The sequence below is a fragment of the Persephonella sp. genome (assembly GCF_027023985.1).
GTDB lineage: Bacteria > Aquificota > Aquificia > Aquificales > Hydrogenothermaceae > Persephonella_A.
On the sequence record NZ_JALVTW010000017.1, the window covers coordinates 1 to 57,671 of the forward strand.

Below are 57,671 nucleotides of genomic sequence, written 5' to 3' on the forward strand. Positions count from 1 at the left end.
GAAAAATAGTTGGATACTATTACAAAGAATATAAACTTTTGCTGGAAGTAAATAAAATGGTTTCTAAAAGAAGCGCAGTTGCAGAAAGGAAAATAATATCAGGTATAATCTTTCAGATTTTAGAAAATAAAGATAAATATGCACAGGAAGTAATAAAAAGCAAAAATTTATATAACTTACTCGGGCTAATAAATACTTATCTAAATATTGGTAAAAAACCTGAAGAGATCAGATTACATTTTCTTGCTTACACGTCCGATTTTAAAAATTTATTAAAAAATTATTTTAGGTATAAAGATTCAATAAACCTTAGAGTCAAAGCAGATATAAGGGATGATATCTTAACTATTATTCATAATCACTTCGGACTTATAGAAAATATACATACAAATGTAAAAGGATTTAACTCCTTTGAGAAAAAACTGCTAAAAACACAGCCCGGGAATAATATGACCAAATTATTTACATATTTGGCAGAAAAGAGAGAGCTAAAACCGATTGAATTAAGCGTGTTTATGTTCCTTTATTCTTCAAGAAAAAAGAATGGAGATACTATTTTGCCACAGGCACAAATAGCTAAGAAGTTAAATGTCAGTAGAGTCACTGTTTCCAAGGCATTAAAATCTTTGATAGATAAGGGGTATATATCAGAAGTAGAGAATTATAAATACAGCTATAAAAAGAATTTAGGTAAAATTTACAGAATAAATCTGGAAAAATTGAAATAAATTTTATTTAAATTTTCATTAGTTCTTTGTAACGGTCAATAACAGCTCTGCGGACTTTTTCTGTAAACTCATTATCAAGAGACTGGACAATATCAACATAAGTCCCCTTTGAGCTGACTTTTTTAGGGAATGAAATAAATAAACCGCCGTGCTTTGATTCAATAACTTTTATACCTTTTATTACCAGAACATCATCAATGGTAATATCTGCAACAGCACGAACTCTACCACCTATTCTACTTGTATCAAAAGGATAAATCTTTACGTCGGTTATTTCCATTTCACAGGGTTAATATATTGTTAATTTCAAAATCTTTCAAATCAGGAGCTTTTATTTTACCAAAAGATATCTCCAGAGGTTTAGAAACAATTTCTCCTTTCTCATAAGCTACCATTATATTTTTCTTGCCGTTTAAATATTCCTCAACTGCAAATACACCAAACCTGGAAGCAATATCCCTATCAAATGCTGTAGGACTTCCACCACGCTGGATATGTCCTAATACTGCATATCTAACGCCGCCAAACTCATAAGGCCTGAGTTTTTCTTTAAGGATTCCTGCAATTTCTTTCGCAGAAGCTACACCTTCAGCAACTACTATAATTGAAAATCTTTTCCCCCTTTTTAAAGAATTAATTACAGTATCTACAATTACATGCATTGGGAATGGATACTCGGGAATTAATGTTACATCTGCTCCTGTGGCAATACCTGCAGCAAGGGCTATGAAGCCACTGTTTCTTCCCATAACCTCAACAACAAAAACTCTTTCATGGGACATTGTTGTATCTCTAATTTTGTCTATAGCATCAACAGCATTATTAACAGCTGTATCAAATCCTATTGTATAATCTGTGCCATAAGTATCATTGTCTATTGTTTTGGGAATACCTATCACAGGAATATCAAATTCTTTGACAAGAAGATTTGCTCCCTGAAAGCTACCATTACCTCCTATAACAAAAAGCGCATCTATACCTTCTTCCCTGATATTTTCTGCTGCTACTTTGCGGTATTGATAATCATGAAATCTTTCTTCCCTTGCAGTTAAAAGAATTGTGCCACCTCTGTTGATAATAAGACCAACATCTCTGGGGGATAGCTTTATAAAATCTTTTTCTATAAGACCTTTGAAGCCTCTTCTTACTCCTATAACATCAAATCCGTAATAATGTCCTGCCCGGACAACTGCTCTTATACAGGCATTAAGACCGGGGGCATCGCCCCCGCTGGTTAAAACGGCTATTTTTTTCATTTTTCAGCAGAGTAACAATATTCCTTAGCTTCTGCAAAGGATGGTAAAAGGTCTCCTGTTACTTTATCTACAAATACTGTTCTGATGGTATCAAAGTTTTCATATCCCTTGATATAAAGTTCACCAATATAATATTTTTTTCCTTCACAAACTTTAATCTGGGATACTTCTTTTGTTCCTTTTACGTAGTTCTCAATTTTTTGTTTGGCCTGTTCAAGAGTAATAACAGGTTTTACATATTTTGTTTCAGGATGTGCAAATACTGATTTGCCTGCTGACGTTGCAGAAGAAGTTGCTCCTGCACAACTTGCTAAAATTACCGCACCTGCCACCGCTAAAAATCTTTTCATTTGCTACACCTCCTGTGATTAGTAAATTAATGCTGTCAGGAAATAGTCTAATATTAAAACAACTACAGATGCAACCACAACCGCAGTTGTGGTAGACCTCCCAACTCCTTCAGCTCCCCCCTTTGTAACATACCCAAAATAGCAGGCTATTATTGTTATTGTCATTGCAAAAAATGCTGATTTATAAAGACCTCCAAATATATCTTTAAGCTCAGTTAAATCTTTCATTTTTTCTACAAATAAATAAGGATTTATAGAATAAAGATATGTTCCAACAAAATAACCTCCTATAATACCAGAAGTATAAGACAAGATTGTAAGGGCAGGAACCATTATTACTGCTGCTATAAGTCTGGGAGCAATTAAATATCTGATTGGATTAACTGCCATAACCTGAAGAGCATCTATCTGCTCTGTTATTTTCATTGTTCCTATATTTGCTGCTATCGCTGAACCTGAACGGGCAGTAACCAGGAGAGCAACCAAAACAGGGGCAAGTTCTCTAGCTAAGGATAGGGAAACAAGAGCACCTATAAGAAATTCCGCATTAAATCTGTGAAATGTTGGATATGTTTCTACAACAAGAACACCACCGGTGAAAAAACCTGTTATTGCAATAAGTGGTGCTGCCGTTACGCCAATTTCATCCATATACTTAAGGATATGTTTGATTTTTGGGGGAGACTTAATGATTACAAAAATAGTTTCTAAAAAAAGTATAGTTGCCTCCCCTACGTGCTCTACAAATCTTTTAAATTTTTCCATTTACAGCTCTGCTATATCTTCATCAAGTAAATCTATATTTTCTAAAAGCTCATCTTCTATTTTATCATCAGTTTCCATAGATTGCTTTGTTTCTTCCTCTGAATAACTGCCTTTCGCAAGGTTTTCAAATCTTGTTATATCTTTTATGAATGCCAGATTTACTATTCCCGTTGGACCGTTTCTCTGTTTTGCTATTATAATTTCAGCAAGACCTTCTTCTTCAGGTGTGGGATTTTTCTTATAGTATTCAGGCCTATGTATAAACATAACAAGGTCAGCATCCTGCTCAATGCTGCCGCTCTCTCTCAGGTCTGCCAGTTGGGGTCTTTTGTCAGAACGCATCTCTGCCTGACGGGATAGTTGTGCAAGGGAAATAACAGGGATATTTAATTCTTTGGCAAGGGCTTTTAAACCTCTGGATATTTCTGCTACTTCTTGCTGCCTGTTTTCTGTTCTTCTATGGGAGCGAAGAAGCTGAAGATAGTCAACAACAACAAGCTGAATATCTTTTTCCCTTTTAAGCCTTCTTGCTTTTGCTCTTAAATCCAGAATTGAGATAGATGCAGTATCGTCTATAAATAAGGGTGATTTTGATATTTCCAAAGCTGTATTTGTTAGTTTCTCAAGCTCTTCTGCACTTAAAAACCCAGACCTGATTTTTTTCAAGGTTATCCTTGCTTCAAGGGACAAAAGTCTCATAGCAATCTGTTCCTTTGACATCTCAAGGGAGAAAAATGCAGCAGGAACTTTGTCAACCACGCTAACGTTGTGAAGAATAGAAAGTGCCAGTGAAGTCTTACCCATTGCAGGTCTTGCCGCAATGATTATTAAATCTCCGGGGTGGAAGCCTGTTGTTAGTCTATCAAGGTCATAAAATCCCGAGGGGAGACCTGTAATAATAGTATCCTTCTTGAAAAGTTCATTTATGATATTTAAGGTTTCCCTTATTACATCTTTGATTTCATAGTAGTGGGTTATAGTTCTATCTTCATTAAGTTTAAAAATTTCAGTTTCTGCTTCTTCTATAAGCTGGTTGATATCTCTTACTTTTTTGGATTTTTCTATTATGCCTTTTGCAACGAGAATGAGATTTCTGGCAATAGCTTTTTCTTTTAGTTGCTGGGCAAGGGTTTCAACTATATTAGGAGGAGCAGCTTCATTTGTGATAAGTGCTATATAGCCAGCTCCTCCAATAGCCTCTAATTTTCCGATTTTTTCCAGATGATTTTTTACAATTAAGGGTTCTATTTCTTTGCCTTCTTCAGATAGCTGGAGAAAAGCAGAGTAGATAATTCTATGTTTTGGATTAAAAAAATCTTCAACTTTTAATATATTAAAGACTGTATCTGCAACAGATGGGTCTATAAAGATAGAACCTAAAACAGCCCGTTCTGTATGGTCATCATGGGGAAGGTTAATATCTAGTTCCTCAGCCATTTAAATCACCAGATTTGAAATGTAGTTTTGAAAATTTTAGAAGTTAAATATAACACAGAAGAGAAAAATTTTCTTCCGATGGGAAATTATTGAAAATAAAGGAAAAGCCCCAAAAGGGGCTATGAATTTTACTCTACGTTTTCAGGAACGATATGAACTTTTATTGTTTCGCTAACTTCAGGATGAAGTCTGATTGTTATGTTGTAAGAGCCAATATTTCTTAATGGATTTCTGAGCATAATTTTCTTTCTGTCTATTTCTATTCCTTTCTCTTTAAGAGCTTCTGCTATATCTGCAGTTGTTACGGAACCATAGAGTTTTCCTGTTGTTCCAACAGGTCTTTTGATTTCTATTTCCAGACCTTTAAGTTTTTCTGCAAGCTCAAGGGCTTTTTGTTTTTCTCTTTCAAGCTTTCTTGATTTTTGTCTAAGTATTTCCTGAACCATTCTTATATTGCTGTCTGTAGCCTCATAAGCAAGGCCTTTAGGTATAAGGTAGTTTCTTGCAAAACCTCTTTTAACTTCTATAATATCGCCTATTGTTCCCCAACCTTCAACATCTTTAGCCAATATAACTTTCATTCTCTCTCAACCTCCTACATTATTACGTATGGTAATAAAGCAAGCTGTCTTGCTTTTTTAATCTCAACTGTGAGTTTTCTCTGGTGTTTTCCGCATGTTCCAGAAATTCTTCTTGGTATTATTTTTCCTCTTTCAGATATAAACTGTCTGAGATATTCAACATCTTTATAATTAGGCTCTTTTCCTTCTGCACAGAATTTGCAGTATTTCTTTCTTTTTTGGAAAAATGGTTTGTTTTGTGCTGCTGGGTTTTGGTTTTTATTACTCAATTTTTTACCTCCTTTTGTTTTTAAAATGGAACATCTTCATCTGAGGAAAAATCCTCAGTTTCAGTAGAGATATCAAGCTCAGGTTCTTCTTCTATTTTTTCTGGTCTTTCTACAGGCTTTCCTGAAAGGATACTAACCCTATCAGCTACAATTTTGACCTTTGTCCTTTTGTCTCCTGCCGCAGTTTCCCATCTATCCTGTCTAAGCTGGCCTTCAACAAGTATTTGTGTTCCTTTATTAAGCTGTTTTCCAAGTCTTTCTGCAAGCTGACCGAATGTCTCAATATCAAAGAAATATGTTTCTTCTCTCCATTCGTTGTTAACTCTATAAGGTCTGTTTACAGCTATAGAAAAACTTGTAACCTGAGAACCACTCGGAAGAAATCTAATCTCCGGGTCCCTTGTAAGTCTGCCAATTAAAAATACTTTGTTAAGCATAATGAACCTCTTATTCCTCTGTAGCTTCAGCTACTTCTGGAGTTTCTTCTTCTTTTTTAGGTGGCTTAACTTTGAAATTGAGAAATCTGATAATATCCTCGTCTAATCTGAGGTTATACTCAAGCTTTTGGGGAAGTTCTGAATTGTCTGTTTTGAAGTTTACGATGTAGTAGTATCCGGTATTAAACTTCTGGATTGGGTAAGCAAGTTCTCTTCTTCCCCATTTTTCAAAGTTGTAAATCTCGCCACCGTTTGAGGTGATAAGATTTTGAATTTGTTCTACTTTTGAAGCCATTTCTTCTTCTGTCATTGTTGGCTTCAACACAAAAACTAACTCATAATGACGCACTGCACATACCTCCTTCTGGATGATTTTATTAAATCAGCCTCCAGCTTAATGCTGGAAGCAAGGGTTTCTTATACTATTTTCTGATTGCAAAAATTCATAGATTTATCAATACCATATTTTAACACATTTAATATACACTGGCTGGCAGACTGGATAACCTTTTCAAGTAAGATTTGCTGATTCTTAGGAAAAGGAGACAGAACATAATCTACAACCTGTTCTTTTCTTTCTGGCCTGCCAATCCCAATTTTAAGTCTTGGAAAATCTTCTGTTTTAATACTTTCTATTATTGATTTCATTCCTCTGTGGCCACCACTGGAACCTTTTTTTCTAAGGCGAATTGTTCCAAATGGAAGGTCAAGGTCATCATATATGACAAGTATCTCTTCAGGCTTAAGGTTATATTCTTCAAGAAGATTTTGAACGGCAACACCGCTATTATTCATATAAGTTTGGGGTTTTACGATAATCACATCATGGTCAGGACATTCATAGATATGGGAAAAACATTTCTCTTTGTATTTTTTGTTGCATTTAAGTAAAGAAGCCACAGCATCGGCAACCATAAAACCGATGTTGTGGCGGGTGTTTTTATATTGATCTCCGGGATTTCCCAGACCAATTATTGCTTTTATCATTTAGGTTTATGCTTCTGCTGTTTCTTCAGCTGCCTCTTCTTCTGCAACTTCTTCAACTTCAGGTTCGAGAACAACAGCTACAACTTCATCGCCAGGGGTAAGAATTTTAACCCCTTCAGGTGGTTCTATATCGCTAACGTGGAGAACATCTCCAACATCAAGGTTTGATACATCAACAGTGATTTTTTCTGGTATTTTTCTTGGAACTGTTCTAATTAAAATTGTATGGATTGGTTTTTCAAGAATACCACCAACTTCCAGACCTTTTGGTTTTCCAACCAGTTCAACTGGAACCTCAACGTCAAGCTCAACTCCAAATGTTACCTCATAAAGGTCAACATGGATAGGCGTATCTCCAAGGTAGTTATACTGAATATCCTTTAAAATACATACTCTTGGTTCTTCTTCACCTTCTATTTTCAGGTCAATAAGGAACATTCCTGATGGCCTATCAGCAAGGTCTTTCCAGTAAATATACGCATGGGCGTTTTCATGACCTTTTCCATAAATTTCAACAGGAATATACCCTTTTTTTCTATATTCCTTAACTTCGCTTTTCTTTCCTACTGTTCTTGGAAGTGCTTTCCATTCAATTCTTTCTATCATTTTTTATTCAACCTCCTTATACAAACAATGAACTTACTGAGCTTTCTATATTAATTCTTTTGATTGCTTCACCAACAAGTTCTGCAATTGATAAAACAGTTAGTTTATCAAACTCTTTTCCTTTTGTTGGAATACTGTCAGTTACAATAACTTCTTCTATTTCAGAATTTGAAAGCCTATCTATAGCAGGACCTGAGAATACCGGGTGTGTGCAGGCTGCAATAACAGATTTTGCTCCTTTTTCTTTGAGCATATTTGCAGCAGCAACAATTGTTCCTGCAGTATCTATAATATCGTCTATGATAATTGCATTTTTTCCTTCTATATCACCAATAACATCAAGGGTTTCAACTACGTTTGGCGCCGGTCTTTTCTTGTAGATTATTGCAAGGCTTGCCCCCAGTTTGTTTGCAAGCATTCTTGCTCTTTCAACACCACCGGCATCTGGAGATACAACGACCATATTAGGTATCTTTTTCTTTTGGAGATAATCAAGAATAACCGGAAGGGCATAAAGGTTATCCACAGGACAGTCAAAAAATCCCTGTATCTGTGCAGAGTGAAGGTCCACAGTTAATACTCTGTTAGCTCCTGCTTTTTGGATAATGTCTGCAAGAAGCTTAGCAGATATTGGAACCCTTGGTTTATCTTTTCTATCTTGTCTTGCATAAGCAAAATATGGGATAACAGCTGTTATTCTATGAGTTGAAGACCTTTTAAGTGCGTCAAGGATAAGGAGAAGTTCCATTATGTGGTCATTAACCGGAGATGTTAAAGGTTGAATAACAAATACATCTGCTCCTCTAACATTTTCTTTTATCTGAACTCTGATTTCTCCGTCTGAAAATCTTGTAACAAGTGTATCTACCAGAGGTGTGTGAAGATACTCTGCTACCTTATGTGCGAACTCAACATTGGCATTACCAGTTATAAGCTTTAGATGCTTACTCAAAAAAATACCTCCGGTTTTGTTTTAAATGGAATTTTAATGGCTGGGGAGGCAGGACTCGAACCTGCGACACCCGGTTCCAAAGACCGGTGTTCTGCCAGCTGAACTACTCCCCAACTCTATTTAAGATAAGTTTTTATCAACTTCCAGCCTTTGATCTGGCAGATTTTATTCAATTCTTCAGAAGGCTCCCCTATTGCATAAACACTACTTCCGCTTCCTGAGATAACCGGTTTATATCCCAGATATCTCAAGGTATTCATTACCTCTTTTACCTGTGGAAAATCCCTTTCCACAATCTTACCCAGCGTATTCTCAATACTGTCAAGGAGCCTTTCAAAATCTCCAGTCAGGCTATCTATTATATGAATATCTTCCTTTTTTGTCAACATCTCAGGTGTAACTTTTTGATAGATTTCTCCGGTCGATATCTTAATTCCCGGATAAATAATAAATATTTGGTCTGAGAAGGTTTTGTCCATAAATTGAAGTTTATCTCCTATGCCCTCACCAATGGCCATTCCACCTTTCAGAAAAAAGGGCACATCTGCACCTATTGAGGCTGCAAGCTGAAAAAGTTCTTCTTCTGATAAGGGATTTTCATAATACTCATTTATATACTTAAGGACTGTTGCTGCATTTGAACTTCCACCGCCAAGACCTGCTCCAATAGGAATATTCTTTTCTATAAAAATCTCAAATAGGGGTTTTATCCCTGTCCATTCCTCAAATTTTTGAATAGTTTTGAAAACAATATTTTCTTCCTGTGGAATATTAGCTGAAGTTTGAACTTTTTGAATATGGGCTGGTTTTATAAAAATCCTATCGTGTAATTCCAGAGTATGAAATATAGTATATATCTCATGGTATCCGTCAGGCCGTTTATTAGTTACCCAGAGACCTATATTTATTTTTGCCGGTGATTTTAAAATTTCCATAATTTTTTCCTTGCTAAACTTTATTTATTAAATAATATAATCCAAATCTTAGCTTTCTGGTAAAATATTTAAAATCTTTTTCAAGGGGTAAAAATGGAAAAAGCCATCCTTGCCTTAGAAGATGGTCACTTCTTTTATGGAATTGCTTTTTCAGGTTTAGACCAGAAGGAAACAGGCGGAGAAGTTATATTTAATACATCAATTACAGGATATCAAGAAATCCTCACAGACCCATCTTATAAGGGTCAGATTGTCGTTATGACCCCTTCTGAGATAGGTAATTACGGAACTAACCCTGAAGATATAGAATCAGAAAAGGTTCATGTCAATGGTTTTGTTATAAAAGATTTATCCCAGATATACTCAAACTGGCGTGCAAATAAGTCTCTAAAAGAGTATCTTGATGAAAATGGCGTTATAGGCATTTACGGAATTGATACAAGGGCACTGGTCCGAATTATAAGAAAATATGGTGTAATGAAAGGATATATTGGCATCGGGGATATATCTCCTGTTGAAGCAGTAAAAAAAGCCCGTTCTATTCCGGATATTTCTGAGTTAGACCTTGTTTCAAAGGTAAGCCATAAAGAAGTTTATAAATGGACTGAGGGCAGCTGGATCTGGCCGGAAGGATATACAAAGAAAACAGAATTTAAATACAGGGTTGCCGTTATAGATTACGGGATAAAAAGAAATATCCTCAGGCTTATGGTTGATAGAGGTCTTGAATTAACTGTTTTCCCTCACACAGTTGAAGCAGAAGAGATAATAAAATTCTCGCCGGATGGAATATTCCTGTCTAACGGTCCCGGAGACCCTGCAATACTTCATTATCAGATTGAACAGATTAAAAAGCTAATCAAGACAGATATCCCTATGTTTGGTATATGTCTCGGGCATCAGCTACTTTCCTGGGCTATAGGTGGAAGAACATACAAACTGGAATTTGGACATCATGGGGGAAACCATCCTGTAAAAAATCTGAAAACAGGAAAAGTGGAAATCACAGCCCAGAACCATAACTATGCAACAGACCCTTCTTCCTTACCTGAAAATGTTGAAATCACTCATATTAATCTAAATGATGATACTATAGAGGGAATAAGACTTACTGATAGACCTGTATTTTCTATACAGCACCATCCAGAAGCCTCACCAGGCCCCCATGACTCACATTACATATTTGATGAATTTGTAAAGCTTATAGAGGAAACAAAAAGATAAATGACACACACAAATAACCAGTTAGCCAAAGAAAAGTGGGCTTTAGGCTCTCTCATATTAAACACAAGCTTAACAGTCCTAAAATTTGTTTTTGCTGTTTTTACAGGCTCCTTGGCTCTTATGGCTGAGGCTATACACTCTTTTTCTGACCTTGTGGCCTCTTTGATTTCTTTAATCAGTGTAAAAATTGCAGCCAAAAAATCATCAGAATTCCCTTACGGGCTTTATAAAATTGAAAATATTGCCTCTATTGTAATTTCATTTTTTTTATTTTTTGCTGCCTATGAAATTATAAAAGAGGCCTTTTTCTCCCATGAGGAAAGGATAGTCCAGCATACCCAGTGGGCAATACTTGTTATGGTAATTGCAATGATTACCACTTTAATCTATTCCAGACTTGAAATGAAAGCTGCAAAAGAGCTGAACTCCCCTGTTTTAAAAGCAGATGCAGAGCATATATGGGCTGATTTTTTATCTTCGGTTGTTGTTGTTATAGGCCTGATTGGAACATACCTTGGATATAATCTGGATAAATATGCAGCTGCAATTGTTGCTTTATTTATCTTTCATAGTGGTTGGGACATTTTCAAATCGGGTCTTAAAGTGCTATTAGATGTTTCTCTGGATAAAGAAGAGCTGGAAAAAATCAAAAAAATCATTTATGAAAATCCTGCCGTAGTTGATATAAAACATATCAGAGGCAGAGTTGCCGGCAGTTTTAAGTTTCTGGATATAGAACTACTGCTTCATAATTATTCCCTGAGGGAAACACACAGAATAGTTGATGAAATTGAAAAGAAATTAAAAACAGAAATACCCAATATAGATTCTGTATTTATACATTATGAACCTGTAAGGCAAAAGGGGTTCAGGGTTGCATTTTTACTTGATGAAAACCAGCAGATAACAGATTTTAAAAATGCTAAAAAAATCGTAATTGCAGATATTACAGAAGATGGGAAAGTTCAAACCAATTCATCTTTAAATGTTGAACCGAATGAAGAAGAAATAGGGGAAATCTTATCAAAAATAAATATAGATATTGTTGTTGCTTCATATCACCCTGAAGAGTTTAGCGTCAGATGGAATCTTACAAAAGCAGGTGTTATGGTATGGGAAACTAATAAGAAAAATTTTGACGAAGCCCTTAATGAGATAATAAATTCATATATGGAATTCAATAGAAAAAAGGAGAAGGAAAATGATTAACAGGATACTGGTTGGAATTGATGGTTCAAAAAGTTCATGGGTTGCTGCAGATTACGGAATTTATTTTTCAGTTAAACTAAAAAGGCCTGTTGTTGGTATTCATATAGTTGATATAAGACTTCTTGAAACACCATTTATAGAGGATTTAGCCGGTGCGTTAGGTTTTAGCGTTTATGCAGATTTAACTCCTAAACTAAAGGAAATACTTGATGAAAGGGGAAAGGTCTTACTTGATGAATTTGCCCAAAAGTGCAGAGAGAAAGGTGGAGATTGCTCCATAGCTCAGGCCTTTGGTATAGTAGCAAATGAACTTGTTGATATGGCAGATCCGGAAGACTTGTTAATCGTAGGTAAAACAGGAATACACAACAAATTTGCACCGTTATTTTTAGGTTCAACATCTGAAGCTGTAGCAAGAAAAGCAAAATGTCCGGTTATGATAACCACCGATAAATTTATGGAAATTAAAAATGTTATTCTGGCATTTGATGGCAGGGAAAAATCTATCCATGCAGCCCAGTATCTAAATGAGTTTGCGAAAGAAATTGGAGTAGAAAATATCACTGTAATCTCAGTTTTAGAAGAACCATCTCCACAGAAAGAAGAACATTTAAAGGAATTACTTAAAAACTATCTAAATCTGAACTACACCCATACATTCAAATATGGATATCCAGATGAAAAATTGGAAGAATACATCGTTGAGAATAAAGATAAATACCAGCTTGTTGTAATGGGTGCCTATGGAGAAAGTAGAATAAAAGAGCTTATTCTTGGAAGCACAACATCCTATATAATGCATAAATCTCCTATACCTGTTCTTTTAATCAAATAAAAAGGAGCAGAAATTGGAGAAAGATTTCGGCGGTTTTAAAAATATCCTTATTATCGGTTTAGGTCTTATCGGAGGGTCAATTGCCTTATCTCTCAAAAAAGAAGGCTATCAAGGGAAAATATACGGGTTTGATTTAAGCAAAGACAGGGTTAAAAAAGCTATTGAACTTGGGGCAATTGATGAAGGCTGGACAAAATTAGAAGATATTCCCTGGGATAAGATAGACCTTGTGATTCTTTCAACTCCTGTTCGCACATTTAAAGAAATAGCAAAGAAAATAAAACCGTTTTTAAAAAAAGATACTGTTGTTACAGATGTTGGTAGTGTTAAAGGAGACCTTGTAAAACAGCTTGAGAAAATACTATCCCCTGTGAAATTTATAGGGGCACATCCTATAGCCGGAACAGAAAAAGAAGGTGTTGAAAATGCAGTAATAGGTTTATTCAAAAACAAAAAACTCATACTAACCATAAATGAAGAAGACGAAGCTACAAAAAGACTTGAAAAATTCTGGACAGACTTAGGCTCAAAAGTTGAAGTTATGGATGCAGACACCCATGATTTTGTATTTGCAGCAGTATCACACCTGTCCCATGCAGTGGCATTTGCACTGGTTGATGCTCTTATATCTTTATCAAAAGAGACAGGTATTGACCTATTTTTATATCCGGGGGCTGGTTTTAAGGATTTTACCCGTATTGCAGCAAGCTCTCCTAATGTCTGGAAGGATATTTTTATTGAAAATAAAGAAAATGTCCTGCATACTATAGATGAATTTATAAAATCAATAGAGAAATTGAGGGAATTAATAGTACAGGGGGATGAGGAGCGGTTAATAAAACTGCTCTCAGAGAGCAGAGAAAAAAGATTATCACTTGAAAAAAATTAATGGGAGGTATGTCCAATGAAAAAACTTTTAAGCGCTCTTCTTATTGCGGGGGTGGCTGTTTACGGTTGCCAGAGCAAAAAGGAAGAAAGTAAAAGCTCAGAGCAATCAAACTCAGGCTCAGTAATGGAAACTGTTAAAAGTGGTGTTAGCAGTGTGGCAGAAAAAGCTGGAGAAGCTGCAAATGCTGCAAAAGAGGCTGCCCAAAACACTGTTGATGCTGTAAAATCTGGAGCACAACAGGCAGCTCAAGCAACAAAAGAAGCAGCTGAAAGTGCTGCAAATACAGCAAAAGAAGTTGCAAGCAACGCAGCTAATAAAGCAGGAGAAGCTGCACAGGCAGTAGCAGATAAAGCTTCAGAAGCTGCACAAAAAGCTGGTGAAATGGCAAAATCTGCTGCAAATAAAGCAACAGAAACAGCAGCTTCAGCAGCAAATAAAGCAGGAGAAGCAACTTCAGCTGCAGCAGAGAAAGCCAAAGAAACAGCAAATGAAGTTGCCCAAAAAGCCAATGAAAAAGTAGAAGCTGCGAAGCAGGCAGTAGCAGCAGCTAAAATAGATGGAAAAAAATTATTCACAGAAAAAGGCTGTGCAGGATGTCACCAGGCATCAGTTGATACTGTAGGACCTGCCTTAAGCAAAATAGCAGCAGCTTACAAAGGCAAAGAGGAAGAACTTCTTAAATTCCTCAAAGGTGAAGCAAAACCAATAGTTGATCCTGCTAAATTTGCTGTTATGCAACCAAATCTCAATACAACAAAAGCTATGTCTGACGAAGAAAGAAAAGCACTGGCAGATTTCATACTCAGTCATTAAATTCCTATAAATACCCTGCAAATGCAGGGCATTTCTCCCTTGACAACATTATTCATTCCATTTACTTTAAAAAACTGTTAAATCAAAACTTATGGATATTCATATATGAAGATATGTATTATAGGAGCTGGAGTAGTAGGTAGCTACATAGCCAGGAAACTATCCCAGGAAGGCTATGATATTGCAATAATAGACAAAGATAAAGAAAAAATAGAAGATATACAACGAACACTGGATGTGGCTTCTTATAATTGTGATGCCTTTAGTGAAGGTTGTATAGAACATCTTCAGGATTATGACTTGTTTGTGGTTGTTACTAACAATGATGCTATTAATCTCTCTATTGCCCTAATGTTAAAAGCTGTTTTCAAAAAAGATAAAATCTTAGTCCGTATAGATGAGGAAATCCTCTCTAAATCAGAGATAGAAAATTTCCTTGGAATAGAAATTGTCAATGCATTTAATGAAATCATAAAAAATATAGAGACTGTAATTAGATATCCATTTATGGAATTTTTTAATGAATTTGAACAGGGTAGATTTTTAATCTTCAGTTATAAAGTTTCTAATGAAGATGGATTTGTCAACAGAAGTATTTCAGAATTCAATGCTATCCGTGAGGAAATTCCATTTACAATTGCCCTTATAGAAAGGGATGGTAAGGTTTATATACCTTCAGGCAAAAAAGTTTTACTTAAAGATGATATCATCTATGTTCTTCTTGAAAAAAAATATTTAGATGATTTCATAGAAAAATTCAAAATCCAAAATAAACCTGTAAAAACCATACATTTTTTAGGACTATCCAGAAGAGGATTTGGAATTATAAAAAGACTGTCTCAACAGGGAAATTTTCAGATAAAGGTTTATGAACCTGATATAAAACTGTGTGAGAAAGCTGCAGAAGAATTTCCGGATGTCACAGTGATACACACAAAACTCGTAGATGAAGAGACCTTAAAATCCGAAGGTATAGGGGAAGCTGACCTTGTTATAAGTGCAAGTTACCGTGAAGAAAATATTCTTGCATGTATGCTTGCCAAAAGATTAGGTGCAAAAAAAGTTCTTGCCCTTCTTGAACATCCTGAATATGAGGACATGGCAAGAATTCTTGGAATAGATATACCGTTGATAGCCAGAAAAATATTAGCCAGAAGGGTTTACAGAAGAATAAGACATAAAGGTCTGGTGGATACATTTGAACTTATTAAAAATATAGATGTTTCAGAAATTCCTGTTGACAAGAAAAAAGCCGGTAAAAAAGTTGAAGAAATTTCTTCCGGTAATTTTGTAATACTCGGGATTAAAAGATATGACCAGATGTATATAGCTAAGGGAAATACTGTATTGGAAGAAGGAGATATCCTTATAGTCTTAGAAAAGGAAGAAGATGAAGAACTTTAGGTTCAAACCTGTATATAAATATCTAACCTTTATGCTGTTTATGCTTTCCCTTCTTACATTTATACCTCCAATGGTATATTCACTGTATGTAGAAGATAAAGAAATACTTTCATTTATTGTCCCTATTTTTATATCTTTGTTTTTGTTTTCCCTGTCTGCTCCTATCAAAACCCAAAAATTAACAGAAAAGGAAGCCCTTTTTATTGCCGTTTCTGTTTGGTTTTTATTCCCTGCTTTAACATCAATAAGTTATGTTATCAGTGGATATATTCCTGACCCTATAAATGCATATTTTGAATCAGTTTCAGGGTTTACCACAACAGGTGCTTCTATACTAACGAATATAGAGATTTTACCCAAAAGCATTTTATTTATGAGAAATCTTACAAACTGGGTTGGTGGACTGGGATTTGCTGTTTTTGCTGTTTCTTTTCTTTCAACAAAACTTCCTATTGGCAAAGCAATAGTAAAATTTGAATCCTCAAAGATAGTAGAAGAAAAAATTGAACCCCGGGTCAAAGAGGTTACAAAAATTGTTTTTAGTGTTTATATCCTGCTAACAGCCACCCAAATAATCTTAATGAAAATAGCCGGTGTAAAGTGGTATGATGCTTTTACTTTTACATTTGCTACAGTTGCTACAGGTGGGTTTGCTCCTTACAATCAAAGTGCAGGGGTATTTAATAGTTTCCCTGTGGAAGTAATTATCACAGTATTTATGATTTTAGGTGCAATAAACCTTCAGCTATATTACCTGATACTTAAGAAAAAATCCTTAAAAGTGTTTTTCAAAGACCAGGAAGTTATCGTTTATCTGTCTATAATTGGACTATCCGTTTTATTTGCAACATTAATCCTATATATAAAGGGTTATTACCATAATGTATATGACAGCTTTAGATTTTCTCTTTTTCAAATAGTATCTGCAGCCACAACAACAGGATTTTCCACCACCGATTATTCAAACTGGCATTATTCTGTGCTTGCTCTTATGATGATTATTGCTCTTATTGGGGCTGTTGGAGGGTCTACAGGAGGGGGTATAAAGGTTTATAGATTAATAGTTATAGGGAAAACCATTTATGGAGAGATTAAAAGAATAGCCCATCCAAAAGTTGTTTATAAACTAATCATAAAAGGTAAACCTGTTAATAGTTCTACCCTAAATATGTTCTGGGCTTTTTTATCCCTTTATCTGTTTACCGTTCTGATTGGTGGATTTATTCTTACTTTAGGTGACCATGACCTAATTACATCTTTCTCTGCTTCTATTGCCTGTATAACAAGTTTAGGCCCCGGCCTTGCAGATGTGGGACCGGCTTCTAACTTTGCAGGTTTTAATGATTTTGAGAAACTAATTCTTTCTTTTGAAATGATTTTCGGAAGACTTGAAATTATTCCAGTTATAAGCCTTCTATTTTTCAAAGAACTTTAAACTTTATAAAACCACTTTAAAATTTTTTTAGCAGACATATATTAATAAATAGAAATAAAAGAGAAAAAGGAGGTAGGAGTATGGAAGAAATCAGAATTCCAGTGATTGGTGAAAAATTTCCAGAAATTGAAGTAAAAACAACCCATGGAGTTAAAAAACTGCCTGACGACTATAAAGGAAAATGGTTTGTCCTTTTTAGCCATCCTGCAGACTTTACTCCTGTATGCACAACAGAGTTTGTTGCATTCCAGAAAAGAAAAGATAAGTTTGATGAGCTCAACTGTGAGCTTATAGGACTTTCTGTTGACCAGGTATTTTCCCATATCAAATGGGTAGAATGGATTAAAGAAAAAACAGGAGTAGAAATTACATTCCCAATCATAGCTGATGACATGGGACAGGTTGCTCAAAGACTGGGGATGATACACCCTAAAAAAGGAACAAATACTGTAAGGGCAGTATTCATAGTTGATGACAAAGGTATCATAAGACTTATTCTCTACTATCCACAAGAAGTCGGTAGAAATATTGATGAAATTGTTAGAGCTGTAAAAGCTCTACAAACAACTGATAAATACGGTGTTGCTACACCTGCTAACTGGCCTGAAAACGAACTTGTTAAAGACCATGTTATTGTTCCACCGGCAACAAGTGAAGAAGAAGCAAAAGAAAGACTCAAAAAAGCTGAAGCCGGTGAAATTGAATGCTTTGACTGGTGGTTCTGTCACAAAACATTATAAAGAAAAGGGGCTTTTGCCCCTTTTATTCTTTGAAGCCTTTAATACAGGCCTGTTTTATATCCTCTCTAATCTGTGAGTATATTCCTTTTGGCAGCTGGCATACTTTAACACATTGCTCATGGAAATGTTTTGCAACCTCAGGTTTTACATTATGGCTTAAAAGGTATTTTTCTAGAGTTTTTCCTGTTTTCTCACAATCAACATTATCCACATCACATCCGTCAAGAATTGATACATAAGTATCACACACCTGATTTATTTCCTGTTGGGATTGTGCAAAGGCAAACATACTTACTGATAAAAACGCAAATAAAACTTTTTTCATAAGAACCTCCAATTAAGCTATTTTTTGCAATTTTTGCTGATTTTTCTCTATATATATTTCTCCAAACTCTTCTTCTTGATAAATATTGATTACACCTTCGTAGTTCAGGAATAAAAGGGCAACAAATGCCTGTGCCTTATTTGGATGATTAAGCTCCGAAAGGGTTATAAATCCTTCAAGCTGTTCAAACTCTTTTTCAAGGGCTTCTATAGTTTCCTCCAGTGTTGCATGGAATAAAGGAATTTCAAGTGTTTTAGGTTTTCTTTTATAGCCTTTTCTTCTGGTGTATTTTCTTTTTGGCTTAAACTCAATTACAGGGGCTATATATTTCTTAAGCACATGGGCAATCTCATCAATTGTGTAAAATCTTTTTATACCAAAAACTCTTTTTCTGGAAATTTTTTCTTCTGTCTCTTCCTCTTTTCCAAGGTCTAAAGCATCAGCCTTCATCTTAAGCAGCAATGCAGCAGCTGCAAGGGCTTTTGAAGCAAGTCTAAGGTCTGGAATATGCATCTTTTTTATTTCCTGAAGATACTTATCTGCCAGTTCAACTATATCAACATTCCACGGGTCAATTTCACCATTTATCATTAGTTTCAAAACAATATCAAATGGGTGTTTTTCAACTTTTTCTGTGTTCATAGCTATCTCCGGCAATGGAATTTTACTTTCTTTTCGGATTAATCCTGCTGTTAATAAATTCCATCATCTTTTCAGGTAATTTTAACTCATATTTTAACGCAAAGATTTTATATTTTTTGATTGTTTCAGGCTTTAATTTTATAATGTCTTTTTCTGTTGTAATCCATGTATTAACATTCCCGGGCAGTTCAAGAACAGGATAGTCATAATGGTCAGGAAAAGATATTTTATGCAAGACCTGAAAATTATATTTTCTTGATAAAGTTTCTACTGTAGAAAAAAACTGCTGATTATTTCCAAGACCTGCAAAAACACCTATCTTTTTATTTTTTAAACTCACAATCGGAATATCACTTTTTAAATCTGTTAGATGCTGAAAATTTTCTTCTGTTATAAAAAATGGTTTGTTAAATTCTTCAAGCTTTTTTAAAAATTGCTCTTTATTTTTAACTTTTTCAAATCTGTTTATAACAAATAAATCTGCGTATTTGTAAGTTTCAATTGGTTCTCTTAATCTTCCTGCAGGAAGAGGTTTATCTTCCCAAAATGGTCTTGTTGCATCTATCACAAGAATATTAATATTCCTATAAAGCTGGTAGTGCTGAAAGCCATCATCAAGAATAAAAATATCTGGCTTAAATAGTTCTATAGCCTTTATTCCGGCTTCATATCTGCTTTCTGAAACCACAACAGGAATTTTATAAGTTGCTATAAGATAAGGCTCATCTCCTGCATCCTGCCATTTTGTAAATATTTTTTCTCCATCAGATACCATAACAGTGCCTTTTGTTTTTCTTTTATAGCCTCTGGATAAAACACATACATTGTATCCTTTTGTTTGTAGCTGTTTTGCAATGGCTATAGTAACAGGAGTTTTCCCGGTTCCTCCAACAGACAGGTTTCCTACAGATATTACAGGAACAGGAAGTTTCCATGTTTTAAAAACTTTTTTATCATATAACCATCTTCTTAAAAGTGCTAATTTTTCATAAATTTGGGATAGAATTTTAAACATAATTTTCGTATTATTATTTCTAAATTAATAAGTTAATAATAGGTATTAATTTTATGTTTAAATGGAAAAAAAATAAAGAAATTTATTATGACACCACTTCCCCTGAATTTGATAAAATTCGATTAATATATATATTTATCACTATAGGTTCTATAGTTTTATACATTATGTCATTTATTCATCTTCAAAGGGGAGAAAAAGATTTATTTTTCTTTGAATTTCTTGTTTCAACAGGGGGATTACTTAGTCTCCTATATATGCGAACTACAGGCAAAGTTCATGTAGCAGAAAATTTCATACTTATAGGTCTTTATATCCTGTTTGTTATGATTATCATTGATGGAGGACTTGAAAAAACAGGTATTTACTGGATATTTGTTTTTCCATTTGTTTCGTTTTTCCTAAAGGGAAATAAAATCGGTCTTTTATGGAATATGCTCATCCTTGGAACAATAGGTCTTCTTGTATATCTTAGCCATGAAAAAATAGTTTCAATTGCTTATACCCCTATAGAGATACGCCAATTTTTAGGGGCTTATATGATTGTTATGTTGCTTGCATACATATTTGAAAATGCCCTTTTGAAATCTTATGACAAACTTTCTAAACTTGCCATGACAGATTCTCTAACAGGTTTGTATAACAGATATTACCTGTTTAAAAGATTAGAAGAAGAGATAAAAAGGGCAAAAAGGTATAATCATCCATTGTGTCTAATCATTTTTGATATTGATAATTTTAAACAGATAAATGATAAATATGGTCATGATGTTGGGGATGCTGTTTTATCAATGGTGGCAAGGGTTGTAAAAAGAAATATAAGAGAAACAGATATAGCTGGCCGTTTTGGTGGTGAAGAATTTGTTATTGTATGTCCTGAAACAGATATACAAAATGGTTATATAGTGGCAGAAAAAATTAGAAAAACAATATCCCAAATAAATTTTGGAGATTTTAATGTTACTGTGAGTATAGGATTAGCCTGTTTTAATGATGAAACAGCTGAGCAACTTCTTAAGAAAGCAGATATAGCTCTTTATAGGGCTAAAAATTCTGGTAAAAATAAAGTTGAGATATATGATAAAAAAAACTGCCCCCAAAGGGAGCAGATGAAAACAACACACCAGGAGCAGCAAGCAGTCTAAATTATTATACTAAAACTTAAGACTAATATTCATGTAAACAAATCTTCCAGGTTCAGGAACTTTCATACCACTGCTAAATGGATTTCTCAGATAAGACAGATGAGTATAGTAATTTTTATCAAATAGGTTGTCTATTCCGAGACCAACAAATGCCCTATCTCCAACGTTGTATCCTGTTTTGAGATTTACTACATAATAAGATTTTGTCTCTTTTTCATTCAGGTCACTGTCCACCTTTGATTGTTTTGCGGAGTAGATTGTTTCCAGCATTCCAAAGGCTGTTCCATTGTCATATTTGATAGCAAGTCTTGTTTTTAGCGGTGGAATTTCTGCAAGGTCGCTATCTGTATATTTCCCGCTATCCTTTTTACCCCTTTGATAAGCAGCTCCTATTTCTACTGAAACTGTATCTGTCAACATTCCAATAGCTGTTACATCTCCACCGTATATATGGGCATCTATATTTTGGTAAGACATGGCTTTTTTTGTTCCTGATTGGTTTTGGATTTTTGTTAAGTAGATATAGTCTGTAAGGTCACTGTAAAAGATGTTTCCTTTAATTCCAAATAATCCCCAGTAATACTCAAATCCTGCATCCATTTCATTATTTTTCACAGGGTCAAGATTAGGATTTCCTACCCAGTCAGGTTTTGTCATTGGTTTTTTTAATGCTATAAATCTTTCTTCAGGGTCTGGAACTCTAACAGTATGTCCAAAACCAATATAAGCATTTGACCTTTTATCAAAGTTATATCTGAAAAGAATATTTCCTGTTACATAAGTATCTGTCTGGTTAAGGTCGTAATTATTTCCGTAATACTCGTTATATATATTTCTGTTTGCTGTCCCAAGTGCGTTTTTATCAGCTTCAGATTTTGTGCTGTCCACTCTAACTCCTGCTGATACTACAAGATTATTAATTTTTTTAGCTCCCTGAATATAAGCACCTATATTCTTAATATCAACATCAGGTATCATTCCTCTGTTATCGTTATTCATAACAACATTATCAGCTCTCCAGTTTCTTTTATAGGCTTCTATTCCTGTTTTTAGTTTTATATCCCCTGTTTTCCAGCCTTTTTCAATCTTTACTCCGTATGTTCTTGTTTTGGCCAGTGTTCTCATCATATATCCACGGGAAACCCACATATTAGAAGATTTTCTCCATCTATCCTGCATATCATGTTTTACAAAGTTCCAGTAGGCAGATATTTTGATATCAAGTGGCTTAAGATAATATTCACCATTTATCCTGTGGGTTCTATCATAAACAGCATCCATAAGCAGATAAGGATATAAAACATCCTTTGCCTCATCAAAAGCGTAATTAATTTTTATCTCATTATCATCGTTAGGTGTTATCACAACCTTTGTCCATACGTTGTCAATATTAAATGCTGTGTGGTCTATTTCGGAAGGCTTATAATCATTGGCAGCTTTTGGGTGTTTATACTCAGTGATTTTTTTACCTTCTCCTGACTCATAAGGTTTAGAGTATTGTTTGCTATAGCCTGCAAGGACTCTTACAGTTTCATTTCCACCATAGGCTTCAACTCCTCCTGACAGATAGTTAAAATATCCTCCTGTAAAAAATATTGAACCTCCTGCTCCTGCTTCCGGGTCTTTGGATACCAGATTGACAACCCCTGCAAGTGAACCTTGATTTGAAACATCAAAGGGACCTTCTAAGATTTTTACTTCCTTTACCTGTCTTGTTGATAGATGGAATATAGTGGGGTCCATTCTGTTTGGGCAGGCTCCATAAACCCTCTGGCCGTCTATTAGCACATTTATATTATCTCTACCAAATCCCCTAATAGTAATATCGTTAGCTGTTCCACCTTTTCTTATATGGTTAACCTCTGGAAATAGTCCCGATAAGATTTCTCCTAAATCAATCTGTCTTGTGATTTTAACATCCTCCTGTGTAGCTTCTTTGGTTTCTCCTTTGGTTTCTTCAGGGAGAATTTCTTCAGATACAGTGATTTTTTTAACTTTGATTACTTCCTGTGCATTTGCATAGGATAGGAAAGCCGGAACAAGCATCCCCGCCAGTAGAAGCCTTTTCATAATAAACCTCCTTTCTTGTGTTAATTTTAATTTAATTTTATAATAAATTTAACATTAATATTTGTCAAAATTTAAATTAAAGTATTGAAAAAAAAGTGGCATTGATTGATATCAATTTTTGACAAATATCAAGAGGAAATTAGTATGTTAGAGTTATATTATCTTTAGATGAATGAGATGGGGGTATAACAGAATGAACAAATTAAGAATTTTAGTATTAGCAGTTATGTTATTCTTAACCCAAACAGTTTTGGCATATCAGTTTTATGGTTATCCTTATGTCCAAAAAGTTCATAATTTTACTCTTACTGATCAAGACGGTAAAAAGGTAAGTCTCTCAGATTTTAAAGGAAAGTATCTTCTTATATTCTTTGGATATACATACTGCCCAGACGTATGTCCTACAACTATGTTTAGAATTTCTGAAACATTAAAACATCTGGGAAAATACAAAGATAAAGTTCATGTGTTATTTATTTCTGTAGACCCTGAAAGAGATACACCAAAACTTTTAAAAAAATTCCTTTCTTTTTATGATCCATCAGGAAAATATATGACAGGGCTTACAGGTTCACCTGAAGAAATAAAAAAGGTTGCACATATGTTTAGGGCATACTACGAAAAAGTCCCTGTAAAAGATAATCCAGAAGTAGGCTATCTGGTAGACCATACAGCATTTATTTATCTACTTGATAAAAATGGAGTTATCAGGTTAATCTTTAGACCTGCAAATGATGATCCTGAAAAAATAGCTCAGGATATAATACAAGTAATGAAATTCTTTGGAGATGCAAAATGAAGAAAATTGTAGCTTTTTTACTGACTGGATTATTTTTTGGAGTTTTTGCACAACCGAAAATCGTAATTAAAGACCCATGGGTGAGAGCTGTTCCTCCAACGCTAAAAAATACAGCACTTTTTATGGTAATTGAAAATAATGGAGACTCCCCGGATGTGCTTATTGCAGTAAAAACAGATATATGTAACAAAGTGATGGTTCATAAAACTGAAAACAGTAAAGGCGTAATGAAAATGCTCCACGTTGAAAAACTTAAAATTCCTCCACACTCAAAAGTAGTCTTCAAACCAGGAAGTTACCATGTAATGTTGATGGGATTAAAAGAGCCTATAAAACCCGGGGAAAAAGTTAAATTCACATTAATTTTTGATAAATCAGGGGCAATTACTATACAAGCCCCTGTTGAAATGAAATAATTATTTCCTCAGGCTTAAAAGCCAGTTAACAATAAGTTCAATCTCTTTATCGTTGTAATAAGGTCTTTGTGGAGGCATATACATTGCCTCTACACTTCCTAATTTTTTAGCCTTGATATGTTCTTTCATCCATTTAGTCCATTTGCCTTTGCTTCCATTTTTAATAACTTCTGCAAACTGTTTTTTTAATGTATCATCTGGAACATTTTTATATCTTTCTAAAATAGTTTTAAAAGGCGGTGCAATTACAATCCTGTTTATATCATGACACCATGCACATCTTTTGGCCAGCATTTTACCCATAAGCAATGGATTTTTTTCTATTTCTCCCCGTGTGATTGCATTACTCGTAGATACAAAGGCAACAGAAGAAATAACCACAGCAGCAAACAGCTTTTTCATTTCTATCCTCCTAAAAATCTTTTCTTCCAAATTTGAATAAACCTAAAAATAGCGGAACCAAAACCCATAGCAGCATAACAACAAGAGAAACGGCTATTCCAAATCCTGTATCAAAAAATTTCTGGAATATTGCACCGGTATATCCCAGCAATGCTGCAACATCAAGTTTTAGAATTACAAATATTCTGGCAATATCAACAGGATTAAGTATAGAAAGTATCAAAACAGGTTTTTCCAGAGGATAATCCCTGAAATAAACGATAACAAAAAGTATAATTCCGTCATAAATAAGGGTCATATAAAGCCATAATAGAATTGACGCGCCGAATCCTTTCACTCTATCTTCAAAAAATGTTGTAATCATGAATGCAAAGGCAACAAATATAAATGTGAGGAATATCCCGGAAACTGTAAGGGAAGTATATAGCAGATATTCTGGAGGAGCTTCTATGTATTTTAGGGAAACTACAAATGGCAGCCATATCCCGATTAAAAAGCTAAGGGATAAGGATATTGATGTCCCAAGATATTTTGCAAGATATATATTTCTCCTATTTATAGGCTGGGATAATAAAAGCTCTATAAAATTCCTTGAATCATACATAAATATTGTGCCAAGAATAAGGCTTATAAGGGGAATAACAAGGATAACAAGCTGTAACAAGGTTGAAACAACTTTAACAGGTGCTTTTGCAAAATAAAATAATGCTGATGTAAGAATTAAGAAAAATAAAGTATAAAAAATTATCCATTTATTTCTATACATATTATAAAATTCGTATTTAAGAAGCTTTAGCATGGTATCCTTTCTCCATTAGTTTTGCTATAGCCCTTTCAAGATTTTTTTCACCTGATTTTTCTATTATCTCTTTTACTGTTCCTGTAATATAAATCTGTCCTTCCAGTAGAAACACTATCTCATCTGCAAGTTCCTCAACTTCGCTCATAATATGGGAGGTCAAAACAACTAATTTATCCCTTTCTACCTGCTGACGAATTTTGTCTTTGAGGAAACTGCTGGAAACCGGGTCAAGTCCCACTGTTGGTTCATCTAAAAAGAAAATCTCAGGGTCAAACATAAATGTAATTAATGCGCTTACTTTTTGTTTTGTTCCTCCAGATAAATTCTTAAGTTTTTTGTCCATATATTGCTCAAGTTTAAAGTATTTTATGAATTCTTCCTTTATGTTTGGGTTGTATCCTTCCCTTCTTATATCTATAAGCATATTAATCACTTCTTTTAAAGTTAAATTTTCAGGGAAAACAGCAACTTGAGGCATATAACCGATAAATCTTCTGTAATACCAGCTTTTATCTATACTTTCGCCTTTTACATAAATTTCTCCTTCTGTTGGTATCACAAGGCCTAAAATTGATTTTATAAGGGTTGTTTTTCCAGAACCGTTAGGTCCTAAAATAGAAACTACTTTACCTTTTGTTAAATTCAGATTTATTCCTTTTAAAACTTCCTGTTTACCAAATTTTTTATAAAGATTTTTTACTTTGACCATTCATATCTCCTCATAAGAGGTCTTTTATCAACCAGACTTGAGGGTATAAGCATTGGGAACATCCTTTCTGTAAGGTCTATCAGATATACAAAAAAACTTCTACTAAGTATTATAGACTGGGGATAGTTTTCTGTCAGATATCCAAATAAGGATACAGGTCTATAAGGGACATCCCCTATTCCATCGTGGTTAAGGTCGTATCCTTTGTAATCACTCCAGTAATTTTCTTCATATTTATTTGGATTTTCAAAGCTATTTGTAGCCAGATTAAATGTATTTGAAATAAAGTTATTATGTTTGAATAAATTATCCTGTGAATTAGCCCAAATTCTCATTGCCCATCCATTTTCAATAAAATCATTCTCTATAATTTTTGTTCTGTTTGTGTTATCAGAAAAAATTCCTGTGGTATTTTTGTAAAAAACATTATGATACATATAGCTGTCATATATCTCTTTCAGTAAAATTCCGTAAGATTCTGCTCCCCAGTTATACTCAAATCTGTTATTAGCCATATACACATGTTTTGTATACATTACAGCAACACCGGCTCCGTTTCTTCTAAATGTATTATTTATATAATTATCCCTATGGGAAAACATAAAGTGTAAGCCGTATCTGAGGTTCTCTTCACTTACATTATTAATAATGGTGCTGTCTTTTACAAATTCAAAGTAGATACCATCCCTATGGTGTTTAACATGGTTCCCTTCCACAAGCATATTTTTACAGTGCCACAGGTGAATACCATTCCCAAAGTTTGTTTCTATTCGTGTTCCAAAGGCTGATTTGAGATATTTAAGTTTTGCAGGACCTTCAACAGTGTTATTTTTTATTACGCCTCCTTTAGAAGCTGCAAAATAAATTCCCCAATAATTGTTTTTCAAGATACAGTTTTCAATTCTACAATTCTTTGTCCTGAAAAATTTTATTCCGGCAATATCTTCAATATCACTTTTTCCTGAGTTTTGAATAACCAGTCCTTTAACAACAACATTATTTGCCTTTACGGTAATTACTTCATATTTCTTTTGGCCGTCTAAAACTGGATAGCCTTCACCTATCAGCTTTACAGATTTTTTGACAAGGATATTTCCCTCTTTGTATATACCTTTTTTAATCAGGATAGTATCGCCATTTTGGGCAAGTTGAAGGGCTTTTTTTATTGATGAGATTTCACAGTTTGGACATACTGTTATGGTTTTTGCATATACTGAAGCAATAATGAAAAAAAATACTACCTTTATGCAGAGAAGTTTTTTCATTTTTACATTTTCATATGTTTATGCATTTTATTTTTGTTTTCTATCCATTCTTTTTTAACAAGCTGGAGAACTTGCTCCCAGTTTAATATTTCACCACCATATTTTTGTCTTACTTTTTCCAATTCCTGTCTGTTTTCAAATGCAGACAGGTTCATACCCATAGGGCTGGGTAAGTTCTTAGCTCTTAGATAAATAGCTTTTTCCGCAGGAATAAATTTTTTGGTTAAAAAGTCCGGAACCCATAGGGAATGTATTTTCTCTTTATCTTTGTATTCCAGATAAAATGCCGCAAGGCATTCTACACTATCAAATTTATATGCCTTTCCAGTTTTCAAAAGTAATTCCGACCCATATCTTGGGTCTGTGATTTTCATTCTACAGTATGCACATTCATCTTGCCCATAATTAATAGGGACAGGTTTAACTTCTTTTTTCTTACAACCATCAAAAAAGAAAAAAATGGCCGCCGGAGCCATTATAAGTAAGAAAATCTTTATTATTTTATTTTTTATCATCAGGCCTTTTTACCTCTCAGGAATTCTATGCCTGCAGCAATAACACCAATAACACCTGATAAGGCCAGAAGATATGTTCCTGTTGAGGGGAATGCACATGCTTTGAAGTTAAGCAAATGTTTGCAACCGAACATTGGGGGCTGATAAGCCATTCCGGGTATTTTTATAGGGGCATGTGGATTTAAATTATGCCCGTAATCATACTCCCAATGCCAGAAATCAACAAGAGAAGCTATTCCTATTATAGTTATAAGAATGACCCATGCATAGAGTAATTTTCTACTTCCTGTGATAGCTACAATAAAACCAAACAGAATCATAAATCCAAATATCACTGGCAATATTTTTAGTTCAGGTATTGAGTTTGGGTCAATTTTTTTCATTCCCACATAGTGATTAAGCAGATTTATATTTTGAAGGTCGTGGGGATTTTTACCTGTTATCTTGTTTACCCAAATTATCATTCCCAATCCATTAGGATATTGGGGTGCATAAAGTCTTATTTTCCATAAAGGCTGAAAATAAATGCCTATCATTATTATAGAAGCGAGGGCTATAAGCCCCCGAGAAATCCAGCTCATATTTAATCCCTCCTTATTTTACTACGTGCATTTCTTCGCCTGTGCCGTATTTGATAGGAACATTAGCATTTGCAGGTGATACTCTTACATAACCTTGCATTTCTTGGTGCAGAGCAGAACAGAAGTCTGTGCAGTAGAATGGGTAAACTCCTGGTTTTTCTGGTTTCCATTTAAGAGTGAGTGTTTCACCTGGCATAATAAGGAGGTTTGATGTTTTTGCTCCGAATACTGCAAATCCGTGTGGGATATCCCAGTCTTGTTCAATGTTTGTTACATGGAAGTAAACTGTATCACCAACTTTTACACCTTCAATATTGTCAGGTGTAAAGTGTGATCTGATAGCTGTCATATAAACATGAACTTCGTTTCCTTTTCTTACAACTTTTGCTTCTTCTTCAGATTTTGTAGCATATGGGTTTTGGTTTTTATCAAGTTCAAAGATTTTTTGTGTTTTTGGTGCAAGGAGTTTTGCAGGAATAGCCTGTGCATAGTGAGGTTCACCAAGTTCAGCAACGTCTAAGAGGAATTGTGGTTTTGTATTTTCAACATTTACAGAAATATCATAAAGCTGTCCTGCGTGTGGCAGTTCTGGACCTGTTGGCAGGAATACATCTTTTGTAATTTTGTTCATAGGTAGAAGGTATTTACCCCATGGTTTTGCAGAGTCTCCACCTGGAATCATCAGGTGACCAACAGAGTAGTATGTTGGAACGTGTCCAAGTATTTTACATTTTTTGTAGTCGTAGTAAACAACATCTGAGGAAATGAAACATGATGTATAAGCATGACCTTTTCCGTCAAATTCTGTGTGCAGTGGTCCAAGACATGGGTTTGGAAGTTCACAGTGGTTAACAGCTTCATATTTCAGAATTGGAATTCCATCAACTTCGCCTGCAAATTGTTTGTTTTTGATAGCGTTTATCATCTTATCAAATGAATGGATTGGTATAACTGTTGCCAGTTTACCACCACCAATGATGTATCTTCCGTCTGGAGATACATCAACACCGTGTGGTGATTTTGGTGTTGGCAGATAATACATAACTCCCGGACATTCTTTTGGGATAATCCATTTAACCTCTGTTTTTATTTCAGATCTTGCTATTCTATCTCCATCTAAAGGTCTATAATTATGGGCATATCTGGTTTTCATTACATGATATTTACCTTGTGCTATACATTCTTCTGCTCTTTTCCAATTAACAGCCGCAATATAGTCTTTATCTTTCATAGAAGCATTAATTTCAAGGAGTGTATGCGCTTGTTCTGTGTTATATGATGTGAAGAAACACCATCCATAAGATGGGCCTTTACCACAGTGTGCCAGGTCGTAGTCATAACCTGGAACAAGAATTTGAAATGCTATATCCATTTTACCTGGCTGGTCAGCTCTGATAAATGTTAATGTTCCTTTGAAATATTTTTTATAATCCGCAATAGGAACATCTTTTTGAGGAATTGGAATAGAAAATCTTGTTGCAGCTGTTACATATTTTGAGTCTGGAGTTATAAAAGATGAAGCGTGGTTCCCTGCTGAAAATGGAATTTCAATAATTTCTTCTGTTTCAAATGTTTTAAGATCAATCCTTGCTACTCTTGGTGTGTTGTTTTCATTTACAAACAACCATCTTCCATCAGGGACACCGTTTGTTTGTGAAAGTTCTGGGTGGTGTGTGTCTCCCCATGGAATAAATCCATGGCTTGTCATTAACATTGCTTTTGTTTCCTCAGAATATCCATAACCATTCATTGGAAATACAGAGAAAACAGGAATTACTTTTAGCAGCCTTCCAGAAGGAAGCCCGTAAACTCCTATCTGACCGTTGTAACCTCCTGATAAGAAAGCATAAAATTCATCATGCTTTCCGTGTGGAACATAAACTTTTTCTGCTGGGCTCTGTGCCTGTGATGGCAAAGAAAGAAGCCCAGCTGCCACCGTTGAAAACAGTGCCAGCTTGACTTTGGATTTCATCACTATTCCCTCCTTTTATTTGGTATCTAATTTGAGGATAAGGTCTATTATTTTTTCTGCTTGCTGTTTATTAACACCATGTTGTGCAGGCATATAAAAAGCTTTTATTTTTACTCCATATTTTTTGCCTAATCTTTGCCATTTTCCCATAGAACCACCTAAAACACTTTTAACAAGTGTTTCTTTTGCATTTGGTTTTCCTTTATACTCTTTTGCAACTATCCTGTAAGGTGGTCCCTGTTTGACTTTATCTACCGCATGGCATCCACTACATCCATATTTGTTAGCAAGTTCCTCTACTTGCTTTGTTGTATCCCCTGCTGAAGCTATAGATGTTATTAGTCCGACAGCTGCTACAACCGATAGGAACTTTTTCATATCAACACCTCCCGTTTTTATCCTTTATTTAACCTAATGTGCAAAATAAAGGTATGCATTGACTGATATCAAGGATTGATTGAAATTAATTATGGATTATTATTAAGCAAATAATTAATACGAACCTTCCGGAGAAAATTATGAAAGTGGATATCTTTCCCTCTTTAAAAGGTCAGGAATTTGAAAATCTTCAAAAAATATCCCATCTCCGAAAGTTCAAAAAAGGAGATATTGTCTTTTATGAAGGAGATATTCCAGATTTTTTATATTACGTAGTAAATGGTGTAGTCAAGGTTTTCAAAACAAATTTTAGTAATGGGAAAGATATGACCTTAAATTACATTCTCCCGGGATCATTTGTTGGAGAGTTTGCTGCAATAAAGGATATTCCGTTTCCAATTTCTGCTGAAATGGAAACAGATGGAGAGATTCTTTTAATTGAAAAAAAGCCCTTTTTTAATATGCTCAAGGAGAATTTTAAACTGGAATGGGAGTTTATGAAATATCTTGCCTGCAAAATACAAAAAAATTATGAATATTGTGAAAATCTGGTTGAAAAAAATGTTAAAAAGAAAATCCTGAAATTTTTAAAAGACCACGAGGATTTATTTTTTACACTGAATAAAAATAAAATTGCTTCTATTTTAAATGTATCTCCTGAGACACTTTCCAGAACATTAAAAGAACTAAAAGAAGAAGGTTTAATCATAGAAAGGACAGTAATAAAGGTAAATAAACAAAAAATTCAGGAAATCTTAGAAGAAATGTATTAAAAAGGGGCAAGAAGCCCCCAAAAAGTTATTCACAACTTGGACAGATTTTATTTAAAAGCGGGTCTGTTGGACAAGCATCTATATCTCCAGATTTAACTTTATCTACAACCTCGTCTCCATACTTTTCCCTTGCCATTTTTTCAATTTCTTTAATATCTTCTTCTGGTGTTGTTTGCTGGACTTCTTCTTTTGTTCTCCTAAGGCCAAATCCTCTTCTTGCTCCTCTTTTGTTAACCTTTTGAGTGTATTTTTCACCTTTAACCGTCTTATCAATAAAGCAGTAGTAAGTGGATTTAAGACCTTTTTCCCAGGCATACATATATATATCAAACATATCTCCTCTAAGGTCTTCTTCTATATAAATAGACTTGGATACTGCCTGGTCAACATATTTTTGGAATGCAGCTGCTATATCAATCTGTCTTTTTGGATGTATTTCATAAGCACCTTTAAACAGTGCTTTATTAATTTTGCCATCTAATTCATCTATATACTGGATTGATCCACCGTTCGCTTTAATTTTTTCTGCCATTTCTTCATTCCACAGGTCAAGCTCTTCTAGCTTTTTCATAAGTTGTTTATTTACAACGATAAACTTACCTGAGAGTGTATCTCTTGAGTAAACGTTGGAGAAGTAACTGTCAATTGAGGATGTTGTTCCGGCTATTATTGATATAGAAGCAGTTGGTGCAATTGCCAGTAGGACTGCATTTCGTCTTGGTGGATATGGATAAGGTTTGCCTTTTTCTTTCATTTCTTCGTAGTGTGGGAATGCGCCTTTTTCTTTCGCCAGTTCTTCTGATTTGGCGTAGGCAGTATCCCTCATAAACTTGGCTACTTTTTCTGCAAATTCTACAGCTTCATCGCTATCGTAAGGGATACCGAGTTCTACAAGTGTTTCTGCAAACCCCATAAGACCTATTCCAAGGGGTCTTAAATCCATTGTATTTCTGCGGGATTCTTCTGATGGATAAAAGTTTTTATCCAGAATATTATCAAGTGCCATAACCATTGTTTCTATAGTGTCTTTCAGTTTATCCCAGTCTATATCTGTTTTGTCTTTGTTTAAATGTTTTGAAAGGTTAACGGATGCCAGTGTGCATACTGCAGTGCTTTCTGTAGAGTTTGGAATTGAGATTTCTGTGCAGTTTCCTGTTACTATTCCATTGAATATAAGTGAATGGTTGTAAAGCTGGGTTGTGTCATAGACATCTTCTTTTCCTACATATTTTATTTCTGAAACTGTTGCAAAGAAATGCTCTGTTTTTCTGCTATATCTTTGGTATCCAAGATTTTCTCTTTCTTCTAATATTTTTAATGCTTTTTCTTGCTTTATACCTAAAAATCCAATTTCTTCAACAAATTTCACTGCGTTTATTCCATTGAGTAAAAGTCTGTATAAAGGTTTTGCGTCATATATTTTTGTCTCACCATTTTTATCAATATAACTAAAGTGTCCTTTTTCATAGTCTCTCATTTTTGAAATAGAAGATTTTATACCAAAGTTTGCAAGTAATATTTGGACATCTTCTAAGAGTTTTCTTTCCTTACTTGCAAGCTGAATAGAGAATGTTGGTATACCATTGTTTTCTATCTTGTTTACTGTTGCATCTGCTGTAAATAGTCCCTGCAAGAATCCTATAACTGTTTCTTTTGTTCCTTTAAACACAAACTCAGGAACAGAAAGTTTACTCTCCTTTGAATATCCATATTTTTCTAAAACTTTTGCTAATCTTTGATTACTAAATCTAACTTTTTTGCTATTTTGTGTATGATTAAATACCTTAGGTAGTGTGTTTGTGTAATTTCTGCCATTTATAGATCGATAGTCTTTTTCTAAAACTGTATCTATTGCTTCTAAAACCTTATCTGCAAGTTCAACATCTTCATTATAAAGGTCTATACATACAGATTTATATTTTCCTTTGCTCGCGAATGTTCCATCTCCAACGATTAAACCTGTTAAAAGACCAAGCTCATAATATCCTTCTACTCCAAACTGTCCTTCTCCTGATTGGATTAAAAGTTTATCTCCTGGTTTTAAATCAGATAATTTGGCTTTTTCAATTCTATATTCTTTTGCATATTTTCCTTTTTCCAGCTTATCAGGAACAGCTCTGTAAAACTCATGCCAATCTGTTGCTTTAATTTTGTATCCTTCTTTTGTTATAACCTCGTAAACATCTGCGTTTTCCTTTGTTTTATACATTTTTAAACATTGTGCTGTTGATACTCCATAATCTTCCCAATTACCATCTGTTCTTTTGTCGTAAGTAGCAATTATAGGTTCTCCTTTTTCAAAAAGTTCTTCTGCTTTAACAAGTCCCCACTGGGTGGCAAGACGTGTATCTCCTGTGACACAAAGATTAGAAGAGTTTATTACGCCGTATTCAGGACATGGGTTGTGTTCATTGTGCCTATCCTTAAATGTAAGCCATGGATGACCTGTTTTTGCCAGTTTAAACAAATATCTTTTAAACCAGTCCTGTGAATCTATCTTTTTCCAGAGTTTTAATTTTCCTGTTTCTGCCTTTTCTATACATTCAAAATATTTTTTAGTAAATTCATCTCCCCAGCTTTCAACAAGTTCAGGACATTCTGCAGGGTCAAATAGATAAAGGGGCTCTCCTTCTTTAATCCTTCTCATTATTTCGTCTGGCATCCAGATAGCAGTATTCAGAGATGGTGTCCTAAAATATGGGTTTCCTGTTGTTTCTCTGAGGTCTAAGAAAGCATCTATATCATAATGCCATGGCTGCATATACATAACCTGTGAGCTTCTTCTTCTACCACCCTGCTGTATAGCATTTACGATGGTATCAAATATTTTGATAAATGGTATTGGCCCTGAGGATTTTGCATTAAGAGAATGTATTTTTGAGCCTGTTGCTCTAAGCCTTGTAACATCAGTTCCAACGCCACCTGCATATTTTGCAAGGAAGGCAGTTTCTTTGGCTTTATCCATAATAGATTCAAGGGAGTCATCTATGACGTTTACATAACAGCTTGAATATTGATTTGTAGAAGTTCCTGAATTATAAAGGGTAGGCGTAGAGTGGAGGTATTCCAGTTTAGAGATTTTGTTGTAAACTTTTAGGACTTCTTCCTCATTATTACCAATTCCCATTGCAACTCTCATGAAAAACCACTGGGGTTTTTCAATAATGTTCCCTTCTCTGTCCCTTGTAAAATATCTGTCTTTCAGGGTTGTCATTCCAAAGTAATCAAGAAATGCATCCCTTGAGTAATCTATATTTTGCTCTAGATAATCTATATCAAAATCCAGCAGTTCCTTTTTATAAAGCCCTTCTTTTACCCCAAACTCAATGGCTTCTTTAAATGAACTAAATCTTTTATCTATTTCTCTGTTAATCAGTTTTAAAAGCTGTTTTGCAGCTAGGGTATCATATATATAATGTTTTGGGATAAGCTGTTCTATAGCTTTGAGAACGAGTGTATCAAGTTCCTGTGTGGTAACCCTCTCCGGTATTTTTAAATCAAGTTCTTTTGCAACTTTAAACACAATTTCATAATCATCAGGGATATCCATACCTTCAAGAAGAGCAAATATAGCATTAATCAACTTTTTCATCTGGAATTTTTCTTCTGTTCCATCTCTCTTTACGACTATCCTTTGCATAAGCAACCTCCTCTTATATTTTTAACATCCCCCTCAGAAATTTCGGGAGATAACGCACTTCATAATTAGAAATTCGTATATTCTGTGCTGGAAACTTCGAAAAAGTTTGTGAGTTTCTTCACATCTTCTTTTTGTAGGAACTTAAGTGGGTTCTGGTCTATTTTGAACTGAGGGTCAAATCCAAGTTCTTCAAGTCTCCTGTCAGCTATGTATTTCATGTATTTTTCCAGTTCCTTGTAAGAAACACCAAATATAGTTGTTCCACCGAATTTAGTTTTCAGGTAGTTAAGTTCCAGCTCAACAGCATCAATAATTGTTTCCTGAATATTATCAACAAACTTCTCATCATCTACTATCTCAGGATTTTCTTCAACTATTGTCAATATAGCTTCTATCCCGTTTTGCAGGTGCAGAGATTCATCAATTAGTATCAGTTCAACTCCGGAAACAACATTTTTCATCTTTCCTGTGTCTTTCATAGCAAAGAAATGTGCAAATGCAGAGTAGAAGAACATACCTTCCTGAATAATGTTATTAAGCAGTATCGCTGTTAATATCTGTTTCTTTCCCTCCAGTGTATCAGGGTCAGCCTTCCCGTAAGTAATTCTATCAACAGCTCTAATGATGAGTTCTTGCTTTTCCTGGAGAAGTTTATCTTCAAGTGTTATGTTATAGATTCTTTTTCTGTCCATTTCAAAAGAGTTGAGAATTATCTCAAAAAAATCTGAATGTATATTCTCCATAAACATCTGAGTGGAAAAGCTCATCTTTGCATAAGGGTCTGTTAAAACAGGGAAAAATCCATTTCCCAGAACATTTTGAACCAGCAGTTCAGAAGAAGCAAAGTATCCTACAGATGTATCAAATAAGTCTTTCTCAGTGGGTGTCAAAGATTTGTAATCAAGAACATCCTGTTGTATATTTAATTCCTCAGGAAACCAGACAGCCTTTTTCTGTTTGGTATATATTTCTTTGAATACGGGATATCTTGGGTTTTCTGAGAGTCTGATATTATCTCTAACAGATGTTTTTCCAATGAATTGTAAATTTTTCATGGCTACTCCTCCTGAAGAAACTACTATATATAGTGTTTTTTATTAATGATAACCCTACATATTGTGTATGTCAAATTAAAATTTTTCCAAAAAAATGAATAACTTTTGTCTTCAGGGGTAATATTCATTTTCGGATAGTGTTGAAATTTATGAAAAAATTTTTTAAAGTTAGTTATACCTAACTCCAATGGGGGAAATATGGGAAAAACTGTATGTGTATATCACGGCAATTGCACAGATGGAACAACAGCTGCAGCGGTTTTACTGAAAAAATATCCTGATTGTATATTGTTTCCGTTTGAACACGGATACGATGAAGAAATGTTAGACCAATTACTTGAAGCTGTAGACAAAGAAACCACAGTTTATATAGTTGATTTTTCCCTTAGGAAAGAAGACCTTGAGAAACTCATTCAAAAAGCAGGAAAGGTTATAAACATAGACCACCATATCAGTGTGAAAGAAATTCTTGAAGAGGCTGCAAGGAAATACCCTAATTTTGAGTATGTATTTGACAATACGAAATCCGGTGCTTCTTTAACATGGAAATATCTATTCGGTTCTCAGCCCCCCTGGATAATAAAATATGTAGAAGACCAGGATATCTGGACATGGAAATATGGAGAAACCACAAAATACGTAAATCTGTATCTATTACCTCTAACAAATAAACCTGAAGAGATATTAAAACTCTTTGATAAACCTGTTGAAGAACTGATAGAAAAAGGTAAAGTAATTGCTTCATTTTCAGATTATTTAATAAAAAGATTTGTAGAAAGGGCAAAAGAAACTCCCCTAAAAATAGGGAACTATATAGTTAAAGGCTTTAATACAAATTTCTTCCAATCAGAAATCGGAAATATTCTTGCCACTAAATACAATCAGGCTGTAGCACTTTTTAACTTTTCAGGAACAGATGTTAAATTTAGCTTCAGAAGTAACACAGGACAAAAACCGGATGCACTTGAACTTGCACAGATTTTAGGTGGAGGCGGCCATAGAAATGCAGCAGGTGCTCTCGTCCCTGTAGAAGAATTTTTCAGAATGATTGAAATGGCAATGGAGGAAAAAAGTAATGTTCACTGAAAACATGGAAAACCTTACAACAAAGGAAAAAATAGTCAGAATAGGTGCAGAAATAATAGTAAAGGAAGGTCTAAGAAAATTTACAGCAAAAAATATAGCAGATAGGCTTGGGATTACAGATGCTGCTATTTTCAAACATTTCAAATCTATGGATGAGATAATTCTGGAAATTATCAATGGTTATGTTTCACAGTGTTCAAGAAGTGCAATAGAAGCAGTTGAAAAGGGAAAAACAGTTAAAGAAAAACTGGAATTTTTACTGAAAGCCCATATAAAAGTCCTTGAGGAAACAAGAGGAGCTGTTCCGGTTTTGTGTTTTGAGTTTTCAAGGTCTGAAGACTCTCAATTTAAAGACCTTCTTAACGAATTTGTCAAAAATTATAAAGAAAAAATTTCAGCTATAGTAAAACAGGGTCAGGAAGAAGGATGTATTAAGAAAAACCTCAACCCTGAAGAAGTAGCAATGTTCTTCTTAGGTTCAATTCAGGCAAAGGTATTCGCTTACGTAATTTCTAAAAAAGAAGGTCCAATAATAGAAGACCCTGATGAATTTATAGAAATGATTTTCTACGGCATTATGGAACATTAAAAGTTATCCCTTGTTAAATTTTTCTAAAAATTATATTTTATATCTCAAAAATCCATTGGAGTATTCTATGGAAAATAATAAAGAATGTGCCATATGTGGTGGCCTCGGCTGGATTATTAAAGAAAATGGTGTTACAAAATGTGTCTGCAGATACTCAGATATCACAGACACAATCTTCAAAAGAATGAACATTCCTAATAGATATAGGGATAAAGATCTGTCTAATTTTATTCCAGATAAAAAATACGGACATAAATTTATATTGACCAGAATTGAGGATTATATAAACTCTGATGACTATCTAAAAGGAAAAGGCCTTTTCCTTGTTGGAAAACCGGGAGTCGGGAAAACCCATTTGGCTGTTGGTATTCTAAAGGAGTTCTTCAGAAGAAAAGGAATAGTAGGACTTTTTTATGACACCCGTTCACTTTTATTCAAGCTTAAATCTTCCTTCGATGGCTCAGCTTCGGCACGGGAAATTCTTGAAGAAGTGGTAGAAACTCCAATCCTTGTCCTTGATGACCTTGGCTCAGAGAGACTTTCAGACTGGGCAAGGGATATCTTACACTATATTATTATTAACAGATATAATGAGTTAAAACCGATAATAATTACATCAAATATAGAGCTAAAATCCCAGAAAAAAGGGGATGAGGATATACTGGAAAACACACTGGAAGAAAGGATGGGAAGCTCTATAGCCTCCAGACTATCGGAGATGTGCGAGGTTTTACCTGTAAAAGGTGAAGATAAAAGAGGAAGCAGATTAACAACAAATGAGGTAAAAAGATGAGAACAGCTACAATAAAAAGAGAAACAAGGGAAACACAGATAGAACTTTCTATAAATCTGGATGGAACAGGAAAATATAATGTTGATACCCCTGTAGGATTTTTAACCCATATGTTAGAGACATTTTCAAAGCACTCCCTTATTGACCTTGAAGTTATGGCCACTGGTGATATTCATGTCAGTCATCACCACACAGTTGAAGATGTTGGAATAGTTCTTGGTATGGCAATAAAAGAAGCATTAGGGGATAAAAAGGGTATTAGGAGATTTGGAGATGCAATAATACCTATGGATGAAGCCCTTGCAATGTGTGCTGTAGATTTATCAGGTAGACCTCTGCTTTTCTATGATGATATGGGATTAAGGGGAAAAATCACAGAGTTTGATTTTGAACTGATGGAGGAGTTTTTTAAGGGTCTTGTTTTGTCTGCAGGTATAACAGTTCATCTAAAAGCACTTGCAGGGAAAAATCTTCACCATATAGCCGAAGCTCTTACAAAAGCGCTGGCAGTGGCATTGAGAAATGCAATAGAAAAAGACCCAAGGAGAACAGATACTCCTTCAACAAAAGGTAGTTTGTAAGGAGACAAGTATGAACAGAAAAGAAAAAATTCTTGAAATTTTAAGGGAAAAGAAAGAAACCTCGGTAAAGGAATTAAGCAACATATTCGGCGTTTCTGAAATGACAATATACAGAGATGTCCGGGAACTTGAGCAGGAAGGGTATATAAAAAGAAAACATGGTGCAGTTTTACTTAATGATAGAGATGAATCAGAAGCACTTATGGTTGATACATGTCCAATATGTGAAAAACCTATCACAAGGGCATATCCTTACAGAATAACCGTAGAAGACGCAAAAGTTATAGAGACATGCTGCGAGCATTGTGGATTTTTACTCCATAGCAGATACGAAGATAAAAAAGTGTCAGCAATTACTTATGACTTCATAACAGAAAATCCAATTAGCGCTTTGAATGCCTGGTATGTTGTGGGAAGCTCCGCTGTTCCATGTTGTAGCCCAAGTGTCATTCCGTTTGCATCCAAAGAAGATGCGGAGAAGTTCAGCAAAGGTTTCGGTGGACAGGTTATGAGTTTTATTGATGCTTATAATACTATCGTAAACAATATGAATATAAACCTAAAAAGCTGCTGTCATCCACAGGAAACTGTTTTCAGAATTGACCAGCTCAAGAAAAAGTCTTAGATTTCAACCACAGGATATTTTCTTTTCCTGTCTACAAGATGGATATTTTCAACACCAAATTTGTTTTCTTTAAGTAGATTAAATACTTCTATAGCTCTATTTTTGTCTTTAAATCCTATCACTACTCCGCAAAACTCATAAATTTCGTTAGGAACAGGTAGTGTTGTAAAATCTTCTATTCCTTTTTCTTTGAGGAATTCTATGGCTCTGAAACCTTCAGGAATAGACATAAAAGTGATTATATATTTAGGACCAGCAGATTTAAATAACCTGTAGAAATAATCATAAAGATGAAGTTTTACACCAATTGCATAAAATCTTACCTTTTCCAGAAAAGTATCACCGTGCCAGCCAGTTCCCCTTTCTATAACAGCTTCGTATACGCCGTTTTTTTCTTCTAACGAGATTAGTTTATTTCCTGTATCATGACACCATATCTGGATATCCTTTTTGAATGCTTTATCATCAGATAGAACTTTAACCCTTTCACCAACAGGTATTTTTTTCAGTTCTCTGGATACATATATAAGGGGCGTAGGACAGAACATTCCCCTTGCATCTATTGTTTTCATATCTTCTTTTACTTGCATATTAGTCTTCCCAGTGGTTCTCCGCCAAGTAAATGCCAGTGGATATGTGGAACTTCCTGTCCAGAATCTGGACCTGTGTTTACAATTAGTCTGAATCCTGTTTCTGCAATTCCTTGCTGCTTAGCTATCTCATTTGCCTTAAGGATAATATGTCCAATAACAGGTTTGTGTCTTCCTTCCAGATAAAGATTATTAGGTATGTGCTCCTTTGGAACCAGTAGGATATGAACCCTTGCCTGAGGATTTATATCTTTGAAAGCTATCATAATATCATCTTCATAAACTATATCAGCCGGAATCTCTTTATTTATTATTTTGCAAAATACACATTCACTCATTTTAGCCTCCGCTTAGTTATAACTAACCAGATTTTTTTCACTGGCATATTTTTTCAAAATTTCCATCAGTTTGTCAAGATTCCAGCCTTTTTCTGTGGATATAGTGATAGTTTCCTTGTTTCCTGTAAGGATATGTTCCTGACTTTCGTCTAAAAATTCAGGAGATGGAACAAGTTTATCAACTTTGTTAAGCACTACAACAGCAGGTTTATGGTCAACTTTGATTTTTTTAAGTATTTTTTCCACTGCCTCTAACTTCTCCTGCCAGTTTTCATCGGATACATCAACAACATGGAGTATAAGGTCTGCTTCCTCTACTTCTTCAAGGGTTGCCATAAATGCATCCATAATTTCCTTTGGCATATCCTTTACAAATCCGACTGTGTCTGTGATAACTACTTTTTTATTAATATCTGGGAATACTATATAAGATGTTTTTGTGTCCAGTGTAGCAAATAGCTGGTTTGATATAAACGCCTCTCTTTTTGTAAGCCTGTTTAGGAGACTGGATTTACCTGCATTGGTATAACCAACAAGGGCAACTTTTAGCAGGTTAATATCTTTATTCCTCCATTTTCTTTGCTGGTATCTTTGTTTTTTGATGTATTCCAGCTCTTTTTTTATTTTGGCGATTCTTTCTTTAATTCTTCTGACCTTGATTTCACCTAATTTTTCACCTGCACCTTTGGTTTTCATACCACCCCCAATTCTGGACATAGCCTTACCTTTCTGACCGTAAATCCTCGGGAGCTCATGCTGAAGTGTTGCCAGCTCAACCTGAAGTTTTGCCTGTTTTGTTTTTGCCCTTTCAGAGAAAATGGATAGTATAAGGTCTGTTCTATCTAAAACATTTACCCCTGTAATATTTTCAATGTTTGTAATTTGGACAGGTGTAAGGCTTGCATCAAATATGATTGTGTCAGCCTGAGTTCCTTCGGCAATTTCTTTCAGCTGTCTGACTTTACCTTTTCCAATGTATGTCGCAGGGTCAGGTGTTTCCCTTTTTTGATAAAGTTTACCCAGTGCAATACCATCAAGGGCTTCAACCAGCCCTTCCAACTCATTCAAAGAGTATTTAAGCTCTTTTTCAGTTTTATTTGATGTTTTTACTCCTACTAAAATACATCTCATACTGCAAAATATATATGAATTTTAAGTTTCTGCAACAATTGTGCTTATTGCATGTTTATAAACAAGCTGCTTTTCGCCATTTACATCAAGGAGTATTGTAAACTGGTCTGCTTCAAGGATTTTTCCTGTTATTCTTGTTCCTCTTGTAAGATAAATAACAACTTCCTTTCCTTCCTCTTTCAGTTCTTGAAGCAGTTCATCCTGCACGTTCATCTTGATACCTCCACTTCATATTTTTTTATAATTGTATCTAAAAGTTTTTCTTTTGTATAGGTAAATGGGTCTATCCACAGCCAGCCATTTTCAGGTTTTAGTTTAGACCTGAATGCTCTTTTTTGTCTTTTTGCAAAATCCTTTGTGTTTTTAATAACCATATTTTTCGCTTCTTCTAAGGATATCTCTCCTTTAAGATAAGGAATAATTTCTTTATAGCCAATAGCCTGTTTTGCAGTGATACTGTTTTCGTAGCCCATGTCCATAAGATTTTTTACCTCATCAACAAGACCAAGCTGGAACATCTTATCTACCCTTTTTTCAATTCTATTCCACAATCTTTCCCTGTCTGTATGAAATACAAAACCGGTAAAATCATATTTTTTATCTTTAAAGCTATGTTCCTTTTGGAATGAGGAAAAAGGTTTTCCGCTAAGTTCATAAACTTCAAGGGCTCTAACTATTCTTTTTTTGTCATTTGGATGAATTTTATTTGCGTATTCAGGGTCAATCTGTTTTAGTCTTTCGTATAGGTCTTTTTCCTTGTAAAGTTTTTCCCTGATTTTCCAGTCTGTTGGGGGTGCTTCTGACAGACCGTATAAAAGGGTATGAATATAAAGCCATGTCCCTCCTACTATAACAGGGACTTTCCCCCTTTGGTGAATATCATTTATTTTTTCTTGTGCCAGTTCAATAAAATCTTTTGCTGAAAAATTATAATCAGGCTCAACAACATCAATAAGATAATGGGGAATACCCTGCATATCTTCAGGAGTAGGCTTTGCCGTTCCTATATCCATATATTTATAAACCATCATAGAGTCTGCACTTATAATTTCTCCGTTTATTTGCTTTGCTACTTCTACTCCAATTTCCGATTTTCCTGTTGCAGTAAGTCCAGTTATGACTATAATTTTCATTCTTACCACCTTTGGTTTTACAATTGTTATAAAATATACGAAAAATTATAAAAGTTTTTCTAAATTGCAAAGGTAGAGAATGAAGAAAAAAGGCGCTAAAACATCAATAGAAAAGGCATTGGATTTAATTGAAACATTAAAAGAAAAGGAACATCTTGGAGTAACTGAACTAAGCAGTATTTTGGGATTGAATAAAAACAATGTATTCAGGATACTGGCCACCCTTGAGGTAAAAGGTATAGTAGAACAGGATAAAGAAACAGAACATTATAAATTAGGTATGAAATTACTTTCTCTGGAACATGCATACCTTCAAAGTTTAAAATTCCTAAAAGTCATAAGGCCATTTATAAGGGCATTAAGAAATAAACTTCAAGAGAGTGTTTATATTTCTGTTTTACATAAAGACTCTGTAGTTTATATATATTCAGAGGACAGTAAAAGGTCTGTTCTGGTTAATTCTCGTATTGGCAGAAGATTTCCTGCCGACATAACAGCATCAGGAAAAGCATTAAAAAAAGCCCTTAAAACAGAAGATTTTCCCATAGAGGAAGACTGGGAAAAGGTTGAACCTGAAGTGGCAGAAATAGCTTGTATAATCAGAGATGATCATAATCAACCTATTGCCGCAGTTTCTATTATCCTTCCTGCCCAAAGGGCAAAAAAAGAGGATATAAATCTAATGAAAACTATACTTCAACAAACATGCATTGATGCAACAGAAAAACTAAAGGAATCACAACTCTCTGCTAACAAAAGGTAGCTTAAGGTCTGTTCTGAGAATGTTGATATATACATAAATTGAGCTAAATGTTTTTCCTGTATCCTTGTTGAAATCCTCCCTGTAATCAATCTTTAATCTCCAGCATTTTCTATCCAGTGTAAAATTCAGGCTTTTCCTCTGAACGTAACCCTCCCTTATGTTATTCAAAATACTACCTGAAATTATTATGTTTCTTAAAGTCAAAGATAAGGTCTGGTTAATTTGGTTTGTGCTCTGACCACCTTCAAATAATCCTTTATCAAATGAATGGGAAACAGAATATCTTAACCAACTTGTAATTGGGATAGATAAAGAGGTGATAGACCTGACTATCTGATTAAAATAAAAATCGTAATACAGGGTATTCTCCCCTGAATATCCATTTATGCTAAAATATATCTTGTTTTTTAGAGGTTTTTTGTGGCCGTCAAGTTTATTATTTCCAAGATAGTAATAATTATTTAATGTCCAGCCTGTTGAAATTTCCCATGATAGAAAATCCTCTGTATCCTTGAAATTAAGTATGTTGTAAAGGGAAAAATCTATATCCTTCGCATCTTTTACCCTGTCTTCCCTGTCAAAATATGGTAGTTTCTCCTGGTTTACCTTGGATATTTTATAAATTCTTATTTCAGGGATTATTGAATGGATATATTTTCCATAATCTCTAAATGTTAAATGTCTGATTCTATCTTCAAACTTAAATATATTTCTGGTGGGGTTTTTCGTGCCATTAACCCTTTTTGACAGCATATACCAGGTAGACCTTGGTGAAAATGTCAAAGTATTTGAAAAACTTCTAAAATTGTTATAAAGCTGCAGGTTCAGTGTATTATCACTTCTTATTCCTGATATTCCCTTCTCCCTGTAGAAATTAGTATTTACAGACAGAAAATCAAAATAAAAAGGAATATTTTCAAACGGCTTTCTTTTCTTAAAATAAAATCTCAGTTCAGGTAGTCTCTGGAGAGTCTCCTCATTGGAAATTCTGGAAAGGTCATAAAGAAAATCAAAGTTTAGTTCAACTGTATAATGCCTTTTGTCCATAAGGGCTATAAGCTGGGATTTGGTATAAGCTTTATACCTAAGGTCAGTTGAGTTATAAATATCCTCAAAGAAATAAGGGTCACTTGGAATATCATACTTAAAGTAAATGTCAAAATCATTCCACTGTTTATATAACTTACCGTGAACTCTCCATCTGTTTCTCAGCTTTTTACCTTTTCTGCCCTGCCACCATTTCTCATTGGAATCGTTCTCATTAAAAACTATAAAGTCCCCTGTATAAAACTCGTCAGATGAAAATCTGTTTCTATACTGAATATCAAGGCCTTTTCCTTGTTGATTACGGTAATCAAATGTAAATGTCATATCAGAATGCCTTGTTAAAACAAGGAAAAATGGCTGAATTATTTTAAAATCGTTATAGCTATCATTTCCTATTTCAGGGAATAATAAACCGGTTTTTCTTGAGGTTGCAGGATAAGAAAAATACGGGGAAAAGAAAACAGGAACCTTACAAAATCTGAGTGAAATGTTATAAAAAACTATCTCTTTCTTTTCAATCAAAATACCCTTTTTTGTCTTAAAATACCAGTCGTAGTTATCAAATGGACAGGTAGAAAATTCACCGTTATAAAAGTAGTATTTATCCTTTTCTTTTTTTACTCTTTCAGCCTTTATGTAATAACGGCCATCTATGACACCTTTAACATTTTTAAACTCTCCGTAGTAGCCTTTTTCATCAATCCAGCCCTCTGTGCCTGTCAGGTCATATTTGGGAGTTTTTACCTTTATATGTCCCTTTAGATATATTTTTTTCTTAATCTGGTCGTATATGATTCTATCTGCTTTGAGGATTTCATTTTTATATTTAACAACAACATCGCCTACGGCTATTATTTTGCCATCTTTTTCTTTATATATATTTTCTGCTTCAATTGAAACAGGGGTTTTCCCAAAGGAATAAACAACAAGACTACACAGCAAAAAAATTGATATTATAATTTTCCTCAAATAATACCCTCATTATATTGTGTGTGGAATAAATATTATAAATTATTTCGGAGTGTTAAATGGAAAAACCAAGGGAATGGTTAAGGGAAAAAAGTATAGCAAAAAAGGTTTTATCACAGGCAAATGTTATATTTGAAGTTGTCGATGCCAGAATACCACAGGAAACCAGAAACAAAGTAGTTGAACAGCTTGCAAAAGAAAGGAATAAAAAGTTGTATATCATTTTGAATAAAGCAGATTTAGTTCCTAAAGATTTTGTTGAAAAAGCCAAAGAAATAATATCTCAGGAATATCCTGTCATCGTCTTTTCAGCACATAAAAATATAGGTAAAAAGGAACTTGAAAAAGTAATTAAAGAACTTGCAAAAGAAAAGAAAATAATAAAAATTGGGGTACTTGGGTATCCAAATGTCGGTAAATCATCATTAATAAACACCCTTAAAAAGAAAAAAGTAGCAACAACATCCCCAAAACCGGGAATGACAAGGGGAGAAAAGCTGATAAAACTTGATAAAAATGTATATTTGATAGACACCCCGGGCATAATAACCCTTGAATTTCAGGAAGACCTTGCATTAAAAGGCTCATGGATACCTGAAAAATTAGAACAACCTATTGAGGTTGCATACAAGTTTATTGAAAAAATACTACAGCATAGACCACAAGCCCTTAAGGAAGCTTATGGAATAGAGCCTGACCCAGACCCTCTAAAAACCCTTGAAAAAATTGGAGAAAAACTTAATTACAGGGTATCAGGTGGAGGTGTAGATTTAGACAGGACAGCTAAAAAAATACTTTGGGACTGGATAAAAGGTCATATTAAAGCATACTGGCTTTAGTCTTTGAACATAAAAATTTTTCTGGCAATCTCTCTCTGTCTGTTCATTATATATCTGGCAATTTTATCCTGGTCTTTCAAGGATATATCAGTTATCTTAATACCTGCTGTGTTTGTCTCTTTATGAACGACAACACCTTTTATTTTCATAATCTCATTTTTTATTTTTAGTAAAAACTCATACTCTTTGCCTATCTGTAATTGGAATAGATCTTCTTTTTTACCTGTTATACCTATTCCTGCCTCGCTTATATCTTCAACCTTTAATTCTTTGTTTTCTATCATTACTTTTATATCATCTTCAGGGGAAACTTTTACCCGAACATAAGACCTGTTAAGTTTAGGTTCCGTAGCTACTTCAGGAAATGTTGTAGCAATTTCTTTTTCATCATAGGCTATTACTGAAAGTGTAAAAATTTCCTCATCTTTTTTAAAGAACAAAATTCTTTCATATTTCAGGACAGGTAGCAGTTTGGGATCATTTTTCCATATTATCTGTCTTCTTGTTTCATCAATTGTTTCCAGTTCCAAAATACCGTTTACAGGAACTTCTTCATAAAAAGTAACAACATTAATCCTTTTTTGTTTTTTTAACCAGCCTATAAGCTTCCAGTATGATTTTGTTTCTTCCATTTTCCACCTTATAATAAAGTTTCGGAGGGAGGTTAAATGTCTATTATAGACTATATTGAATTTTCTTTTATAAAAGGGATAGGAAACAGGAGTATTAAGCGTATATATGAAGAGTTCGGAAACCTATCTCTTCCCCTTTCAAATCCGGAAGTTCTAATTGAAAAATTCGGGAAATCAGTTTATCTAACTATTAAAAATAGGCCTTTAGAATTAAGAGAAAAAGCAGAAAAAGAATATGAACTTGCTTTAAAAAAAGGTTTCAGTCTTGTTTCTCTGGCAGATGAAAAATATCCACAATTATTAAAAGAAATACCTGACCCTCCAGTTTATATCTATTACAAAGGAAAGCTTCCAGATGACAAAAGCATTTCTATTGTAGGAAGTCGAAAATTTTCTTCCTATGGGAAAACCATAACTACTAAATTTGTTGAAAAACTTGTCAATGATGGTGTCTGTATTATTTCAGGGCTTGCTGCAGGAATTGATAGTATAGCCCATAGTGTTACTCTTGAAAATGGGGGAAATACTGTTGCAGTTTTAGGAAATGGAATTGATCAGATATTTCCATATGAGAATAAAAAGCTTTATGAAAAAATACTGGAAAATGGCTGTTTAATCTCGGAATTTCCAATTGGAACTAAAGCTTCTAAATACACCTTTCCGATTAGAAACAGGATAATAGCAGGTTTATCCTATGGCACTATTGTTACAGAGGCTGGAGAGAAATCAGGTGCATTAATAACTGCAAAATATGCCAATGAATACGGCCGAATAGTGTTTAGTGTGCCCACAAATATAACAAATCCTTACGGAAAAGGAAACAATCTTCTAATAAAAGAAGGTGCTATTCCTTTAACTGAAATTGAAGATATTTATGAACATATCCCTTATTTCAACAAAAATAATTTTGTTGAAAATATTCAACTTTCAGAAGAAGAGAAAAAAATATTAAACGTTATGACTGAACCTATTCATATTGATACAGTTGTTGAAAAAACAGGAATTCCTTATGGAAAATTGATAAATCTTATATTTGAAATGGAATTGAAAGATTTAGTGTCAAATGTAGATGGAATGTATATCAGAAAAATATAAAATAAAGAGCCCCTTAGGGCTCCGGTGAATTATTCAAAAAGGAATTTGTTTTTAGGTTCTTCCCCTTCTTTGACTTCTTTGAGGGATACTTTTGCTCTACCTTGTTCATCTATATCTATAACTTTGACGGTAAGGATATCACCAACTTTTATTTTATCCTTAGCAGACCTGATTCTTTCCGGTGAAATCTGGGATACATGAAGCAGTGACAGTTTTCCAGGAAGTAATTCAACAAATGCACCGTAATCTTCAACTCTTGTAACTTTACCCATATATACTTCACCAAGTTCTATATCCATTATCAGCTCTTCTATCATCTGTTTAGCTTTTTCACCACTTTCACCATCTACAGCATAAATTCTAACAAGTCCATCAGGCTGCAGGTCTACTTTTACACCTGTTTCTTCTATGATTTTCTTGATATTTTTACCGGATGGTCCAATGATTATAGGTATTTTTTCTGGGAGAACTCTCATTGTAATAATCTTAGGTGCATGTGGAGAAAGTTCAGGTCTTGGTTCAGGCATTGCCTGATACATTAGGTCAAGAATATACATTCTAGCTTTCTTGGCCTGTTCAAGTGCTTCCTGCAGTATTTCCTTTGTGAGACCTTTTATCTTAATATCCATCTGGATTGAAGTAACGCCATCTCTGGTTCCGGCAACCTTAAAATCCATATCTCCAAGATGATCTTCATCTCCTAAAATATCTGTCAGAATTACATACTCTTCATCTTCTTTTAGCAGTCCCATTGCTATTCCAGCAACATGTTTTTTCATAGGAACGCCGGCATCAAACAATGCAAGGGACGCACCGCAAACAGTTGCCATAGAAGTTGAACCGTTTGACTCTAATATCTCAGATACAACCCTTATAACGTAAGGGAATTCTTCTTCTGGTGGGATTAAAGGCTCTATTGCCCTTTCTGCAAGATTTCCGTGTCCTATTTCTCTTCTGGATGGAGCTCTTGGAGGTCTTGCTTCACCTACGCTAAATGGAGGGAAGTTATAGTGAAGCATGAATCTTTTCTTTTCTTCACCTTCTTCAATACTTTCTTCTATTTGCTCTTCACCTGGAGCTCCCAGAGTTGTTGCAACAAATGCCTGTGTCTGTCCCCTTGTAAATATAGCTGAACCATGAATTCTTGGGAAAAGTCCTGTTCTTATCCAGATAGGTCTGATTTCATCCGGTTTTCTACCGTCTATTCTGACTTTTTCTTTGAGAACTTTTTCCCTCATTACAGAGGAAACTATGTCCTTGTAGATAGTTTCTACTTTTTTCTCTTTGCCTTCTGGAATTTCTATCTGAGAAATTGCTTCTTCAAATATTTCTGATAGTTTCTTTCTTCTTTCTTTTTTATCCTGAATATTCAGGGCTTCTTTTACTTTATCTTTAACAAGTTTTTCTAATTGTTCTTCTAATTGTTTGTCTATTTCATCTATTTCAACTTTTATTTTCTCTTTTGGCTCAACCTGTTTTACCAGCTCTTCCTGAAGTTCTATTAGCTTTTTAATTTCTCCATGGGCAAACATTATAGCTTCAAGAATTACATCTTCAGGAACTTCCTCACTGCCACCTTCAACCATTACAATAGCTTCTTTTGAACCCGCAACAACTATATCTATATCTGATTCGTTTCTTTGCTGATATGTTGGATTTACAATGAATTCACCGTTTACCCTTGCGACCCGGACACCTGCAATTGGGCCTTCAAATGGAGCCTCTGATATTGTAAGTGCTGCTGATGCTCCAACAATGGCTAAAACATCAGGGTCATATTTGTCATCAGCAGATAATGTCATTGCTGTTATTACAACATCATTGAAAAAGCCCTTCGGGAATAATGGTCTTATTGGCCTATCTATAAGTCTTGATACAAGTATTTCGCGGACAGATGGTTTGCCTTCTCTTTTTACAAATCCGCCGGGGATTTTACCGTAGGCATATGTTTTTTCTCTATATTCAACGGTAAGCGGGAAAAAGTCTATATCTGCCTGTGGTTCTTCTGCAACTACTGCAGCAACTAAAACTGCTGTTTCTCCCTGTCTAACGATAACGGCACCGCTGGCCTGTTTTGCAAAATATCCGGTTTCTATAGAATAAGGTGCTCCGTTAACTTGTGTTTCAACTTTTTGAACGGTAATTTCCCCTACTTCACCCATTATTTCTCTCCAGTAGATTCTCTTATTCCAAGCTCCTGAACAATTTGTTGATATCTTTCAGGATTTTTTCTCTGGAGATATTTAAGTAGTTTTCTTCTTTTGTTAACCATTCCAATAAGACCTCTTCTCGAGTGGAGATCTTTTTTGTTTCTTTTGATATGTTCCGTAAGATTTCTTATTCTTTCTGTAAGAATTGCAATTTGAACTTCTGGAGAACCTGTATCTCCTTCAAATCTTCCATATTTTTTAATTAATTCCTGCTTCTTTTCTGCAGTGATTGACATTAACGAAAACCTCCTGAATTTGTTTTTGAATTTTAACAAATTAGAATTATAACACAAAAAGATAAATACCGTATAATACGAATATATATTTTCACCGTTAATTTTCAATAAACCTAATAAAAGTCTATTTAAGCTTTTTAATGATTTCTGGGAGTTTGTAGAGATAAAACATTACCTTTTTCCATTTTGACCATTCTATCGCCTGAAGGCCTGAACCGTAAACCTTATTAGGCTCTAAATCTTTTCCTACTCCTGATTTAGCCGTTACGATTACATTGTCCCCAATTGTTATATGGTCTGCTACTCCTACTTGACCTGCCAGTATTACATTTTTTCCTATTTTTGTGCTACCTGCTATACCTACCTGTGAAACAAGTATTGTATTTTCTCCAATCTGGCAGTTATGGGCTATCATAACAAGATTATCTATTTTCGTGCCTTTTTTGATTATGGTTTCATCTACCATAGCCCTATCTATCGTTGTGTTTGCCCCAATCTCTACATCGTCTTCAATAACCACTCTACCTATATGCTTAATCTTTTTATGCTGTCCATCTTCCTGATAAAATCCAAATCCATCAGAGGCTATTACTGCTCCAGAGTGTATAATCACATTCTTACCGATGGTTGTGTTTTTATAAATAACTACATTTGGATATATAACCGTATTATCCCCTATCTCAACATCTCTTCCTATATACACATTAGGATAAATCTGAACATTTTTACCTATTTTTACTCCCTCTTCTATAACAGCAAAATCCCCGATATAGACATTTTCCTCTATCTGAATATTCTCAGCTATAGACGCCTTCTCTGATATGCCTGTCTTCCTTTCTTCAGGGTATAAAACCTCTATTAGCTTATAAAAAACATTTTGGGGATTTTTAACAACAACCTGTGGTATTTCAATATCTAGTTGTTCAAATGTGAGAAGTGCTGAGGCTTTTGTATTTTTTGCCTTTTCTACAAGTTTTTTATCTGCTACAAATGTAAGGTCACCTTCGTTGGCTGTTTCAAGGCTTTTTAGTCCTTTAATCTCAATATCTTTACCTACTAACTTGCCGTTAAATTTTTCGGCTATTTCTGATAGTCTCATTTTGCACCTTTGTCATACAGTTTTAAAATTTCATCTGTGATATCTATTGCTTTGTCTTGATATAAAGTTCCTCCTACCAGAACTATATCTATATTGTGTTCCTTTGCATATTTTTCTACAATCTTCTGGATATCTTTTACAAGCTTTCTTTCTGCCTGTGCTTTTATTTTTTGGAGCTCTTGCTCTGCCTTAATCTGGAGTTTTATCCCCTCAGTTTTAAGCTGCTTCAGTTTTTCTTCTTTTTTCTTTTTTGCTTCAGGACTTAATACAGGACTTTCCAGCTGTTTTTGTAACTCTTTTATCTCTTTTTGTATTTTATCCAGTTTTTCTTTGTAATATTGAATTTTTGCTTTTAACTCTTTTTTATACTCTTCACCTTTTTTAGATGTGTTCATTATCTTTAGAACATCTACAAATGCGATATTTTGGGCAGTTGCAAAACCTGTAAGTGAAATAGCCAAAAAGAAAGCGAATATTAATTTTTTCATCTAATCCTCCTTGACACTAACCATAAAATTCTCTTTAATTCATTATAAAACAACAAATAATATAAAAAAGTATCTAATGAACAGTATAACACTAACCCTCAGTATTCAAATAAGCAAAAAATCAGCAGTTAACAAACTACAAAAAGCCTCTAAAACATTCCAGCACTTTAAAGGACATAGCCGATAGTATTTCCCTATCATCTGATAGGCGAAGGACACTTTCAGAAACATTTTGTTAGGTTTTATTATTTTTTATAGTGTTTCTGAGGTGTCCTTAGAAAAATGTTCCAAGAACAAATCCTATTCTTGAATCACTTACGCCTGCAGGTGCATTTAACACTTTACCATAATAAATATCAATCGGTGCCATTGGGGTGACTATTTTTATACCACCACCGACAGAGTAAAACCAGTTATCAAATGGATTTCCATTATCATAACCTTTTCCCATATCTGTGAAAATATATCCCCACAGGAATTTTTCTGCTATTGGATGTGATAGCTGTGCATTGAATATAATTTGCTGCTTTGAACCTATAGGGTCTTTGTTGCTGTCATAAGGTCCTGCCATACCGTAATCAAAGCCCCTAATTGTAAAATCACCACCTACGAAGAAATATTCATCAAGAGGAATTTTGTCTTTCATTTTCTCAACTATTCCATATCTGCCTTTTAAAGATAAAATCCAGTCTGTATAAAAAATCTCATCAGGGAAGATTTTTGAATAACTAACAGCCGCTTTATAAAAACCCCTTGTGCCATATCCCACTTTAAATGTAATACTGAAATTGCTTCCTCTTGTGGGTAATATTGGGTTATCTATGTCTGAACGGCTTAGGTTTAGATATGTAGCCACCAGACTGTAACTTCCTGCCTGTGCTTTTATTCTATATGGAGCATCTTCTGTAATATCCTTATATTTTCCCCTTTCTATTGTTATACCCGTTCCTATTCTCCAGTATTCAGACAGTTCCCATGACAATGTAGGAGAAAATCCTTGTTTTTCCGATACAAATGTTGTGTAATCAACATACCTGTCATACAGATTAAAACCAAGGTCTACAGGTTTGTAAAAAGCCCATCTGTGCAAATAAGAAATAGAGTTATTTCTATAATCAGAACCAATTGTAATAGAAATACCTGCTGTATCACCTGTTCCTAAGAAATTACCTTTTCTAAGGGATAAAAATGCAGAAAATCCTGTTAGCTGGCTATATCCTGCCCCAACGGAAATCTGGCCTGTAAATCTTTCTTTTACTTTTACGTCTACGTCTATTTTTCCTTCCTGTTCTTTTACATGGGGATCAAAACCTATTGCATCATAAAAACCAAGGGCATAAAGTCTGGACTGGCTTCGATATATAGACTGTCTTTTAAATAAATCTCCCGGGGCAAATCTAAGCTCCCTTCTTATCACATAATCTCTTGATTCATAGTTCCCTGAAATATCTATTTTATCTACGTAAAATACTTTTCCTGGCTGTATGTCATATACTACTTTTACTTTTTTGGCTTTTTTGTCCAGAACTTTTTCATCAAATACCATTGCGAATATAAAACCAAGGTCTGTGTATTTATTTGTTACTTCTTTTTTAATTCTTTCTATAATTTCGCCGTTGTAATAATCCCCGATTTTTATATCATCTTTGAATTTTTTAATCAGCTCTTCATCTGTATAGTAATTATTATTTTTAAATTCAATTCCAGAAAGTCTGTATCTAGGTCCTTCATGTATTTTTATTGTTATGTAATATTCTTCTCCGTTTTTCAGTTTAATCTCCGGTTTATCAATCTGAACCTCAAAAAATCCTTTTTTGATATATAAATCCCTAATTCTTTCTATATCCTCAAGAAGAACATCTTTCTGGAGACGGGGATGAAATCTAAGTTTCCAGATACTACGCTCTTTGGTTTCCATAACATCTTTAATCTCATCATCTTCCAGTTGTTTATTGCCTACTATATCTATTTTTGCTATGTATGCTCTCTGGCCTTCATCTATCTTAAATACAAGGGTTGAGCCCTTAAAGTAGTAAGATACTTTTACGTTGTAAAAACCTTCTTTTTCATATTTTTTCTTAATAGCCTGAATCATTTTGTTAATTTCATCAGGGGAGAATACTCTTCCTAAACCTCTACGAATAGAGGCTAGTTTATCTGCAAGTTCAGGACCTATCGTTGAAAAGGGAAGCATCATACCTGATTCTGTTCTTTCTTTGGTCATTATACCCAAAACTTGCAGCAAGTCTTCATCTGAAATTTCTTCATTACCTTCAAACTCTATTTTTTGGACAACAGGAAGTTCTTTAAATACAAATATTAGGTCAATTCCGTTTTCTGTGTATCTTGTGTATGCCTCTATATCTTGGAAATATCCCAGTTTATAAAGGTCTCTTATGATTTGAGCAACATTATCCCTTGTAACTATTGCACCTTTACCAATAGTAATCAAAGGATATATAAGCTGAGGATTAACATATTTAAGACCTTTGATTTCTACTTTTCTTAGTCGGTATATTTTGTTTACTTCTTCAGCAAGACTGCCTGCTTTAAGGTTTTGATTATTCTCCTGTGCTTTGATTGAGATAGGAGAGAATAAAATAAATAGAATAAAAAAAAGGGGGATTAATCCCCCTATTACATTTATGTGGTTGCTACTTCTTTTTCTTTTTTCTTGGTTTGTTTTTGTTTTTTCACTTTTATACCAACTGAACCGTCTTTTTTCACTATCACTTCTGCCACTGAACCAGGTGGTAGTTTGCCTTTCAGTATCTCTTCTGCCAGCAGGTCTTCCACCAGTGATTGCAGTGCTCTTTTGATAGACCTTGCTCCAAATTCCGGTCTGAATTCTTTTTCTATCAGATAATCCACAAACTTCTTGGAAAGTTTTACAGTTATTCCCCATTCTTTCAGCCTTTTATTAATCTCTTTAAGTTGTATATCAATTATACCTTTCATTACTTCTTTGTCCAATGGCTTGAATACGATTATCTCATCAAGTCTGTTCAGGAATTCTGGGCTGAAATGTTTCTTAACCTGCTGGAGAACATTCTTTTTCATCTCTTCATAATCAAGCATTCCGGATTTTTGTTCAAATCCCATTCTGCCACTTTCAAGTATCAACCTTGCCCCAAGGTTTGATGTCATAATAATGATTGTATTGCTGAAATCAACAACTCTACCGAACGAGTCTGTAAGCCTTCCATCATCAAAAATCTGTAGGAAGATGTTAAATACATCTGGATGTGCTTTTTCTATTTCATCAAACAGTATCACAGAATAAGGTCTTCTTCTGACTGCTTCGGTAAGCTGTCCTCCTTCCTCGTATCCAACATATCCCGGAGGTGCACCTATTAGTCTGGATACTGTATGTTTTTCCATATACTCAGACATATCAAATCTGATTAAGGCATCCTCAGTTCCAAACAGGTATTCTGCAAGTGCTTTAGCTGTTTCTGTTTTACCTACACCTGTTGGACCAAGGAACATAAATACTCCAATTGGTCTGTGGCTTCCTTTCAGGCCTACGCTATTTCTTCTAATTGCTTTGGAAATTGCCTCAATTGCTTCATTCTGATCAACAACCCTTTTGTGTAATTCTTCTTCAATATGAAGCAGTTTTTCTGCCTGACTTTCTGTAAGTCTTGCAACAGGAATACCTGTCCATTTTGCAACTACCTGTGCAATATCTTTATCTTTAACTTTTGGTTTTTTAACCTTTCTTTTTTCCTTCCATTCTGCCTTAAGGGTTTCAAATTTTGCCCTGAGTTTTAACTCTTCATCTCTTAGTCTTGCTGCTTTTTCATAGTCCTGTTCTCTCGCTGCTTTTGCTTTTTCTTCTTCTATTTTCTTAATTTTTTCCTCTATCTTCCTCAGTTTAGGAGGCAGTTCCATTTCTCTAATTCTTACCCATGCACCTGCCTCATCAATCAGGTCTATAGCTTTATCCGGAAGCTGTCTGTCTGTTATGTATTTGACAGAGTAGTCAACGGCTTTTTCTATAGCTGATTTTGTGTATTCTACTTCGTGGAATTCTTCGAACTTTTTCTTAAGCCCCATAAGTATCTTAATGGTATCTTCTGGGGTTGGAGGTTCTACTAAAACAGGCTGAAATCTTCTTTCCAGTGCTCCGTCTTTTTCTATATATTTTCTGTATTCATCAATTGTTGTTGCTCCGATTACCTGTATCTCGCCCCTTGCCAGTGCAGGTTTAAGCATATTTGAGGCATCAATTGAACCTTCTGCAGCTCCTGCACCAACAAGTGTGTGAAGCTCATCTATAAACAGAATGATGTAAGGTGCCTTTTCCAGTTCTTTCAGAATATTTTTCAGCCTTTCTTCAAACTGGCCTCTGTATTTTGTTCCTGCAACAAGTGCAGCAAGGTCAAGGGCTACAATTCTTTTAGATTGCAGCGGCTCTGGGACTTCTTTATTTGCTATTCTCTGGGCTAAACCTTCTACTATAGATGTCTTACCTACACCCGGCTCACCTATTAAAACAGGGTTGTTTTTTCTTCTTCTGGAAAGTATCTGTATAACCCTGTCTATCTCTTTATCTCTACCAATTACAGGGTCAAGTTTTCCTTCCCTTGCAAGTGCAGTTAAATCTCTTGAAAATCTATCAATATTAGGTGTTGGAACCTGTTTAACCTGTTCCTGAGGTGGTATTTCTCCAAGTATCTGGAGAATTTCTTTTCTTATGGAATATTCATCAATACCAAAGCCCCTTAGGACTCTACCACCAAGTCCTGTTTTTTCCCGAACTATTCCTATAAGAAGATGTTCAGGACCAACAAATTGATGGTGAAGTATTCTTGCCTCTTCAACAGCAAACTCTAATACTCTTTTTGCATCAGGTGCAAATAAAACTTCACCTGAATGGCTACCATGAACCATCTGGGATGTGAGGGTTCTCTTTACTTTATCTACTGTAAGTCCAAATCTGGATAAAACCAGAACAGGAATATCCTCTTCTTCCAGTAATGAAAGAAGAAGATGTTCACTTCCCAGATAGTTGCTTCTATATTCTAAAGCTTTTTCTCTCGCATTAAGTATTACTTTTCTCGCTCTT

At 34.6% G+C, this 57,671-nt stretch carries 61 protein-coding genes and 1 tRNA gene (1 of these 62 running past the window's edge); 21 read left to right on the forward strand and 41 right to left on the reverse strand.

Annotated elements, in window-relative coordinates; translation table 11 throughout:
* The coding region (locus MVE07_RS04675) for a helix-turn-helix domain-containing protein (RefSeq protein WP_297454703.1) at positions 1-728 on the forward strand (728 nt) is incomplete at its 5' end.
* A gap of 7 nt (positions 729-735) precedes the next feature.
* Here MVE07_RS04675 and MVE07_RS04680 read toward each other — a convergent pair.
* From MVE07_RS04680 to MVE07_RS04745, 14 genes are all read right to left on the reverse strand, one after another.
* On the reverse strand, positions 736-1,008 hold the full coding sequence (locus tag MVE07_RS04680; protein WP_297454706.1) for a SpoVG family protein: 273 nt from the start codon (positions 1,006-1,008) through the stop codon (positions 736-738).
* Between the two features lies 1 nt (position 1,009).
* The gene (gene pfkA / locus MVE07_RS04685) at positions 1,010-1,984 is read right to left on the reverse strand and encodes a 6-phosphofructokinase (protein WP_297454709.1); all 975 of its coding nucleotides are present in this window, start codon (positions 1,982-1,984) and stop codon (positions 1,010-1,012) included.
* Complete coding sequence (locus MVE07_RS04690) at positions 1,981-2,334, reverse strand: hypothetical protein (RefSeq protein WP_297454712.1); 354 nt, start codon at positions 2,332-2,334, stop codon at positions 1,981-1,983. The genes pfkA and MVE07_RS04690 overlap by 4 nt, the downstream gene beginning before the upstream one ends.
* Before the next feature lie 18 nt (positions 2,335-2,352).
* Entirely contained in the window at positions 2,353-3,099 is a 747-nt protein-coding gene (locus MVE07_RS04695; RefSeq protein ID WP_297454715.1) for an MlaE family lipid ABC transporter permease subunit, read from the reverse strand.
* On the reverse strand, positions 3,100-4,536 hold the full coding sequence (gene dnaB / locus MVE07_RS04700) for a replicative DNA helicase (RefSeq protein ID WP_297454718.1): 1,437 nt from the start codon (positions 4,534-4,536) through the stop codon (positions 3,100-3,102).
* A gap of 128 nt (positions 4,537-4,664) precedes the next feature.
* Positions 4,665-5,117, reverse strand: coding sequence for a 50S ribosomal protein L9 (gene rplI, locus MVE07_RS04705; RefSeq protein ID WP_029520128.1), 453 nt, complete (start codon positions 5,115-5,117; stop codon positions 4,665-4,667).
* A 14-nt stretch (positions 5,118-5,131) separates the two neighbouring features.
* The gene (rpsR, locus tag MVE07_RS04710; protein ID WP_029520127.1) at positions 5,132-5,386 is read right to left on the reverse strand and encodes a 30S ribosomal protein S18; all 255 of its coding nucleotides are present in this window, start codon (positions 5,384-5,386) and stop codon (positions 5,132-5,134) included.
* Between the two features lie 20 nt (positions 5,387-5,406).
* Positions 5,407-5,823, reverse strand: coding sequence for a single-stranded DNA-binding protein (ssb, locus tag MVE07_RS04715; protein WP_297454723.1), 417 nt, complete (start codon positions 5,821-5,823; stop codon positions 5,407-5,409).
* A 10-nt stretch (positions 5,824-5,833) separates the two neighbouring features.
* Positions 5,834-6,172, reverse strand: a complete 339-nt coding sequence (rpsF, locus tag MVE07_RS04720; RefSeq protein ID WP_297454725.1) for a 30S ribosomal protein S6 — start codon at positions 6,170-6,172, stop codon at positions 5,834-5,836.
* Between the two features lie 68 nt (positions 6,173-6,240).
* Positions 6,241-6,810, reverse strand: a complete 570-nt coding sequence (gene pth / locus MVE07_RS04725; RefSeq protein WP_297454728.1) for an aminoacyl-tRNA hydrolase — start codon at positions 6,808-6,810, stop codon at positions 6,241-6,243.
* 6 nt (positions 6,811-6,816) lie between these two features.
* Positions 6,817-7,416: a 50S ribosomal protein L25/general stress protein Ctc gene (locus MVE07_RS04730; protein WP_297454730.1), complete on the reverse strand. Its 600-nt coding sequence runs from the start codon at positions 7,414-7,416 to the stop codon at positions 6,817-6,819.
* 16 nt (positions 7,417-7,432) lie between these two features.
* Positions 7,433-8,368, reverse strand: coding sequence for a ribose-phosphate pyrophosphokinase (locus MVE07_RS04735; RefSeq protein WP_297454731.1), 936 nt, complete (start codon positions 8,366-8,368; stop codon positions 7,433-7,435).
* 37 nt (positions 8,369-8,405) lie between these two features.
* A tRNA-Gln gene (locus tag MVE07_RS04740) sits at positions 8,406-8,481 on the reverse strand.
* 3 nt (positions 8,482-8,484) lie between these two features.
* Positions 8,485-9,303 carry a 4-(cytidine 5'-diphospho)-2-C-methyl-D-erythritol kinase gene (locus tag MVE07_RS04745; RefSeq protein ID WP_297454734.1) on the reverse strand — a complete coding sequence of 273 codons (819 nt, stop codon included), beginning with the start codon at positions 9,301-9,303 and terminating at the stop codon, positions 8,485-8,487.
* 93 nt (positions 9,304-9,396) lie between these two features.
* Here MVE07_RS04745 and carA point away from each other — a divergent pair, with 93 nt between their 5' ends.
* The 8 genes from carA to MVE07_RS04785 all read left to right on the forward strand — a co-directional run bounded on the left by carA (position 9,397) and on the right by MVE07_RS04785 (position 17,852).
* Positions 9,397-10,527 carry a glutamine-hydrolyzing carbamoyl-phosphate synthase small subunit gene (carA, locus tag MVE07_RS04750; protein ID WP_297454736.1) on the forward strand — a complete coding sequence of 377 codons (1,131 nt, stop codon included), beginning with the start codon at positions 9,397-9,399 and terminating at the stop codon, positions 10,525-10,527.
* Positions 10,528-11,736 carry a cation diffusion facilitator family transporter gene (locus tag MVE07_RS04755; RefSeq protein WP_297454739.1) on the forward strand — a complete coding sequence of 403 codons (1,209 nt, stop codon included), beginning with the start codon at positions 10,528-10,530 and terminating at the stop codon, positions 11,734-11,736.
* Positions 11,729-12,571, forward strand: coding sequence for a universal stress protein (locus tag MVE07_RS04760; RefSeq protein WP_297454741.1), 843 nt, complete (start codon positions 11,729-11,731; stop codon positions 12,569-12,571). The genes MVE07_RS04755 and MVE07_RS04760 overlap by 8 nt, the downstream gene beginning before the upstream one ends.
* 13 nt (positions 12,572-12,584) lie before the next feature.
* Positions 12,585-13,460: a prephenate dehydrogenase/arogenate dehydrogenase family protein gene (locus MVE07_RS04765; protein WP_297454744.1), complete on the forward strand. Its 876-nt coding sequence runs from the start codon at positions 12,585-12,587 to the stop codon at positions 13,458-13,460.
* Between the two features lie 15 nt (positions 13,461-13,475).
* Entirely contained in the window at positions 13,476-14,273 is a 798-nt protein-coding gene (locus tag MVE07_RS04770) for a c-type cytochrome (RefSeq protein ID WP_297454747.1), read from the forward strand.
* Between the two features lie 105 nt (positions 14,274-14,378).
* Positions 14,379-15,677, forward strand: a complete 1,299-nt coding sequence (locus MVE07_RS04775) for an NAD-binding protein (protein WP_297454750.1) — start codon at positions 14,379-14,381, stop codon at positions 15,675-15,677.
* Positions 15,664-17,112: a TrkH family potassium uptake protein gene (locus MVE07_RS04780; RefSeq protein WP_297454754.1), complete on the forward strand. Its 1,449-nt coding sequence runs from the start codon at positions 15,664-15,666 to the stop codon at positions 17,110-17,112. Before MVE07_RS04775 ends, MVE07_RS04780 begins: the two co-directional genes overlap by 14 nt.
* A gap of 80 nt (positions 17,113-17,192) precedes the next feature.
* The gene (locus MVE07_RS04785; RefSeq protein ID WP_297454756.1) at positions 17,193-17,852 is read left to right on the forward strand and encodes a peroxiredoxin; all 660 of its coding nucleotides are present in this window, start codon (positions 17,193-17,195) and stop codon (positions 17,850-17,852) included.
* A 22-nt stretch (positions 17,853-17,874) separates the two neighbouring features.
* On the opposite strand, the gene MVE07_RS04790 is transcribed toward MVE07_RS04785, so the two are convergent.
* Genes MVE07_RS04790 through lpxK form a run of 3 tightly spaced genes read right to left on the reverse strand, consistent with a single transcriptional unit; the run spans position 17,875 to position 19,834 of the window.
* Complete coding sequence (locus MVE07_RS04790) at positions 17,875-18,177, reverse strand: hypothetical protein (protein WP_297454761.1); 303 nt, start codon at positions 18,175-18,177, stop codon at positions 17,875-17,877.
* 12 nt (positions 18,178-18,189) lie between these two features.
* A complete protein-coding gene (locus tag MVE07_RS04795; RefSeq protein ID WP_029520111.1) occupies positions 18,190-18,819 on the reverse strand; it encodes a segregation/condensation protein A in 630 nt (209 codons plus the stop codon).
* A 22-nt stretch (positions 18,820-18,841) separates the two neighbouring features.
* Positions 18,842-19,834: a tetraacyldisaccharide 4'-kinase gene (lpxK, locus tag MVE07_RS04800; RefSeq protein ID WP_297454764.1), complete on the reverse strand. Its 993-nt coding sequence runs from the start codon at positions 19,832-19,834 to the stop codon at positions 18,842-18,844.
* 53 nt (positions 19,835-19,887) lie between these two features.
* Between lpxK and MVE07_RS04805 the strand changes: the two genes are divergently transcribed.
* The gene (locus MVE07_RS04805) at positions 19,888-20,979 is read left to right on the forward strand and encodes a GGDEF domain-containing protein (protein ID WP_297454767.1); all 1,092 of its coding nucleotides are present in this window, start codon (positions 19,888-19,890) and stop codon (positions 20,977-20,979) included.
* A 9-nt stretch (positions 20,980-20,988) separates the two neighbouring features.
* Here MVE07_RS04805 and MVE07_RS04810 read toward each other — a convergent pair whose 3' ends face one another.
* Positions 20,989-23,049, reverse strand: coding sequence for a TonB-dependent receptor (locus MVE07_RS04810; RefSeq protein WP_297454769.1), 2,061 nt, complete (start codon positions 23,047-23,049; stop codon positions 20,989-20,991).
* 193 nt (positions 23,050-23,242) lie between these two features.
* Between MVE07_RS04810 and MVE07_RS04815 the strand changes: the two genes are divergently transcribed.
* Positions 23,243-23,848 carry an SCO family protein gene (locus tag MVE07_RS04815; protein ID WP_297454773.1) on the forward strand — a complete coding sequence of 202 codons (606 nt, stop codon included), beginning with the start codon at positions 23,243-23,245 and terminating at the stop codon, positions 23,846-23,848.
* Positions 23,845-24,264: a copper chaperone PCu(A)C gene (locus MVE07_RS04820; RefSeq protein WP_297454776.1), complete on the forward strand. Its 420-nt coding sequence runs from the start codon at positions 23,845-23,847 to the stop codon at positions 24,262-24,264. Before MVE07_RS04815 ends, MVE07_RS04820 begins: the two co-directional genes overlap by 4 nt.
* Here MVE07_RS04820 and MVE07_RS04825 read toward each other — a convergent pair whose 3' ends face one another.
* From MVE07_RS04825 to MVE07_RS04860, 8 genes are read right to left on the reverse strand one after another with little or no spacing between them, the layout of a single operon-like run.
* On the reverse strand, positions 24,265-24,666 hold the full coding sequence (locus MVE07_RS04825) for a c-type cytochrome (RefSeq protein WP_297454779.1): 402 nt from the start codon (positions 24,664-24,666) through the stop codon (positions 24,265-24,267).
* 10 nt (positions 24,667-24,676) lie between these two features.
* On the reverse strand, positions 24,677-25,465 hold the full coding sequence (locus MVE07_RS04830; RefSeq protein WP_297454781.1) for an ABC transporter permease subunit: 789 nt from the start codon (positions 25,463-25,465) through the stop codon (positions 24,677-24,679).
* On the reverse strand, positions 25,449-26,177 hold the full coding sequence (locus MVE07_RS04835; protein WP_297454785.1) for an ABC transporter ATP-binding protein: 729 nt from the start codon (positions 26,175-26,177) through the stop codon (positions 25,449-25,451). Before MVE07_RS04835 ends, MVE07_RS04830 begins: the two co-directional genes overlap by 17 nt.
* A complete protein-coding gene (locus MVE07_RS04840; protein WP_297454788.1) occupies positions 26,165-27,442 on the reverse strand; it encodes a nitrous oxide reductase family maturation protein NosD in 1,278 nt (425 codons plus the stop codon). The genes MVE07_RS04835 and MVE07_RS04840 overlap by 13 nt, the downstream gene beginning before the upstream one ends.
* 2 nt (positions 27,443-27,444) lie before the next feature.
* Positions 27,445-27,957, reverse strand: a complete 513-nt coding sequence (locus MVE07_RS04845) for a nitrous oxide reductase accessory protein NosL (RefSeq protein WP_297454791.1) — start codon at positions 27,955-27,957, stop codon at positions 27,445-27,447.
* On the reverse strand, positions 27,957-28,538 hold the full coding sequence (locus MVE07_RS04850) for a hypothetical protein (RefSeq protein WP_297454793.1): 582 nt from the start codon (positions 28,536-28,538) through the stop codon (positions 27,957-27,959). Before MVE07_RS04850 ends, MVE07_RS04845 begins: the two co-directional genes overlap by 1 nt.
* A 13-nt stretch (positions 28,539-28,551) precedes the next feature.
* On the reverse strand, positions 28,552-30,510 hold the full coding sequence (nosZ, locus tag MVE07_RS04855; RefSeq protein WP_297454796.1) for a Sec-dependent nitrous-oxide reductase: 1,959 nt from the start codon (positions 30,508-30,510) through the stop codon (positions 28,552-28,554).
* A gap of 15 nt (positions 30,511-30,525) precedes the next feature.
* Positions 30,526-30,888 carry a c-type cytochrome gene (locus MVE07_RS04860; protein WP_297454799.1) on the reverse strand — a complete coding sequence of 121 codons (363 nt, stop codon included), beginning with the start codon at positions 30,886-30,888 and terminating at the stop codon, positions 30,526-30,528.
* Positions 30,889-31,028: 140 nt separating this feature from the next.
* Here MVE07_RS04860 and MVE07_RS04865 point away from each other — a divergent pair, with 140 nt between their 5' ends.
* Complete coding sequence (locus MVE07_RS04865) at positions 31,029-31,661, forward strand: Crp/Fnr family transcriptional regulator (protein WP_297454802.1); 633 nt, start codon at positions 31,029-31,031, stop codon at positions 31,659-31,661.
* Positions 31,662-31,686: 25 nt separating this feature from the next.
* Here MVE07_RS04865 and MVE07_RS04870 read toward each other — a convergent pair whose 3' ends face one another.
* Positions 31,687-35,301 (reverse strand): LAGLIDADG family homing endonuclease, encoded by a 3,615-nt coding sequence (locus MVE07_RS04870; RefSeq protein WP_297454804.1) that lies wholly within the window; start codon positions 35,299-35,301, stop codon positions 31,687-31,689.
* 65 nt (positions 35,302-35,366) lie between these two features.
* Entirely contained in the window at positions 35,367-36,356 is a 990-nt protein-coding gene (locus tag MVE07_RS04875; protein WP_297454805.1) for a ribonucleotide-diphosphate reductase subunit beta, read from the reverse strand.
* Positions 36,357-36,554: 198 nt separating this feature from the next.
* Here MVE07_RS04875 and MVE07_RS04880 point away from each other — a divergent pair, with 198 nt between their 5' ends.
* From MVE07_RS04880 to MVE07_RS04900, 5 genes are all read left to right on the forward strand, one after another.
* Positions 36,555-37,442, forward strand: a complete 888-nt coding sequence (locus tag MVE07_RS04880) for a DHHA1 domain-containing protein (RefSeq protein WP_297454807.1) — start codon at positions 36,555-36,557, stop codon at positions 37,440-37,442.
* Positions 37,432-38,031: a TetR/AcrR family transcriptional regulator gene (locus MVE07_RS04885; RefSeq protein WP_297454809.1), complete on the forward strand. Its 600-nt coding sequence runs from the start codon at positions 37,432-37,434 to the stop codon at positions 38,029-38,031. Before MVE07_RS04880 ends, MVE07_RS04885 begins: the two co-directional genes overlap by 11 nt.
* Positions 38,032-38,098: 67 nt before the next feature.
* Entirely contained in the window at positions 38,099-38,824 is a 726-nt protein-coding gene (locus MVE07_RS04890) for an ATP-binding protein (protein ID WP_008289698.1), read from the forward strand.
* Positions 38,821-39,405, forward strand: a complete 585-nt coding sequence (hisB, locus tag MVE07_RS04895; RefSeq protein ID WP_297454815.1) for an imidazoleglycerol-phosphate dehydratase HisB — start codon at positions 38,821-38,823, stop codon at positions 39,403-39,405. The genes MVE07_RS04890 and hisB overlap by 4 nt, the downstream gene beginning before the upstream one ends.
* A 10-nt stretch (positions 39,406-39,415) precedes the next feature.
* The gene (locus MVE07_RS04900) at positions 39,416-40,030 is read left to right on the forward strand and encodes a DeoR family transcriptional regulator (protein ID WP_297454817.1); all 615 of its coding nucleotides are present in this window, start codon (positions 39,416-39,418) and stop codon (positions 40,028-40,030) included.
* On the opposite strand, the gene MVE07_RS04905 is transcribed toward MVE07_RS04900, so the two are convergent.
* Genes MVE07_RS04905 through miaA form a run of 5 tightly spaced genes read right to left on the reverse strand, consistent with a single transcriptional unit; the run spans position 40,027 to position 43,222 of the window.
* Positions 40,027-40,620, reverse strand: coding sequence for a sulfurtransferase TusA family protein (locus tag MVE07_RS04905; protein WP_297454819.1), 594 nt, complete (start codon positions 40,618-40,620; stop codon positions 40,027-40,029). The genes MVE07_RS04900 and MVE07_RS04905 overlap by 4 nt on opposite strands.
* Positions 40,611-40,958, reverse strand: coding sequence for a histidine triad nucleotide-binding protein (locus MVE07_RS04910; protein WP_008289495.1), 348 nt, complete (start codon positions 40,956-40,958; stop codon positions 40,611-40,613). Before MVE07_RS04910 ends, MVE07_RS04905 begins: the two co-directional genes overlap by 10 nt.
* A 12-nt stretch (positions 40,959-40,970) precedes the next feature.
* Positions 40,971-42,089 carry a GTPase HflX gene (gene hflX / locus MVE07_RS04915; protein ID WP_297454823.1) on the reverse strand — a complete coding sequence of 373 codons (1,119 nt, stop codon included), beginning with the start codon at positions 42,087-42,089 and terminating at the stop codon, positions 40,971-40,973.
* A gap of 21 nt (positions 42,090-42,110) precedes the next feature.
* A complete protein-coding gene (gene hfq / locus MVE07_RS04920; protein ID WP_029520084.1) occupies positions 42,111-42,302 on the reverse strand; it encodes an RNA chaperone Hfq in 192 nt (63 codons plus the stop codon).
* Positions 42,299-43,222: a tRNA (adenosine(37)-N6)-dimethylallyltransferase MiaA gene (miaA, locus tag MVE07_RS04925; RefSeq protein ID WP_297454828.1), complete on the reverse strand. Its 924-nt coding sequence runs from the start codon at positions 43,220-43,222 to the stop codon at positions 42,299-42,301. The genes hfq and miaA overlap by 4 nt, the downstream gene beginning before the upstream one ends.
* Before the next feature lie 79 nt (positions 43,223-43,301).
* Between miaA and MVE07_RS04930 the strand changes: the two genes are divergently transcribed.
* On the forward strand, positions 43,302-43,985 hold the full coding sequence (locus MVE07_RS04930; RefSeq protein WP_297454831.1) for an IclR family transcriptional regulator: 684 nt from the start codon (positions 43,302-43,304) through the stop codon (positions 43,983-43,985).
* On the opposite strand, the gene MVE07_RS04935 is transcribed toward MVE07_RS04930, so the two are convergent.
* Positions 43,959-46,001 (reverse strand): LPS assembly protein LptD, encoded by a 2,043-nt coding sequence (locus MVE07_RS04935; protein WP_297454834.1) that lies wholly within the window; start codon positions 45,999-46,001, stop codon positions 43,959-43,961. The genes MVE07_RS04930 and MVE07_RS04935 overlap by 27 nt on opposite strands.
* A 59-nt stretch (positions 46,002-46,060) precedes the next feature.
* On the opposite strand from MVE07_RS04935, the gene MVE07_RS04940 reads away from it, so the two are divergent.
* Positions 46,061-46,840: a GTPase gene (locus MVE07_RS04940; protein WP_297454837.1), complete on the forward strand. Its 780-nt coding sequence runs from the start codon at positions 46,061-46,063 to the stop codon at positions 46,838-46,840.
* On the opposite strand, the gene MVE07_RS04945 is transcribed toward MVE07_RS04940, so the two are convergent.
* Positions 46,837-47,472, reverse strand: coding sequence for a PilZ domain-containing protein (locus MVE07_RS04945; RefSeq protein ID WP_297454840.1), 636 nt, complete (start codon positions 47,470-47,472; stop codon positions 46,837-46,839). The genes MVE07_RS04940 and MVE07_RS04945 overlap by 4 nt on opposite strands.
* A gap of 36 nt (positions 47,473-47,508) precedes the next feature.
* Between MVE07_RS04945 and dprA the strand changes: the two genes are divergently transcribed.
* Entirely contained in the window at positions 47,509-48,567 is a 1,059-nt protein-coding gene (gene dprA, locus MVE07_RS04950) for a DNA-processing protein DprA (RefSeq protein WP_297454843.1), read from the forward strand.
* Positions 48,568-48,596: 29 nt separating this feature from the next.
* Here the strand turns inward: dprA and MVE07_RS04955 are convergent, their stop codons facing one another.
* The 6 genes from MVE07_RS04955 to MVE07_RS04980 all read right to left on the reverse strand — a co-directional run.
* Positions 48,597-50,729, reverse strand: coding sequence for a polyribonucleotide nucleotidyltransferase (locus tag MVE07_RS04955; protein ID WP_297454846.1), 2,133 nt, complete (start codon positions 50,727-50,729; stop codon positions 48,597-48,599).
* Positions 50,729-51,013: a 30S ribosomal protein S15 gene (gene rpsO, locus MVE07_RS04960; protein WP_029520074.1), complete on the reverse strand. Its 285-nt coding sequence runs from the start codon at positions 51,011-51,013 to the stop codon at positions 50,729-50,731. The genes MVE07_RS04955 and rpsO overlap by 1 nt, the downstream gene beginning before the upstream one ends.
* A 124-nt stretch (positions 51,014-51,137) precedes the next feature.
* Positions 51,138-52,112: a UDP-3-O-(3-hydroxymyristoyl)glucosamine N-acyltransferase gene (gene lpxD / locus MVE07_RS04965; protein ID WP_297454848.1), complete on the reverse strand. Its 975-nt coding sequence runs from the start codon at positions 52,110-52,112 to the stop codon at positions 51,138-51,140.
* Entirely contained in the window at positions 52,109-52,600 is a 492-nt protein-coding gene (locus tag MVE07_RS04970; protein WP_297454851.1) for an OmpH family outer membrane protein, read from the reverse strand. The genes lpxD and MVE07_RS04970 overlap by 4 nt, the downstream gene beginning before the upstream one ends.
* A 274-nt stretch (positions 52,601-52,874) precedes the next feature.
* Positions 52,875-55,247 (reverse strand): outer membrane protein assembly factor BamA, encoded by a 2,373-nt coding sequence (gene bamA / locus MVE07_RS04975; RefSeq protein ID WP_297455050.1) that lies wholly within the window; start codon positions 55,245-55,247, stop codon positions 52,875-52,877.
* Positions 55,244-57,671: the 3' portion of an ATP-dependent Clp protease ATP-binding subunit gene (locus tag MVE07_RS04980; RefSeq protein ID WP_297454854.1), read on the reverse strand. 20 nt of this gene lie beyond the right edge of the window; 2,428 of the gene's 2,448 nt are visible here — the last part of the coding sequence; its start codon lies off the right edge, out of view; the stop codon is at positions 55,244-55,246. The genes bamA and MVE07_RS04980 overlap by 4 nt, the downstream gene beginning before the upstream one ends.

Coding starts and splice junctions, on each gene's coding strand:
- MVE07_RS04680 (WP_297454706.1), bottom strand. CDS start 1,008: ATGGAAATAACCGACGTAAAGATTTATCCTTTTGATACAAGTAGAATA.
- pfkA (WP_297454709.1), bottom strand. CDS start 1,984: ATGAAAAAAATAGCCGTTTTAACCAGCGGGGGCGATGCCCCCGGTCTT.
- MVE07_RS04690 (WP_297454712.1), bottom strand. CDS start 2,334: ATGAAAAGATTTTTAGCGGTGGCAGGTGCGGTAATTTTAGCAAGTTGT.
- MVE07_RS04695 (WP_297454715.1), bottom strand. CDS start 3,099: ATGGAAAAATTTAAAAGATTTGTAGAGCACGTAGGGGAGGCAACTATA.
- dnaB (WP_297454718.1), bottom strand. CDS start 4,536: ATGGCTGAGGAACTAGATATTAACCTTCCCCATGATGACCATACAGAA.
- rplI (WP_029520128.1), bottom strand. CDS start 5,117: ATGAAAGTTATATTGGCTAAAGATGTTGAAGGTTGGGGAACAATAGGC.
- ssb (WP_297454723.1), bottom strand. CDS start 5,823: ATGCTTAACAAAGTATTTTTAATTGGCAGACTTACAAGGGACCCGGAG.
- pth (WP_297454728.1), bottom strand. CDS start 6,810: ATGATAAAAGCAATAATTGGTCTGGGAAATCCCGGAGATCAATATAAA.
- MVE07_RS04730 (WP_297454730.1), bottom strand. CDS start 7,416: ATGATAGAAAGAATTGAATGGAAAGCACTTCCAAGAACAGTAGGAAAG.
- MVE07_RS04745 (WP_297454734.1), bottom strand. CDS start 9,303: ATGGAAATTTTAAAATCACCGGCAAAAATAAATATAGGTCTCTGGGTA.
- carA (WP_297454736.1), top strand. CDS start 9,397: ATGGAAAAAGCCATCCTTGCCTTAGAAGATGGTCACTTCTTTTATGGA.
- MVE07_RS04755 (WP_297454739.1), top strand. CDS start 10,528: ATGACACACACAAATAACCAGTTAGCCAAAGAAAAGTGGGCTTTAGGC.
- MVE07_RS04760 (WP_297454741.1), top strand. CDS start 11,729: ATGATTAACAGGATACTGGTTGGAATTGATGGTTCAAAAAGTTCATGG.
- MVE07_RS04770 (WP_297454747.1), top strand. CDS start 13,476: ATGAAAAAACTTTTAAGCGCTCTTCTTATTGCGGGGGTGGCTGTTTAC.
- MVE07_RS04775 (WP_297454750.1), top strand. CDS start 14,379: ATGAAGATATGTATTATAGGAGCTGGAGTAGTAGGTAGCTACATAGCC.
- MVE07_RS04780 (WP_297454754.1), top strand. CDS start 15,664: ATGAAGAACTTTAGGTTCAAACCTGTATATAAATATCTAACCTTTATG.
- MVE07_RS04785 (WP_297454756.1), top strand. CDS start 17,193: ATGGAAGAAATCAGAATTCCAGTGATTGGTGAAAAATTTCCAGAAATT.
- MVE07_RS04790 (WP_297454761.1), bottom strand. CDS start 18,177: ATGAAAAAAGTTTTATTTGCGTTTTTATCAGTAAGTATGTTTGCCTTT.
- MVE07_RS04795 (WP_029520111.1), bottom strand. CDS start 18,819: ATGAACACAGAAAAAGTTGAAAAACACCCATTTGATATTGTTTTGAAA.
- lpxK (WP_297454764.1), bottom strand. CDS start 19,834: ATGTTTAAAATTCTATCCCAAATTTATGAAAAATTAGCACTTTTAAGA.
- MVE07_RS04805 (WP_297454767.1), top strand. CDS start 19,888: ATGTTTAAATGGAAAAAAAATAAAGAAATTTATTATGACACCACTTCC.
- MVE07_RS04810 (WP_297454769.1), bottom strand. CDS start 23,049: ATGAAAAGGCTTCTACTGGCGGGGATGCTTGTTCCGGCTTTCCTATCC.
- MVE07_RS04815 (WP_297454773.1), top strand. CDS start 23,243: ATGAACAAATTAAGAATTTTAGTATTAGCAGTTATGTTATTCTTAACC.
- MVE07_RS04820 (WP_297454776.1), top strand. CDS start 23,845: ATGAAGAAAATTGTAGCTTTTTTACTGACTGGATTATTTTTTGGAGTT.
- MVE07_RS04825 (WP_297454779.1), bottom strand. CDS start 24,666: ATGAAAAAGCTGTTTGCTGCTGTGGTTATTTCTTCTGTTGCCTTTGTA.
- MVE07_RS04830 (WP_297454781.1), bottom strand. CDS start 25,465: ATGCTAAAGCTTCTTAAATACGAATTTTATAATATGTATAGAAATAAA.
- MVE07_RS04835 (WP_297454785.1), bottom strand. CDS start 26,177: ATGGTCAAAGTAAAAAATCTTTATAAAAAATTTGGTAAACAGGAAGTT.
- MVE07_RS04840 (WP_297454788.1), bottom strand. CDS start 27,442: ATGAAAAAACTTCTCTGCATAAAGGTAGTATTTTTTTTCATTATTGCT.
- MVE07_RS04845 (WP_297454791.1), bottom strand. CDS start 27,957: ATGATAAAAAATAAAATAATAAAGATTTTCTTACTTATAATGGCTCCG.
- MVE07_RS04850 (WP_297454793.1), bottom strand. CDS start 28,538: ATGAGCTGGATTTCTCGGGGGCTTATAGCCCTCGCTTCTATAATAATG.
- nosZ (WP_297454796.1), bottom strand. CDS start 30,510: ATGAAATCCAAAGTCAAGCTGGCACTGTTTTCAACGGTGGCAGCTGGG.
- MVE07_RS04860 (WP_297454799.1), bottom strand. CDS start 30,888: ATGAAAAAGTTCCTATCGGTTGTAGCAGCTGTCGGACTAATAACATCT.
- MVE07_RS04865 (WP_297454802.1), top strand. CDS start 31,029: ATGAAAGTGGATATCTTTCCCTCTTTAAAAGGTCAGGAATTTGAAAAT.
- MVE07_RS04870 (WP_297454804.1), bottom strand. CDS start 35,301: ATGCAAAGGATAGTCGTAAAGAGAGATGGAACAGAAGAAAAATTCCAG.
- MVE07_RS04875 (WP_297454805.1), bottom strand. CDS start 36,356: ATGAAAAATTTACAATTCATTGGAAAAACATCTGTTAGAGATAATATC.
- MVE07_RS04880 (WP_297454807.1), top strand. CDS start 36,555: ATGGGAAAAACTGTATGTGTATATCACGGCAATTGCACAGATGGAACA.
- MVE07_RS04885 (WP_297454809.1), top strand. CDS start 37,432: ATGTTCACTGAAAACATGGAAAACCTTACAACAAAGGAAAAAATAGTC.
- MVE07_RS04890 (WP_008289698.1), top strand. CDS start 38,099: ATGGAAAATAATAAAGAATGTGCCATATGTGGTGGCCTCGGCTGGATT.
- hisB (WP_297454815.1), top strand. CDS start 38,821: ATGAGAACAGCTACAATAAAAAGAGAAACAAGGGAAACACAGATAGAA.
- MVE07_RS04900 (WP_297454817.1), top strand. CDS start 39,416: ATGAACAGAAAAGAAAAAATTCTTGAAATTTTAAGGGAAAAGAAAGAA.
- MVE07_RS04905 (WP_297454819.1), bottom strand. CDS start 40,620: ATGCAAGTAAAAGAAGATATGAAAACAATAGATGCAAGGGGAATGTTC.
- MVE07_RS04910 (WP_008289495.1), bottom strand. CDS start 40,958: ATGAGTGAATGTGTATTTTGCAAAATAATAAATAAAGAGATTCCGGCT.
- hflX (WP_297454823.1), bottom strand. CDS start 42,089: ATGAGATGTATTTTAGTAGGAGTAAAAACATCAAATAAAACTGAAAAA.
- hfq (WP_029520084.1), bottom strand. CDS start 42,302: ATGAACGTGCAGGATGAACTGCTTCAAGAACTGAAAGAGGAAGGAAAG.
- miaA (WP_297454828.1), bottom strand. CDS start 43,222: ATGAAAATTATAGTCATAACTGGACTTACTGCAACAGGAAAATCGGAA.
- MVE07_RS04930 (WP_297454831.1), top strand. CDS start 43,302: ATGAAGAAAAAAGGCGCTAAAACATCAATAGAAAAGGCATTGGATTTA.
- MVE07_RS04940 (WP_297454837.1), top strand. CDS start 46,061: ATGGAAAAACCAAGGGAATGGTTAAGGGAAAAAAGTATAGCAAAAAAG.
- MVE07_RS04945 (WP_297454840.1), bottom strand. CDS start 47,472: ATGGAAGAAACAAAATCATACTGGAAGCTTATAGGCTGGTTAAAAAAA.
- dprA (WP_297454843.1), top strand. CDS start 47,509: ATGTCTATTATAGACTATATTGAATTTTCTTTTATAAAAGGGATAGGA.
- MVE07_RS04955 (WP_297454846.1), bottom strand. CDS start 50,729: ATGGGTGAAGTAGGGGAAATTACCGTTCAAAAAGTTGAAACACAAGTT.
- rpsO (WP_029520074.1), bottom strand. CDS start 51,013: ATGTCAATCACTGCAGAAAAGAAGCAGGAATTAATTAAAAAATATGGA.
- lpxD (WP_297454848.1), bottom strand. CDS start 52,112: ATGAGACTATCAGAAATAGCCGAAAAATTTAACGGCAAGTTAGTAGGT.
- MVE07_RS04970 (WP_297454851.1), bottom strand. CDS start 52,600: ATGAAAAAATTAATATTCGCTTTCTTTTTGGCTATTTCACTTACAGGT.